Origin of the sequence: Duganella alba (assembly GCF_009674495.1) — a bacterium.
GTDB classification, from domain to species: Bacteria; Pseudomonadota; Gammaproteobacteria; order Burkholderiales; family Burkholderiaceae_D; genus Rugamonas; species Rugamonas alba.
The window spans coordinates 1-56,361 of sequence record NZ_WKJN01000034.1; the positions used below are offsets into that span (position 1 = coordinate 1).

General features: G+C 61.6%; 51 protein-coding genes, 1 tRNA gene and 2 pseudogenes (1 of these 54 only partly in view). 23 read left to right on the forward strand and 31 right to left on the reverse strand.

What is annotated here, in order from left to right; all coding sequences use genetic code 11:
• Positions 1 to 309: pseudogene (locus GJ695_RS29710) on the forward strand (hypothetical protein); the annotation flags it as partial.
• Between the two features lie 432 nt (positions 310 to 741).
• Entirely contained in the window at positions 742 to 1,863 is a 1,122-nt protein-coding gene (locus GJ695_RS24700; protein ID WP_154369520.1) for a branched-chain amino acid ABC transporter substrate-binding protein, read from the forward strand.
• Here the strand turns inward: GJ695_RS24700 and GJ695_RS24705 are convergent.
• The gene (locus GJ695_RS24705) at positions 1,826 to 2,398 is read right to left on the reverse strand and encodes a biliverdin-producing heme oxygenase (RefSeq protein ID WP_229260322.1); all 573 of its coding nucleotides are present in this window, start codon (positions 2,396 to 2,398) and stop codon (positions 1,826 to 1,828) included. The two genes, GJ695_RS24700 and GJ695_RS24705, sit on opposite strands and share 38 nt — an antisense overlap.
• Before the next feature lie 125 nt (positions 2,399 to 2,523).
• On the opposite strand from GJ695_RS24705, the gene GJ695_RS24710 reads away from it, so the two are divergent.
• Positions 2,524 to 4,137, forward strand: coding sequence for a response regulator (locus GJ695_RS24710; RefSeq protein WP_154369522.1), 1,614 nt, complete (start codon positions 2,524 to 2,526; stop codon positions 4,135 to 4,137).
• Here GJ695_RS24710 and GJ695_RS24715 read toward each other — a convergent pair.
• The 8 genes from GJ695_RS24715 to msrA form a co-directional block, all read right to left on the reverse strand.
• Positions 4,124 to 4,579 carry a response regulator gene (locus tag GJ695_RS24715; RefSeq protein WP_154369523.1) on the reverse strand — a complete coding sequence of 152 codons (456 nt, stop codon included), beginning with the start codon at positions 4,577 to 4,579 and terminating at the stop codon, positions 4,124 to 4,126. The two genes, GJ695_RS24710 and GJ695_RS24715, sit on opposite strands and share 14 nt — an antisense overlap.
• 8 nt (positions 4,580 to 4,587) lie before the next feature.
• Entirely contained in the window at positions 4,588 to 6,813 is a 2,226-nt protein-coding gene (locus GJ695_RS24720) for an ATP-binding protein (RefSeq protein ID WP_154369524.1), read from the reverse strand.
• A 71-nt stretch (positions 6,814 to 6,884) separates the two neighbouring features.
• Positions 6,885 to 7,370 (reverse strand): arsinothricin resistance N-acetyltransferase ArsN1 family B, encoded by a 486-nt coding sequence (locus GJ695_RS24725; protein ID WP_154369525.1) that lies wholly within the window; start codon positions 7,368 to 7,370, stop codon positions 6,885 to 6,887.
• Positions 7,370 to 8,071, reverse strand: a complete 702-nt coding sequence (locus tag GJ695_RS24730; protein ID WP_154369527.1) for a TetR/AcrR family transcriptional regulator — start codon at positions 8,069 to 8,071, stop codon at positions 7,370 to 7,372. The genes GJ695_RS24725 and GJ695_RS24730 overlap by 1 nt, the downstream gene beginning before the upstream one ends.
• 14 nt (positions 8,072 to 8,085) lie before the next feature.
• Positions 8,086 to 8,820, reverse strand: a complete 735-nt coding sequence (locus GJ695_RS24735) for a YoaK family protein (protein ID WP_154369529.1) — start codon at positions 8,818 to 8,820, stop codon at positions 8,086 to 8,088.
• 12 nt (positions 8,821 to 8,832) lie between these two features.
• Positions 8,833 to 9,777, reverse strand: a complete 945-nt coding sequence (locus GJ695_RS24740; RefSeq protein WP_154369597.1) for a cupin-like domain-containing protein — start codon at positions 9,775 to 9,777, stop codon at positions 8,833 to 8,835.
• A gap of 108 nt (positions 9,778 to 9,885) precedes the next feature.
• Entirely contained in the window at positions 9,886 to 10,284 is a 399-nt protein-coding gene (locus GJ695_RS24745; protein ID WP_154369531.1) for a DUF1842 domain-containing protein, read from the reverse strand.
• Between the two features lie 109 nt (positions 10,285 to 10,393).
• A complete protein-coding gene (gene msrA / locus GJ695_RS24750) occupies positions 10,394 to 10,900 on the reverse strand; it encodes a peptide-methionine (S)-S-oxide reductase MsrA (protein ID WP_154369533.1) in 507 nt (168 codons plus the stop codon).
• A 116-nt stretch (positions 10,901 to 11,016) separates the two neighbouring features.
• Between msrA and GJ695_RS24755 the strand changes: the two genes are divergently transcribed.
• A complete protein-coding gene (locus GJ695_RS24755; RefSeq protein WP_371866598.1) occupies positions 11,017 to 11,499 on the forward strand; it encodes a response regulator in 483 nt (160 codons plus the stop codon).
• 11 nt (positions 11,500 to 11,510) lie between these two features.
• On the opposite strand, the gene GJ695_RS24760 is transcribed toward GJ695_RS24755, so the two are convergent.
• Positions 11,511 to 12,161, reverse strand: a complete 651-nt coding sequence (locus tag GJ695_RS24760) for an energy transducer TonB (RefSeq protein WP_166455048.1) — start codon at positions 12,159 to 12,161, stop codon at positions 11,511 to 11,513.
• Positions 12,162 to 12,324: 163 nt separating this feature from the next.
• On the opposite strand from GJ695_RS24760, the gene GJ695_RS24765 reads away from it, so the two are divergent.
• Together GJ695_RS24765 and GJ695_RS24770 are read left to right on the forward strand one after the other, a co-directional pair.
• A complete protein-coding gene (locus tag GJ695_RS24765) occupies positions 12,325 to 13,167 on the forward strand; it encodes an alpha/beta fold hydrolase (RefSeq protein ID WP_154369537.1) in 843 nt (280 codons plus the stop codon).
• Between the two features lie 12 nt (positions 13,168 to 13,179).
• Positions 13,180 to 14,271 (forward strand): NADH:flavin oxidoreductase, encoded by a 1,092-nt coding sequence (locus tag GJ695_RS24770; protein ID WP_154369539.1) that lies wholly within the window; start codon positions 13,180 to 13,182, stop codon positions 14,269 to 14,271.
• On the opposite strand, the gene GJ695_RS24775 is transcribed toward GJ695_RS24770, so the two are convergent.
• From GJ695_RS24775 to GJ695_RS24785, 3 genes are all read right to left on the reverse strand, one after another.
• Complete coding sequence (locus GJ695_RS24775) at positions 14,268 to 15,242, reverse strand: quinone oxidoreductase family protein (protein ID WP_229260323.1); 975 nt, start codon at positions 15,240 to 15,242, stop codon at positions 14,268 to 14,270. The two genes, GJ695_RS24770 and GJ695_RS24775, sit on opposite strands and share 4 nt — an antisense overlap.
• 77 nt (positions 15,243 to 15,319) lie before the next feature.
• A complete protein-coding gene (locus tag GJ695_RS24780; protein ID WP_371866599.1) occupies positions 15,320 to 16,303 on the reverse strand; it encodes an alpha/beta fold hydrolase in 984 nt (327 codons plus the stop codon).
• A 110-nt stretch (positions 16,304 to 16,413) separates the two neighbouring features.
• Complete coding sequence (locus GJ695_RS24785; protein ID WP_154369541.1) at positions 16,414 to 17,658, reverse strand: aminotransferase class V-fold PLP-dependent enzyme; 1,245 nt, start codon at positions 17,656 to 17,658, stop codon at positions 16,414 to 16,416.
• A 114-nt stretch (positions 17,659 to 17,772) separates the two neighbouring features.
• On the opposite strand from GJ695_RS24785, the gene GJ695_RS24790 reads away from it, so the two are divergent.
• Positions 17,773 to 18,498, forward strand: a complete 726-nt coding sequence (locus GJ695_RS24790; RefSeq protein WP_166455049.1) for a substrate-binding periplasmic protein — start codon at positions 17,773 to 17,775, stop codon at positions 18,496 to 18,498.
• Here GJ695_RS24790 and GJ695_RS24795 read toward each other — a convergent pair.
• On the reverse strand, positions 18,486 to 19,373 hold the full coding sequence (locus GJ695_RS24795) for a LysR family transcriptional regulator (protein ID WP_154369545.1): 888 nt from the start codon (positions 19,371 to 19,373) through the stop codon (positions 18,486 to 18,488). The genes GJ695_RS24790 and GJ695_RS24795 overlap by 13 nt on opposite strands.
• 118 nt (positions 19,374 to 19,491) lie before the next feature.
• Between GJ695_RS24795 and GJ695_RS24800 the strand changes: the two genes are divergently transcribed.
• On the forward strand, positions 19,492 to 20,556 hold the full coding sequence (locus GJ695_RS24800) for an FUSC family protein (protein WP_154369547.1): 1,065 nt from the start codon (positions 19,492 to 19,494) through the stop codon (positions 20,554 to 20,556).
• Here GJ695_RS24800 and GJ695_RS24805 read toward each other — a convergent pair whose 3' ends face one another.
• From GJ695_RS24805 to GJ695_RS24815, 3 genes are all read right to left on the reverse strand, one after another.
• Positions 20,557 to 21,207, reverse strand: coding sequence for a hypothetical protein (locus tag GJ695_RS24805; RefSeq protein ID WP_154369549.1), 651 nt, complete (start codon positions 21,205 to 21,207; stop codon positions 20,557 to 20,559). It abuts the gene before it with no gap.
• The gene (locus GJ695_RS24810) at positions 21,207 to 21,407 is read right to left on the reverse strand and encodes a hypothetical protein (RefSeq protein WP_154369551.1); all 201 of its coding nucleotides are present in this window, start codon (positions 21,405 to 21,407) and stop codon (positions 21,207 to 21,209) included. The genes GJ695_RS24805 and GJ695_RS24810 overlap by 1 nt, the downstream gene beginning before the upstream one ends.
• Positions 21,408 to 21,505: 98 nt before the next feature.
• Complete coding sequence (locus tag GJ695_RS24815) at positions 21,506 to 22,390, reverse strand: AraC family transcriptional regulator (RefSeq protein WP_154369552.1); 885 nt, start codon at positions 22,388 to 22,390, stop codon at positions 21,506 to 21,508.
• A 137-nt stretch (positions 22,391 to 22,527) separates the two neighbouring features.
• Here GJ695_RS24815 and GJ695_RS24820 point away from each other — a divergent pair, with 137 nt between their 5' ends.
• Positions 22,528 to 23,259, forward strand: a complete 732-nt coding sequence (locus GJ695_RS24820) for an SDR family NAD(P)-dependent oxidoreductase (protein WP_154369554.1) — start codon at positions 22,528 to 22,530, stop codon at positions 23,257 to 23,259.
• 78 nt (positions 23,260 to 23,337) lie between these two features.
• On the opposite strand, the gene GJ695_RS24825 is transcribed toward GJ695_RS24820, so the two are convergent.
• Complete coding sequence (locus GJ695_RS24825; protein ID WP_154369556.1) at positions 23,338 to 24,102, reverse strand: glucose 1-dehydrogenase; 765 nt, start codon at positions 24,100 to 24,102, stop codon at positions 23,338 to 23,340.
• A 114-nt stretch (positions 24,103 to 24,216) separates the two neighbouring features.
• Here GJ695_RS24825 and GJ695_RS24830 point away from each other — a divergent pair, with 114 nt between their 5' ends.
• The 4 genes and pseudogenes from GJ695_RS24830 (at position 24,217) to GJ695_RS24845 (ending at position 26,906) form a co-directional block, all read left to right on the forward strand.
• Positions 24,217 to 25,119, forward strand: coding sequence for a LysR family transcriptional regulator (locus tag GJ695_RS24830; protein ID WP_154369557.1), 903 nt, complete (start codon positions 24,217 to 24,219; stop codon positions 25,117 to 25,119).
• An 85-nt stretch (positions 25,120 to 25,204) separates the two neighbouring features.
• The gene (locus GJ695_RS29865; RefSeq protein ID WP_229260324.1) at positions 25,205 to 25,822 is read left to right on the forward strand and encodes a PEP-CTERM sorting domain-containing protein; all 618 of its coding nucleotides are present in this window, start codon (positions 25,205 to 25,207) and stop codon (positions 25,820 to 25,822) included.
• A 448-nt stretch (positions 25,823 to 26,270) separates the two neighbouring features.
• Positions 26,271 to 26,634, forward strand: a pseudogene (locus GJ695_RS24840) (type II toxin-antitoxin system RelE/ParE family toxin).
• Positions 26,631 to 26,906: a helix-turn-helix domain-containing protein gene (locus GJ695_RS24845; protein ID WP_154369559.1), complete on the forward strand. Its 276-nt coding sequence runs from the start codon at positions 26,631 to 26,633 to the stop codon at positions 26,904 to 26,906. The pseudogene GJ695_RS24840 and the gene GJ695_RS24845 overlap by 4 nt, the downstream one beginning before the upstream one ends.
• Positions 26,907 to 27,260: 354 nt before the next feature.
• On the opposite strand, the gene GJ695_RS24850 is transcribed toward GJ695_RS24845, so the two are convergent.
• Positions 27,261 to 28,907 (reverse strand): hypothetical protein, encoded by a 1,647-nt coding sequence (locus GJ695_RS24850; RefSeq protein WP_154369561.1) that lies wholly within the window; start codon positions 28,905 to 28,907, stop codon positions 27,261 to 27,263.
• Between the two features lie 125 nt (positions 28,908 to 29,032).
• Here GJ695_RS24850 and GJ695_RS24855 point away from each other — a divergent pair, with 125 nt between their 5' ends.
• Positions 29,033 to 30,709 (forward strand): DUF6119 family protein, encoded by a 1,677-nt coding sequence (locus tag GJ695_RS24855; protein ID WP_154369563.1) that lies wholly within the window; start codon positions 29,033 to 29,035, stop codon positions 30,707 to 30,709.
• A gap of 152 nt (positions 30,710 to 30,861) precedes the next feature.
• On the opposite strand, the gene GJ695_RS24860 is transcribed toward GJ695_RS24855, so the two are convergent.
• Positions 30,862 to 32,172, reverse strand: a complete 1,311-nt coding sequence (locus tag GJ695_RS24860; protein ID WP_154369565.1) for a hypothetical protein — start codon at positions 32,170 to 32,172, stop codon at positions 30,862 to 30,864.
• A complete protein-coding gene (locus GJ695_RS24865) occupies positions 32,162 to 38,221 on the reverse strand; it encodes a hypothetical protein (RefSeq protein ID WP_154369566.1) in 6,060 nt (2,019 codons plus the stop codon). The genes GJ695_RS24860 and GJ695_RS24865 overlap by 11 nt, the downstream gene beginning before the upstream one ends.
• Positions 38,222 to 39,060: 839 nt before the next feature.
• Here GJ695_RS24865 and GJ695_RS24870 point away from each other — a divergent pair.
• On the forward strand, positions 39,061 to 39,327 hold the full coding sequence (locus tag GJ695_RS24870) for a helix-turn-helix transcriptional regulator (RefSeq protein ID WP_229260334.1): 267 nt from the start codon (positions 39,061 to 39,063) through the stop codon (positions 39,325 to 39,327).
• Here the strand turns inward: GJ695_RS24870 and GJ695_RS30530 are convergent.
• The 5 genes from GJ695_RS30530 to pepN all read right to left on the reverse strand — a co-directional run bounded on the left by GJ695_RS30530 (position 39,287) and on the right by pepN (position 44,558).
• Entirely contained in the window at positions 39,287 to 39,784 is a 498-nt protein-coding gene (locus tag GJ695_RS30530; RefSeq protein ID WP_308493368.1) for a tyrosine-type recombinase/integrase, read from the reverse strand. The two genes, GJ695_RS24870 and GJ695_RS30530, sit on opposite strands and share 41 nt — an antisense overlap.
• The gene (locus GJ695_RS24875) at positions 39,715 to 40,515 is read right to left on the reverse strand and encodes a tyrosine-type recombinase/integrase (protein WP_308493370.1); all 801 of its coding nucleotides are present in this window, start codon (positions 40,513 to 40,515) and stop codon (positions 39,715 to 39,717) included. Before GJ695_RS24875 ends, GJ695_RS30530 begins: the two co-directional genes overlap by 70 nt.
• A 193-nt stretch (positions 40,516 to 40,708) precedes the next feature.
• Positions 40,709 to 40,784: transfer RNA gene (locus GJ695_RS24880), tRNA-Thr, on the reverse strand.
• Between the two features lie 105 nt (positions 40,785 to 40,889).
• Positions 40,890 to 41,894 carry a class 1 fructose-bisphosphatase gene (locus GJ695_RS24885; protein ID WP_154369570.1) on the reverse strand — a complete coding sequence of 335 codons (1,005 nt, stop codon included), beginning with the start codon at positions 41,892 to 41,894 and terminating at the stop codon, positions 40,890 to 40,892.
• A gap of 21 nt (positions 41,895 to 41,915) precedes the next feature.
• On the reverse strand, positions 41,916 to 44,558 hold the full coding sequence (gene pepN / locus GJ695_RS24890) for an aminopeptidase N (RefSeq protein ID WP_154369572.1): 2,643 nt from the start codon (positions 44,556 to 44,558) through the stop codon (positions 41,916 to 41,918).
• A 197-nt stretch (positions 44,559 to 44,755) separates the two neighbouring features.
• Here pepN and GJ695_RS24895 point away from each other — a divergent pair, with 197 nt between their 5' ends.
• Entirely contained in the window at positions 44,756 to 45,430 is a 675-nt protein-coding gene (locus GJ695_RS24895) for a DUF4136 domain-containing protein (RefSeq protein ID WP_166455050.1), read from the forward strand.
• A gap of 10 nt (positions 45,431 to 45,440) precedes the next feature.
• Here GJ695_RS24895 and GJ695_RS24900 read toward each other — a convergent pair whose 3' ends face one another.
• The 5 genes from GJ695_RS24900 to GJ695_RS24920 form a co-directional block, all read right to left on the reverse strand.
• Complete coding sequence (locus GJ695_RS24900; protein WP_154369574.1) at positions 45,441 to 45,902, reverse strand: DUF6328 family protein; 462 nt, start codon at positions 45,900 to 45,902, stop codon at positions 45,441 to 45,443.
• Positions 45,899 to 46,873 (reverse strand): quinone oxidoreductase family protein, encoded by a 975-nt coding sequence (locus GJ695_RS24905; protein WP_154369576.1) that lies wholly within the window; start codon positions 46,871 to 46,873, stop codon positions 45,899 to 45,901. Before GJ695_RS24905 ends, GJ695_RS24900 begins: the two co-directional genes overlap by 4 nt.
• Before the next feature lie 3 nt (positions 46,874 to 46,876).
• A complete protein-coding gene (locus GJ695_RS24910) occupies positions 46,877 to 47,266 on the reverse strand; it encodes a methylglyoxal synthase (protein WP_154360788.1) in 390 nt (129 codons plus the stop codon).
• A 21-nt stretch (positions 47,267 to 47,287) separates the two neighbouring features.
• A complete protein-coding gene (locus GJ695_RS24915; RefSeq protein WP_154360787.1) occupies positions 47,288 to 48,193 on the reverse strand; it encodes a DMT family transporter in 906 nt (301 codons plus the stop codon).
• Between the two features lie 154 nt (positions 48,194 to 48,347).
• Positions 48,348 to 50,861 (reverse strand): alkaline phosphatase D family protein, encoded by a 2,514-nt coding sequence (locus GJ695_RS24920; protein ID WP_154369578.1) that lies wholly within the window; start codon positions 50,859 to 50,861, stop codon positions 48,348 to 48,350.
• Positions 50,862 to 51,063: 202 nt separating this feature from the next.
• Between GJ695_RS24920 and GJ695_RS24925 the strand changes: the two genes are divergently transcribed.
• The 7 genes in view from GJ695_RS24925 to GJ695_RS24955 are tightly spaced (at most 17 nt apart) and all read left to right on the forward strand, a layout consistent with a single transcriptional unit that may run on beyond the window.
• Positions 51,064 to 51,789 carry a YebC/PmpR family DNA-binding transcriptional regulator gene (locus GJ695_RS24925; protein WP_154369580.1) on the forward strand — a complete coding sequence of 242 codons (726 nt, stop codon included), beginning with the start codon at positions 51,064 to 51,066 and terminating at the stop codon, positions 51,787 to 51,789.
• Positions 51,790 to 51,806: 17 nt separating this feature from the next.
• On the forward strand, positions 51,807 to 53,075 hold the full coding sequence (gene purD, locus GJ695_RS24930; protein ID WP_154369582.1) for a phosphoribosylamine--glycine ligase: 1,269 nt from the start codon (positions 51,807 to 51,809) through the stop codon (positions 53,073 to 53,075).
• Position 53,076: 1 nt separating this feature from the next.
• Positions 53,077 to 54,003, forward strand: coding sequence for an oxygen-dependent coproporphyrinogen oxidase (gene hemF / locus GJ695_RS24935; RefSeq protein WP_154369584.1), 927 nt, complete (start codon positions 53,077 to 53,079; stop codon positions 54,001 to 54,003).
• Between the two features lie 2 nt (positions 54,004 to 54,005).
• Positions 54,006 to 54,665, forward strand: a complete 660-nt coding sequence (locus tag GJ695_RS24940) for a nicotinate-nucleotide adenylyltransferase (RefSeq protein WP_229260335.1) — start codon at positions 54,006 to 54,008, stop codon at positions 54,663 to 54,665.
• Positions 54,665 to 55,345 (forward strand): ribosome silencing factor, encoded by a 681-nt coding sequence (gene rsfS / locus GJ695_RS24945; RefSeq protein WP_154369588.1) that lies wholly within the window; start codon positions 54,665 to 54,667, stop codon positions 55,343 to 55,345. The genes GJ695_RS24940 and rsfS overlap by 1 nt, the downstream gene beginning before the upstream one ends.
• A 6-nt stretch (positions 55,346 to 55,351) precedes the next feature.
• Positions 55,352 to 55,822, forward strand: a complete 471-nt coding sequence (rlmH, locus tag GJ695_RS24950) for a 23S rRNA (pseudouridine(1915)-N(3))-methyltransferase RlmH (protein WP_072789839.1) — start codon at positions 55,352 to 55,354, stop codon at positions 55,820 to 55,822.
• A gap of 10 nt (positions 55,823 to 55,832) precedes the next feature.
• Positions 55,833 to 56,361, forward strand: the 5' portion of a protein-coding gene (locus GJ695_RS24955; protein WP_154369590.1) for a Maf family protein. The gene runs 92 nt beyond the window's last position; only the first 529 of its 621 coding nucleotides appear in the window; it begins with the start codon at positions 55,833 to 55,835; its stop codon lies beyond the right edge, outside the window.

Consider the following 56,361-nt stretch of genomic DNA (forward strand, 5'->3'; position numbering starts at 1 on the left):
GCCAACGCCGCTGCCGCCAGCGCCGCGCAACAGGCAGCCGCAGCCTCCACCGCCGCACAGCAAGCCGCGGCGGCACAGGCGGCGGCCGAGCAGACCAACGCCGTCCAGGTTGCAGCCGCCCAGAACGCCGTCAACACGCCGGCCGACCTGCGCTCGAATCCGGCCCTGGCCGCCGCCATCGCCGCCTACAACGTCAACGACATTGCCGGCACCACCGCCAATGCCGCCCGCGCCGCCACCGCCGCCATCCCGCGCGTGGGCGCGGTCAACGCCACCACCGCCACCCGCGCGATCGGCAACGCGCCATAACCTGGCCCCGACCGCGCACCGCAGCCACGCGCTGCGGTGCGCGCCATCCGGCACTCGGCACTCGGCACTCGGCACGGAGCACGGGGCATGCGGCACGCGGCGGCGCGCGGCGGTGCGCCGCTGGCTACCGTGGCGCCACTTTGCCTGCGGCGTCTTGCCCGCAGCGCTGCCACGGTTCCGGCTGCACCTGCGCCGTCTCTCCTGTCACACTCGCACCTGCGGCGGCCACGCATTGCGGCGGCCGGCACAGGCACAGGCACTGGCTGCTGGCTGCTCGCTGCCCGCCGCACGCCGCGCCGGGCCGGCTCGCAGCCGCATTCGACGCCCCGGCCAAATTTAATTTTGAACGCCCGCCGTTTACAGCCCCAACTCGCACGATAATATTCTCCGTTTTTGGCGATAATCATCGCAACACACCCATCAGGAGATCGCATGAAATTGAAGCACACCGCCGCCGCCCTGGCGCTGCTGACCGCCTTTGGCGTCCACGCCCAGGACACCGTCGTCAAAATCGGCCATAGCGGCCCGCTGTCCGGCTCGCAGGCCTTTTCCGGCAAGGACAACGAAAACGGCGCCCGCCTGGCGGTGGAAGAGCTCAACGCCAAACCGATCACCGTCGCCGGCAAGAAGCTGAAATTCGAACTGCTGTCCGAAGACGACCAGGGCGATCCGAAAGCCGGCATGGCCGCCGCCCAGAAACTGATCGACGCCGGCGTCCACTACATCGTCGGCCCGTACAACTCCGGCGTCGCCATTCCCGCCTCGCGCGCCTACAACGACGCCGGCGCGCTGATCGCCACCGTCGCCACCAATCCCAAGCTGACGCAGCAGGGCTACAAAGGCCTGTACCGCGTCAACGCCAGCGACACCCAACTGGGTTCGAAAATGGCGCTGTACGCCGCCAATGAAATGAAACTGAAAACCGTCGCCGTGATCGACGACCGGACCGCCTTCGGCCAGGGCGTGGCGGAAGAATTCAAGAAGCAGGCCAAGGCCGCCGGCATGACCGTGGCCGGCCACGAATTCACCAACGACAAGGCGTTCGACTTCACCGCCATCCTGACCAAGCTGAAAACCAAGAACGTGCAGGCGATCTTCTTCGGTGGCTACGCACCGCAGGCGGCGCCGATGGCGCGCCAGATGAAACAGCTGGGCATCAACGCCAGGCTGCTGGGCGGCGACACCATCTGCACCGCCGAAATGGGCAAGCTGGGCGGCGACGCCGTCGGCGACAACGTGCTGTGCTCGCAAGGCGGCGCGATCCTCGACAAGGCCTCGGCCGGTCCGGCCTTCAAGGCCAAGTTCAAGGCCCGCTTCAAGCAGGACGCCGACGTCTACGCCGCCGCCTACTACGACGCCGTCATGATGTACGCGCAGGCCATGCAAAAGGCCAACACCATCGAGGTGCCGAAAGTGCAGGCCGTGATCAGCGCCGGCGCCTACCAGGGCGTGGCTGGCAGCTACGCCTTCGACGCCAAGGGCGACATGAAGCAGTCGCCGGTCACCATCTTCACCTTCAAGGGTGGCCAGCCGGTTCCGCTGACGAGCTATTAAGCAGCGTAATCAGACTGTCGAAGGCTTGCCGGGCGCCCTGGCAAGCCTGTTCGATCTGCGCCGGCGTCACCACCGCGCCGCGCAGGGCAGCGAGGAACTGCTGCCAGCGCGGACCGGGCGATCCTTCCCCGCGCAAATATGCCAGGGGGTGCGGCGCCAGCCGCTCCGCCAGCCGCTTGTACAGCACCGCGCCACCCAGCTGCGATCCCTCGATGACATACGCCACGCCCCAGCGCCAGGCGGCGTCCTGCTGCGCCGTCCATGCCTCGGGCGCCAGCACAGGCGCGGCCGGCAAGCCGGCCAACGCCGGATGCGCCAGGTCGCTGCGGATCAAGGCCAGATAGTCGCGCGGCGGCAAGGCCTGCTGCGGACCAGCGCCCTGCGCCGACTGAATCGGCGCCAGCCACGCTTCCAGCAATTGCAGGTGATCGCGATAGGCGCGCAGATCCGGCGCGGCGGCGGCCAGCGGTGTGCGCGTGTCCAGTTCCGCGTGGCGTTCTGCGGTGGCGCTCCGCAAGGCGGTCAAAACATCCAAAACATTCCCCTGACTCAATACCGAATAACGATTTTACACAAACCCGACATGCGCACGGTACGCTGCAAGACATTCAATCCCACCATGGTCAGGTAAAATTTACCCAACTTTAATTGCCTCGTCCCATGAACCATAACCAATCGCAAAACTGCTCCGTGCTGCTGATCGACGACGAAGCGATGGCCGAAGACCTGATCGGCTACCACATGTCGCACCAGGCCGGCATTAGCCTGCGCTATGACAACCGCGCGGAACTGGCGGTGCAGCTATGCCGGGAAACCGAAGCCACCGTGGTGCTGGTCGACCTGCGCATGCCGGGTGCGGACGGCTTCGACGTGATCCGCATGCTGCGCGCCACGCCGGACACCGAACAGGTGCCGATCATCCTGCTATCGTCCGAGGACGGCGCCGACATCAAGGCGCGCGCCTTTTCAATGGGCGCCAACGACTACCTGGTCAAGTGGCCGGAGGCGCGCGAGCTGGAAGCACGCATCCGCTATCACAGCGCGGCCTACCAGGCGCGCCTGGAACGTGACGCCGCCTTCCTCGAACTGCGCCAGCGCGAGGAGGAACTGCGCGCCAGCCAGGCCGCCCTGCACCAGTCGCAGAAGATGGAAGCGATCGGCCAGCTGACCGGCGGCGTGGCCCACGATTTCAACAACGTCCTGCAAATCATCGGCGGCAACCTGCAACTGGTGAAGATGATCGGCGGCGTCAATCCGCAAGGACTGGCACGCATCGACAACGCCTTGAATGGCGTGGAGCGCGGCGCGCGGCTCGCGGCCCACCTGCTGGCCTTCGCGCGCCGCCAGCCGCTGCAGAACGCCGTGGTGGCGCTGGCGCCGCTGCTGGCCAATATGGACGACATGCTGCGCCGCCTGCTCGGCCCGCGCGCGCTGGTGGTCACCGACATCGCGCCGCAACTGTGGAACACCGAGGTCGATGTCGGCCAGCTGAATAACGTGATGCTCAACCTGGCCATCAACGCCCGCGACGCCATGCACGGCGAAGGTACGCTGACCATCCGCGCGCGCAACGAGCCGGCCGGCTCGCCGCTGCCGGACAACCATGGCGACAGCGCCTGCGACTACGTGCTGATCGAAATCGCCGACACCGGCGCCGGCATGCCGCAGGAAGTGCTGCAACGCGCCTTCGAACCGTTCTTCACCACCAAGCCGACCGGCCAGGGCACGGGCCTGGGCCTGAGCATGGCCTACGGCTTCGTCAAGCAGTCCGGCGGCGAGATCGTGCTGCAAAGCACGGAAGGCGAAGGCACCAGTGTGCTGATCTACCTGCCGCGCAGCCTGGCCGCCGCCTCGGCGGACGCGCCGGCGCAGTTGCAACCGCTCAGCGGCGGCATCGAAACCATTTTGGTGGTGGAAGACGAGGAAGACGTGCGCACCTCCACCGTCGACCTGCTGGCGGCGCTGGGCTACGCAGTATTAAGCAGCGAGGACGCCGAACAGGCGGCGCGCCTGATCGAGGAAGGTGCCCGCATCGACCTGCTGTTCACCGACGTGATCATGCCGGGCCGCGTCAGCAGCATGGAGTTGAGCGAACTGGTACGACGCAAGCTGCCGCAGGCGCAGATCCTGTTCACGTCAGGCTATGCGGAAGGGGTGCTGTCGCACGACGGCAAGCTGCCGGCCGGCGTGCACCTGCTGCACAAGCCCTACACGGCGGAGACGCTGAGCGCGCGCATTCGCCACCTGCTGCGGCGCGGCGTTACTGCGGTTTGATGTAGCGGTGCGAACCTGGCGGCGGCTCGTTGAGCACTGCCCAGAAGATGCCCAGGTCGGCGATGGCGCGCACGAATTCGCCGAAGTCGACCGGCTTGACCACGTAGGCATTGACGCCCAGTTCATAACTGCGGATCAGATCCTGCTCTTCGCGCGAGGACGTCAGCATCACCACCGGCATGCTTTTCAGCGTGCCCGAACCGCGGATTTCCGCCAGCACTTCCAGGCCGTCGACCTTCGGCAGTTTCAAGTCCAGCAGCACCACGGCGGGATTGCCCTGCTCGCGCGCCGCGAATGCGCCGCGCGCATGCAGGTAGTCCAGCGCTTCGGCGCCGTCGCGCACCACGATCACTTCGTTGGCCAGCTGGCTGCGCTCGAGCGCGATCAGGGTCAGTTCCAGGTCGTTGGGATTGTCTTCCACCAGCAGGATGGGCTTTAACATAAGTCTTCTCAATCAGTCTCAGGATCAGGTATGGCAAACGAAAATGTCGCGCCCTCCCCTGGCACGGATTCGGCCCAGACACGGCCGCCATGGCGCTCGATGATACGGCGCACATTGGCCAGGCCGATGCCGGTGCCCTGGAAATCTTCCATGCGGTGCAGGCGCTGGAATACGCCGAACAATTTGTGCGCGTACTCCATATTGAAGCCGACGCCATTGTCGGCCACATGAAACACGGTCTCGCCAGGCAGCTTTTCGGCGCTGATACGAATCACCGCCGGCTCGCTGTTGGCGGTGAATTTGACCGCGTTCGACAGCAGATTATACAAGGCCAGTTGCAAAAACGCGGGATCGGCGATGACCTGTGGCAGCGGCGCCACCTGCCAGTCGATGTGGTGCGCGCCCTGCTCCGGCGCCAGCTTCTCGATGCAGCCGCGCACCATCTCGTCCATGCGCACCCGCACCGGCCGCAGCGCGGCGCGGCCCATCTGCGAAAAGCTCAACAGGTCGTCCACCAGCTTGCCGGCCAGGCGCGCCGCGTCCTTGATGTTGGCCAGGAAGCGCAGGCGCCGTTCCGGATTGTCGTTGCCGGCGGTTTCCATCAGCAGGTCGGAAAAGCCGACGATATGGCGCAGCGGCGCGCGCAGGTCGTGCGACACCGAATACGAGAACGCCTCCAGCTCCTTGTTGGCGCGGCCCAGCTCCTCGGCCAGGTCGGCCATCTGCTCGGCGCGTTCCAGCGCGATGCCCAGCAGCGCGGTGCGGAATTCCAGCGTCAGTTCGATTTCGCCGTCGCGCCACGGCGCGCTGCGGCCGTGCACCGTCTCGCGCCACGCGGCAAAGCTGGTGCGCGGCGACAGCTGGCCGTTGGTGGACTGCTTGCCGTCCGGGCGTCCGGCCCAGTCGATCTGCACCACGTGCTCGGGCCGGAACCACAGCAAATAATGCTGGTGGATGCGCGAGATCTGCATCGCCAGCAGGCCGCTGGCGCAGTCGGTGTAGTCCTCGGCCGGCGCGTGCTGCGCCGACAGGTGGGCGCTGTGGAACACCTCCTCATGCACGCCGGCGCCCAGCCAGTTGGCCAGCGCGCGGATCTGCTCATCGGACGGCGTGTCGCCGAAAGAAATCAGGCGATCGTCGATGACGATGGCGACGCCGCCGGCGCGGGCGAAGTGCAGCAGCTCCGGCAGCACGCTGCGCAGGTTTTCAATGAAGTCCGCGCCCTGCGTCAGGCCGCCGAGGATGCGCACCATCGAACGCCGCACCTCCAGCCGGAATTGCAGTTCGTCGGCGTCGCTGCGGTTCTTGATGTGCAGCGCCAGGATCTGTCCCACCTGTTCGCACACGGTGCGCTGGTGGAAGCTGAGGCGGCGCGCCTCGGCGTGGTGGCAGGAGATCAGGCCCCACAACTTGCCGCGCACCACCAGCGATACCGACATCGACGCCATGGTGCCCATGTTGCGCATGTATTGCAGGTGCACCGGCGAGACGCTGCGCAGCGCCGCGAACGACAGGTCGTTGGCCTGGCCGCTGCGCGGATTTTGCGGCGGCACCAGTCTGGCCGGCGTGTAGTTGGCGTCCTGGATGATGCGCACGCGGTTGGCCACATACAGCTCGCGCGCCTGGCGCGGAATGTCGCTGGCCGGGAAGCGCTGGCCCAGGTAGCTGTCGTAGCCGTCGGCCAGGCATTCGGCCAGCACGTTGCCGTGGCCTTCGTCGTCGAAGGAGTACACCAGCACCCGGCCGAAGCCGGTCAGCGCGCGGATCTCGGCGGCGGCCAGCTTGCTCAGTTCTTCGATCGAATCGGCGTCGCTGATCTTGTTGAGGAATTCGCCCAGCAGGGGATACAGCTGCTGCACGTCGGCGCCATGGCTGCTGCTGGCCGGCTCGAATTCCAGGATGTGCAGGCCGTCCCACGCATGTCCCAGCACATCGAACGGCGCGCCGCCCTGGCTGATGGTGGACAGATAGGCCGGACGTTCGCGCAACCGACCGGCTTCCAGCTGCGGCGCCAGCATCTCGGCGGCGCCCTCGCCGATCACGTCGGCCAGCGAACGGCCGGTGGCCAGCCTCGGCTCCATGCCGGTGAACTGCGCCAGGTTGTCGCTGACCTGCACCACCTTCAGCTGGTCGTCCAGCGCCAGCAAGAAGCCGTGCGGCTGCACCGCGCCCGGCGTGCGGATCGGTTCACGATCGCAGCTGGCGATATCGATGTCGGTGCTGTCCTGGGGCATGGCGTGGGCGGAAAAGTCCTAAGTTATCTGGCCTGCATGATATCAAGTTCCACCGGTGGACGCCGCACAAATCAGGACAGCGGCAACTCCCAGTAGCCGACATCGATCCAGCGATCGAACTTGCGCCCGACTTCCTTGAAATGGGCGACTTTGACGAAGCCCAGGCTTTCGTGCAGCGCCACGCTGGCCGGATTGGGCTGGGCGATGCCGCCGATGGCCATGTGGATCTCGCGCCGGCGCAGTTCCGCCAGCAGTTCGCGGTACAAGGCGCTGCCGATGCCCTGGCCGCCCTGCCCCTGCTCGACGTAGACGCTGGTCTCGGCCGAGAAGCGGTAGGCGCTGCGCACGCGCCATTTGGTGGCGTAGGCGTAGCCGTTGATGCGGCCATGCTGTTCGTGCACCAGCCATGGCAGCGTGGTGGTGACGTCGCGGATGCGCTGCGCCATCTCGTCCGCCGTCACCGCGCGCTCTTCGAAGCTGATGGTGGTGGTGGCGATGTAATGGTTGTAGATGGCGGCGATGGCGCTGGCGTCATCCGGCGTGGCGGCGCGTATCATCAGTTGTCCTGCGCCGTCTTCAGCGTGGCGAACACCGGCGAGGACACCGGCCCGAGGTCCGGCAGCGGCATGGTGGCGATGGCCCTGGCCTCGTGGTCCGGCAGGCCGACGCCGTGCAGGATGACGGCCAGCATGGCCTCGACGTGATGCAGGCCGCCGCCGTCGCCCTGGGCCAGCATGGTCTCGATGCCGTAGAACACCGAGCCGAGTATCATGTCGCGCACCACCGCCGCGCTGCCGGCGCGCAGGCGGCCGCTCTCCAGGCCCAGTTCCAGGTCGCGCAGCAGGTAGCGGTCCATGCGGCGGCCGCGCACCGCGTGCGCCGGGCCGATACGCGTGAGGAAGGCGCCCCACACCGGATAGCGCAGCGCGAAATGCACGTACAGCCGCGTGCCGACGCAGAAGCGCGCGGCCGGATCGTCGTAGCGCAGCACCTGCGGATCGATCATGCCCAGCACCTCTTCGTTCAGCTCTTCGGTCACCGCCGCCAGCAGCTCGTGGGCGGTCTTGAAGTAGTTGTAGAAGGTGCCGCGCGCAACACCGGCGGCGGCGATAAAGTCGTCCACCACCGGCGCGTCCGGGCCGAGGCGCGCGAACACCTCGATGGCGCTGCGGATCAGCAGCGCCCTAGTGCGTTCGCGCCGCTCGATGCCGACGCGCTTCTGGTGGGTCTTTTCGGGAGTAACGGCGATTTCATTCATGCGGCAAGTATAAATCACCGCCAGCGGTCCCGTATATCATCCAGCAGCGGCACGATGGCCAGCAACAGCAGCGCCAAGGCCAGCGGCACGGTGGTGATGAAGCCGAGGTACTTGAAGCCGAAGGCGCCGGTCACGCCGCCGGCCAGGAACATCGCCAGCAGCGAGCCGAGCAGCGCCAGCCGCTGGTGGTCGGCCGTCACGCGGCCGGCGGCGGCGTCGCGGTTCCAGTAAAACAGCTTGCCCAGTTCGATGCCGATATCGGTCACCAGCCCGGTCACGTGGGTGGTGCGGATTTCCGCGCGCGAGGCCTTGGTAACGATGGCGTTCTGCAGTCCCATCACAAAACACAGCAGCGCCACGGTGGCGGCGATGTGGCCATGCGCGGCCAGCCGCGCGCCCAGCAGGCCGAAAGCCAGCAGCAGCGCCGCCTCCAGCAGCAGCGGCAGCGCATAACGGCTGTGCGACGAACGACGCCGGCCCCAGTTGATCAGGATCGCCGAGGTGGCGGCGCCGAGGAAGAAGGCCGACAGCGACGCCAGTCCCGCCAGCAGCAGCGCCGTGTCGCCCAGCGCCAGGTTGTCGGCCAGCGACGACACCACGCCCGACATGTGCGAGGTGTACTCCCCCACCGCGAAGAAACCGCCGGCGTTGACCGCGCCGGCCACGAAGGCCAGCGAGCGGCCGAGGCGGCGGTTGCTGATGTCGGTGCGCTGCGGACTGGCGTAGGTGCGCAGGTAGTGCATGGGCATTGACGGACCTCCTCAGAAATCCTGGTTGGCGGGATAGTGGCTGTAGAAGTCGTTATCCCACTTGAAGTGGGTGGTCGACACCGTGATGGTGACGTCCAGCGCCTCGACGAAATGCCACCAGCCGACCGGCAGGAACAGGATCTCGCCCGGCTCCAGCACGCAGTCGATCACCGGCACGCCATCCATCAGCGGGAAGCGCTGCAGGTCGATGTGGCGGCCGTCGACCGGCGAGAAGCAGTGCCGCTGGTTGTACATTTTCGGCGTGTCGCACGGCGCCACCATGCGCACGCGCTTGCGGCCGGCCACCTGGATCATGAAGTTGTTGGTCAGGTCGTGGTGGAACGGCGTCACCGTGCCGGCCGGGCCAAACCAGAAAAAGCCGCTGCTGCCGGCTTGCAGATACGCGTCCAGCGGCGGCAGGTCGCGCATCAGCTCCCGCAGGGCGGCGCGATTGTGGCCGTCGTTATTGGCGGTCATGTAGAAATCGTTGGTGACGCCGGCGTCGCGCACCAGCGCCACGTACTCGCCGAACGGCATGCGGCGCTTGTGCGACTGGCTGTTCATCTCGTAGTCCGGGTCGGCGTTGCGGCCGAACTGCACCTCCACCTCGCGCCCGCCCAGCTGCGCGGTCAGGTAGTCGAAGCTCCACCTGGCGCGCGCCGGGCTGTCGTCCAGCATGCCGGTGATGATCACCGGCTGGTTGCGGCGGTAGTATTCATGCAGGAAGTCGTCGCCCGCCAGGCGTTCGCGGCGCGGCACCTCGGCCGGAGCCAGCTGGTTCAACCGCGACTGGATGCCCAGCACCCAGTCGCGCTTGGCCAGCCGGTTGTGCAGGCGCGCGACGCCGCGCAGATAGGGACTGCGCAGCGCCGCCGCCACCTCCGCCTGCGCCGCCTGCTCGGCGATGCCGGACTGGACCATGATGCCGGCCAGCTGCGCCGGCTGGCCGCCGAGCATCAGGTTCTCGGCGATCCAGCCGCGCCACGAATCATTGACTTCTGTCTGCGACACCGCATCCCACCTGTAGCTTGATGATCAAGCCACCAGTGTACAAGAACAACCAGGTCAGTACGTGGTTTCAGGCAACACCGCACGCGCCACCCCATCGCGGACGTCGATCAGGCGCGGGAAAAGCTTACCAAAAGTCATCTTGTAGCAGGCCTGGCCATCCTTCCAGGCGGTCGGCAGGACCAGCAGCATCTGGAACGCGGTCGGCTCTTCGTCCAGGACAGCGAAGATCGACGGCGTGCCGGCCAGCACGATGGCTTCCAGCGGTTCGCCCGTATCGATTTCGAGATGGTGGCCGCGCACCGAGATTTCGTGGATCTCGCCAAGCACGGTCTGCAAAATGGCGGTGCCGACCACGCTGGCGTTTTCGCGGTTGACCACCAGGTTCAGGCGCAGGGAGGGACGGCCGGTGGCGGCACTGTGGACTTCATAAACGGCGGCGAATAATTGACTCATGGCAATCCTAAAGTGAAGACGTGGAACACGGTCTGCACTCTAGGCCTGCCGCGGCAAATTTACCTTCCGAATACCTTCAGGTTCGTAAGCCGCTGTTTTTCAACAACTTTTATCGCTTGGGCAAGACCCAGTCCGGACGGATGTAATGGCAGGTATAGCCGTTCGGCAAGCGCTCCAGATAGTCCTGGTGCTCCGGTTCCGCCTCCCAGAACGGGCCTTCCGGCGCCAGTTCGGTGGCCACTTTGCCCGGCCACAGGCCCGACGCGTTGACGTCGGCGATGGTGTCTTCGGCCGTTGCCTTTTGTTTATCATCCGCATAAAAAATAGCGGAACGATAACTCGTGCCGATGTCGTTGCCCTGGCGGTTGCGGGTGGTCGGATCATGAATCTGGAAGAAGAATTCCAGGATCTTGCGGTAGCTCAACACCGACGGATCGAAGGTGATTTCGATCGCCTCGGCGTGGCTGCCATGGTTGCGGTAGGTGGCGTTCGGCACGTCGCCGCCGCTGTAGCCAACGCGCGTGCTGGTGACGCCCGGTAACTTGCGGATCAGGTCTTGCATGCCCCAGAAGCATCCTCCGGCCAGGATGGCCTTTTCCGTGCTGGTCGTCGTCATAATCAATTCCTTTAGGTTAATGTTCTACCTCAATTTGGAGACAGCCCCACATTTCTTCAAGCAAGAAACCAAATTCCAACTATAATTGACAGAAGGAAAGCCAGAATCTGCGCTGCGTGACCTCTCCCTGTCGCGCCTTCCCCTCCCCCGGCCTGGACCCAGCCGAACGCAACGTTTCCTTTTCGTTCACTATTATGGACCAGACCACATCCCAACGTATTTTAGTCGTCGACGACAACAGCGAAGCGGCCGATATCTCGGCTGAACTATTGGAGCTGCACGGCTACCGTACCGCCGTCGCCTACAGCGGCATGACCGGCCTTGAGGCGGTACGCTCGTTCCAGCCGCACGCCATCCTGCTCGACCTCGGCATGCCCGGCATGGACGGCTACCAGGTGGCGGCCGCGCTGCGCGCCGTCCCGGATTTCGACCACGTCGCGCTGATCGCGTTCACCGCCTGGGGCGACGTGGTCACCCGCCAGCGGGTGATCGCCACCGGTTTTGACGAGCACGTCATCAAGCCGGCCAACCTCGACCGCATCCTGGCCGCCCTGCGCAACGCCCTGACCAAGCGCGAACGGCTGACCAGCGCCGCCTGACCGGTTGCTGATTATTTGAGCAGCACGCGGCCGAACGCGGTATCGGTGCGTTCGCCCGGGTGCTTGCCGTCATAGGCGAAGCGGCAGCTTTGCAGATACGCCACCGCCTCGTCGGCCAGCGCCTGCGGCAGTCCATTCGGCTCGGCCACGATGCGCACCGGCGCGCCCTCGGCGTTCACCAGGAAGCGCAGCAGGACGCCGTCCGCCCCGCTCGGGTGCGGATCGGCTTCGCGGAAGGCGCCAAAGCGCGCCGACGGCTGGCAGCTGCCCGCCACCAGCAGCGGCCGCTCGGCCGGCGCGCCGCTTAACTTCCACACATACTGCAACGGAAACACCTGGCCATCGCGCGCCGCGTCCAGGTTGGGCTTGAACACGCACTGGGCGATGCCGGCCAGTGCCGCCTGGTCCAGAATCCGCCAGCCGCTGCCCTTGGTGATGGCGGGACGCAGCACCTTGCCGTCCTGGCCGATTTCAAACTGCAGCGTGGTCTTGCCTTCGATTTCATAGCGGCGCGCCTCGGCCGGCCATTGCGGCTGCGCGCAACTGGCGGCGCTGACCAGATCCTTGAAGGGGGCGCCGCGCGGCGCGGATTGCCCGGAGCGGCCGACAAAATTAATCGCCGCTAACACCGCGACGACAGCGGCAATGCCAGAAATTTTCATGTTCATGCCGCGATGATAGCGTGCTTATCCGCCAACAGCACAGTTCGACCCACTTGCGGGGAGCACAGACGATGGGTTGCGCAACCAGCCTTGACGCACCGGCCAGGCCTTCCTAGACTAGGTTAAATTACGATCGTAATTAATAACCAAAAAGGTGAAACTCATGCACTACACACACAACTCCGCCCCCACCCAATTCATCGACGCCGACGGTGTCCGCTACGCGTATCGCCGCTTCGGCACCGCCAGCGGCACGCCGGTGCTGTTCCTGGCGCACTTCCGCGCCGGCCTGGACAACTGGGACCCGGCCGTGGTCGACGGCATTGCGCAGCACCACCCGGTCATCCTGTTCAACAACGCCGGGGTGGCCAGCTCGGGCGGCAAACCGGCCGACACCGTCGCCGGCATGGCCCAGCACGTCATCACCTTCCTGCTGGCGCTGGGGCTGGACAAGGTCGACATCCTCGGCTTCTCGCTGGGCGGCTTCGTGGCGCAGCAGGTGGCCACCGACCGTCCCGGCATGGTGCGCCGCCTGATCCTGGCCGGCACCGGTCCGCAGGGCGGCGAAGGCATGGCGGAATACATTCCGGAGGTGACGCGCCACGCGATCCAGGAAGTGCCGACCGAAGACAATTTCCTGTACCTGTTCTTCGAGCCGACCGCCAGCAGCCAGGCCGCCGGCCGCGCGTTCTGGGAACGCCGCCATCAGCGCCAGGACACCGACACGCCATCGTCGATGGCAGCGATGGCCGCGCAGGCCGCCGCCATCGGCGCCTGGGGCGCGGTGCCGGCGGCCAACCGCTACGCGCAGCTGAAGGCGATCACCCAGCCGGTGCTGATCGCCAACGGCCACAACGACGTGATGGTGCCAAGCATCAACTCCTTCATCATGCAGCAGACCATTCCCAACGCCACCCTGATCCTGTATCCGGACTCGGGCCACGGCGCCATCTTCCAGCACCACGCGGAATTCGTCGCCCACGCCAACCTGTTCCTCGCCAAATAAGCGGCCGCCATCATGTCCTCCATCTTGTTCGAAGAGTTCCGCACGCCCAAGCTGACGCTGGCCAACCGCATCGTCATGGCGCCGATGACGCGCCGCGCCAGCCCCGGCGGCGTTCCCGACGCCAATGTGGCGCGCTACTACCAGCGCCGCGCCGAAGGCGGCGTCGGCCTGATCGTCACGGAAGGCACGACCATCAACCGCCCGGCGGCGTCGGACAACACGTCGATTCCGAATTTCCACACGCCAGCCAGCCTGGCCGGCTGGAGGCAGGTGGTCGACGCGGTGCACGCCGCCGGCGGCAAGATCGCGCCGCAGCTGTGGCACCACGGCCTGGCGCGCCGCGCCGGCAGCGGCCCGCATCCCGACGCGCCGTCGGAAGGGCCGTCGGCCAGCGACGCCGACCAGCACGCCATGAACGACGCGGATATCGCCTTCACCGTGGCCGCCTTCGCCATGGCGGCGGCCAACGCCAAACAGCTCGGCTTTGACGCGGTGGAGCTGCACGGCGCCCACGGCTACCTGATCGACCAGTTCCTGTGGGAGCGCACCAATCGCCGCAGCGACGCCTACGGCGGCGACCTGGCCGCGCGCACCCGCTTTGCAACGGAAGTCGTGCGCGCCGTGCGCAAGGCGGTGGGGCCGGAGTTCCCGGTGATCTTCCGCTTTTCGCAATGGAAGTCGCAGGATTACGAAGCGCGCCTGGCCAACACGCCGGACGAGCTGGAACAGCTGCTGACGCCATTGGCCGACGCCGGCGTGGATATCTTCCATGCCTCGACGCGGCGCTACTGGGAGCCGGAGTTTGCCGGTTCGGCGCTGAATCTCGCCGGCTGGGCGCGCAAGCTGACCGGCCTGCCGGCGATCTCGGTGGGCTCGGTCGGCCTGAGCGGCGCGGACTTCATGGCGCAGCTGCGCGGCGACTCGCAAGGCGCCGGCACCGACAGCCTGGACAAGCTGCTGCAGCGCATGGAGGAAGGCGAGTTCGACCTGATCGCCATCGGCCGCGCGCTGCTGTCCGATCCGCAATGGGCGGCCAAGGTGCGCGACGGCCGCCTGCAGGAACTGCATCCCTTCGACCGCGCGGCCATGCAAACCCTGGTTTAAGCGGGAATCAGCAGCAGCTTGCCGATGCTGGCGCGGCCCGCGATCGCGATGTGCGCCTGCGCCGCATCGGCCAGCGGATACTCCGCGCCGATGCGCACTTTCAGCACGCCGTCCCTCACCCAGTCGAACAACTGCGCCGCGCGTTGGCGCAGCAGCGCCGGCGTGGCGATGTGGTCGCGGTAGACGCCGTAGCCGAGCTTGATGCTCTTCGGCAGGCTCATGATGTTCAGATGCTCCGGCCCGCCCAGCACCGGGCCGTACCAGCAGAAGGTGCCGCAGCGGCGCAGGGAGTCGAGCGATCCCTGGAAGGTCGCCGGGCCGGAACCGTCGTACACCACGTGCACGCCTTCGCCGCCGGTGAGGCGCAGCACTTCCTGCGCGAAGTCGCCGTCGGCGTCGACAATCACCTCGTCGGCGCCGGCTTCCCTGGCCGCCGCCACCTTGCCGGCCGACGACACGCGCCCGATCACACGGCCGCCGCGATGCTTGATGATCTGGGTCAGCAACAGCCCCACGCCGCCGGCCGCCGCGTGCACCAGCGCGACCTCGCCCGGCTGCACCGGATAGAAATCGGTGGCGAAGTGGCTGGCGGTCAGGCCCTGCATCATGATCGCGGCGGCGGTGCGGTCGTCGGTGCTGTCCGGAAGATGGACCAGCGCGTCGGCCGGAATCGCCGCCATCCCGGCGTAGCTGCCCGGCGCATACACCCAGGCCACGCGGTCGCCCGGCGCGAAGCCGCCGACGCCCTCGCCCACCTCGACCACGCGGCCGGCGCCCTCCACGCCGATGCCGCGCGGGAAAGGCATCTCGTTCCATGCCATGCCCTGGCGCACGCCGACGTCCATGAAGTTCACCCCGGCCACGCTCACCCGCACCAGCACCTGGCCGGGCGCCACGACCGGCGCCGGACGTTCGATATATTCCAGCACCTCCGGACCGCCCAGGCGGTTATACACAACTGCTTTCATCATTCACCTTTCAAATTATGGACTGATCAGTCCAGAAAAGTGAAAGTGTAGCACGACAAAATTGTCGTGCTACTTTTTGCTTAGGACTTGAAGAAGGCCAGCAGGTCGGCGTTGATCACGTCGGCGTGCGTGGTTGGCATGCCGTGTGGGAAGCCTGGGTAGGAAATCAGCTTGCCTTGTTTCAACAGCTTGACCGATTTCGCACCGCTGTTGCCGAATGGAACGATCTGGTCGTCTTCACCGTGCAGCACCAGCACTGGAATGTCCAGCGCGCGCAGGTCGTCGCTGAAGTCCACTTGGGCGAACTGGAAGATGCAATCGTAAGCAGCTTTGACGCCGCCCATCATGCCCTGGCGCCACCAGTTCTGGCGTACCGCTTCCGACACTTTCGCGCCTGGACGGTTGAAGCCGTAGAACGGCACGGTCAGGTCCATGTAGAACTGCGAGCGGTTGAAGGCGGTGCCCTGGCGGATGTCGTCGAATACTTTCAGCGGCACGCCGTCCGGATTGGTGGCCGATTGCACCATGATCGGTGGCACGGCGCTGACCAGAACCGCCTTGGTCACGATGCCTTTGCCGTGCTGGCGCACGTAGCGGGCCACTTCGCCGCCGCCGGTCGAGTGACCGACGTGGATGGCTTTCTTGACTTTCAGCGCGGCGACCACGGCGGCCACGTCGGCGCTGTAGGTGTCCATATCGTTGCCGGTGTCGGTCTGGGTCGAACGGCCGTGACCGCGACGGTCATGGGCGATGACGCGGTAGCCGTGCTGCAGGAAGAACATCATCTGCGCGTCCCAGTCGTCGGAAGTCAGCGGCCAACCGTGGTGGAACCATACGACCGGACCGTCTTTCGGACCCCAGTCCTTGTAGAAAATCTGCGTACCGTCTTTTACTGTAACGAAACCGCTGTCCATTTTGAAAGCTCCTTGGTGTTGTGAGGTGGAAGATGCGCCAGCTGCCAGCGCAGGCATGCCGGCGGCGGCGGCGGCAACCGCGCCCAGGCCGCCGACGATGGCCGAACGGCGGGAAGCGCTGACGTCGGATGTGGTCTTGTCGGAATTCACTTGATACTCCCTGTTGGTTTGTGATCGATGATGGCTCGCCCAACCCACATTGAAACTCAAATCAGCGCCCTTGGTAACCCGCCTAAAGGTAGGTAATCTTGTACCTCTTGCTACACCAGCGCGCGGATGGCGGCCACCAGCTTGTCCAGGTCGGCGGTGCGGGTGAACAGGCCGGGCGTGACGCGGATGCAGGCGCCGCCCACCGGCCCCTTGCGCGCCACGGTGAAGATCCGGTATTGCTCCACCAGCCGGTTCACCAGCGCCGTATTCTGCTCGAAGGTGGTGTGGCCGCGCAGGCGGAACGAGGTGACCGCGCCGTAGCTGCCGGCGTCGTCCGGCGTCAGGATCTGCACGCCATCGTGGCCGCGCACCTGGCGCACCCAGTAGTCGCGCAGTTCGCGCAGCCGGCGGCCGCGATTGGCCACGCCGATCTCGTCGTGCAACTTGAGGGCGGCCGGTATCGTCATCAGGGCGGCGGCGTTGAAGGTGCCCGAGTGCACACGCGAGCGGGTGTCGGTGACGGCGTAATCCTCGTCGCCGCGTTCGACGCCGATGTCCGCCAGCCGCTCCTTGCGGATGTACAGGAAGCCCGTACCTAAAGGCGCGCCGACCCACTTGTGCAGGTTGGCGCCGATGAAGTCCGCGCCCAGGTCCGGCAGCTTGTAGTCCAGTTGTCCCCACGACTGCGCCACGTCCAGGATCACGTCGACGCCGCGCGATCTGGCGAGCTGGATGATCTCCTTCACCGGCAGCACAAAGCCGGTGCGGTGGTTGATGTGGGTGAGCAGCAGCAGCCGGGTGCGCGGATTCTGACGCAGCGCCTTGTCGTACACGTCGATGGCGGCCTGGCGGTTGACCGGCTCCGGTATCCGCACCAGCGCCACCCTGGCGCCGCTGCGCTGGGCCAGGTCGTTCATGGCGTACTGCATGGCGTCGTAATCGAGGTTGGCGTACATGATGGTGTCGCCGCGCCTGACCAGGCGGTAGTTGCAGATCAGGTTTTGCAACGACTCGGTGGCGCCGCGCGTGATGGCCAGTTCCGCCGCCGTCACGCCGGTGTGCGCCGCCAGCAGCGCGCGCAGCTGCTCCATGCCGGCGCGGTCGAACTCGCGGCGCAGGTGAAAGGAGTTGTAGCGGTTCAGGTAATCGATATTGCGCTTGAAGTCTTCCAGCACCGGCCGCGCCATGATGCCGTAGTAGGCGTTCTCCAGATTGGTGATGTCACTGGCGATATCGTAGCTTGCGGCAATGGCGTCCCAGTCCTCCGGCGACGACGGCGCCGCGACAGCCAGGCCCGACGCGGCCAGCGCCGTGGCCCCCAACAACCTGCGCCGGCTCGCTTGAAATCGATTCATCCCCGCACCTCCAGAAGTTGATATTGCAGTCCAGTATAAATTGAAGCGGCCGCCAAACCGCATTTGCGTGATCGGTGCATAATGCGTGAAGGAAACTCATTCAAGGAGTATTGCATGACGGTAGTCACACGCCGGCGGGCGCTGGCGGCGCTGGGCGCCCTGCCCTTGCTTTCCGTGGCCGCCGCGCCGCGCCAGCCATTGCGCCTGACCATGGTGAACCTGATGCCGTGGGCCGGCCTCGATGCGCAAGGCCAGCCCTTCGGCGCACTGATCGACCTGAGCGCCCAGATGGCGCAATTGAGCGGCTTGCCGATCATCCCGATTCCCGTGCCGTATGGCCGCGCGCCCTACATGCTGCGCAGTGGCGGCTCGGAACTGATGCTGGCGATCGACATCAGCCCCAAGGGCGGGACGGCGATCGAGCACGTGGGCACGGTCGACATCGTCGTCCTGGGACGCGACAACTTCCGCTTCGAACGCCTGAGCGACCTGCATGGCAAAACCGTCGGCCACCTGCGCCACGCCGCCTACAGCCCCGAGCTGGAAGCCGACCAGGCCATCCGCAAGCATGCCTTCGACAGCTACGAGCAAGGCGTGCGCATGCTGCTGGCCGGGCGCTTTGACGCCATGATGGGCGTGGGCGACAGCATCGAATACGCGCTGACCAAATCCGGCGGCGGCGTCAGCCAGCGCTACGTGCTCGCGCGCGGCAAGGTCGCGCTGTATGCCGATGCCTCGGTCGGCGCCGGCGCGGCGGCGGCGCTGCAAGACGCCTGCAAGCAACTGCGCCAGAAGCACGTGATGGAGACGCTGCTGAAGCGGCCGCCTCAACGCCGGTAGAACTGCCGGACCAACTCGGTGAAATGCTTCACCGTGACCGACTTGTCGCGCGGCCGCGTAATCAGCGCGATCGCCGTGCCCAGATCCTTGTTGCCGAGGTTCTGATAGGTGACGCCCTCCGAGCGGAACTGCCCGAGCGATTCCGGAATGATGGCCACGCCGAAGCCCGCCGCCACCATGTTCACGCCGGACGAGATCTGCGGCGACTCCATTTCGATCTTCGGCGAAAAGCCGGCCGCGCGGCAGGCGCTGATGATGGCGTCGTACAGCTCGGGATTGATGGCGCGCGGATAGAGGATGAAGGGATCGCCGGCCAGCTGCCTGAGGTCGATGCTGCGGCGCCGTCCCATCGCATGGCCGTTGGGCAGCACCGCGATCATCTTCTCCTGCACCAGCGGCGTGACGGTCAGGTCGCCGCAATCGAGCGGCAGGCGGATCATGGCGCAATCGACCTGGGCGTCGGCCATCTTGCCCAGCAGCGCGGCGCTGTTGCTCTCCTCGGTGCGGATCTTCACGCCGGGATAGCTCTCGCGGAAGCTGCGCAGCAGGCGCGCCACGGTCGGATGGAACACGGTGGAACCGGCAAAGCCGATGGTCAGCTGGCCGCTCTCGCCGCGCGCCGCCATCTTCACGTGTTCCAGCGCGTCGTTGGCGTCTTCCAGCACGCGCTGCGCGCGATCCTTGAAGATGGTGCCGGCCTCGGTCAGCTCCACCCGGCGCGGATGGCGGATGAACAGCTTGGTGCCGATTTCCCGTTCCAGCTTGATGATCTGCTGGCTCAACGGCGGCTGCGCAATGCCCAGCCGCTCCGCCGCCACGGTGAAGTGCAAGTGCTCGGCCACCGCCAGGAAATAGCGTAGCTGGCGAAATTCCATGCGGGTCCTTTCATTTCGAAATACGCGATGGAAACGCGTATCGATATCTTTTTCGTCTTGAAGAGACTACCACGAAATATTGGATTTGCGTGCCGTACGCCCTTAAGCTGCAAGCATCATGTTCAAATCCCTCCTCGCCCACGCCACCGACAAGGCCAACCTGCTGGAAGGGATGCGCGCGGCCTCGGCCTCCGCCATCATGCTGCTGGTGGGCTGCGCGCTGCACGCGCCGGATTTCGCCTGGGCCGCGATCGGCGCCTTCTGGTCCTCGCTGGCCACCGCCTCGGACACCGCGCGCAACCGGCTGGCGTCGATGCTGTCGTTCGCCGCGCTGTCGACGCTGGCCGGCGGTTTGACGACGTATGCGGCCAGCTTCGGCATCGCCTGCGGCGCACTGGCGATTCTGGTGGCCGTGACGGCGGCGGGATTCACGCGCATCTGGGGCGCCAAGGCCTACCAGGTGGCGATCCTGGCCGCCACCGCCTGCGTGGTGATGGTGGACCGGCCATGGCACGGCGGCGCCGGCGGCATGGCTTATCTGGGCGTGTACCTGTTCGGCTGCCTGTTCGCCACCGCGCTGAGCATGCTGATCTGGCAACTCCGCCCGTTCGAACGTGAATATCACAGCACCACATGGCAGCAGGCGCTGGCGCGGACCTTGCGCGATGCCGTGCTGACGCTGCGCGCCCACGCCTCGCTGTCGAGCGACGGCGCGCACTTCGCGCTGCGCCTCGGCATCGCCACCACGGTGGCCTACCTGACCGTGCATCTGCTGCACCTGCCCTACGGCTACTGGGCCACCATGGCGGTGCTGCTGGTGTTGCAGCCTTCGGCCGCCGGCACCTGGCCGCGCAGCGTGGAGCGCGCGCTGGGCACCGTGGTGGGCACCGTGATCGCCGTCGCCATCAGCGGCCTGGCGCAGTCGCCGCTGGCGATTGCCGTCGCGGTGTTCCCGCTGATCGGTTTGACGATGGCCTTGCGGCCGGTGGGCTACGGCGTCTTCGTCGCCTTCCTGACGCCATCCTTCGTGCTGGTGGCCGACTACGCGATGCCGGTCCTCGATGAATACAACTACGTGCTGGCGCGGCTGGAAAACAATCTGCTCGGCAGCGCCATCGCCGTGGCGGCAACGCTGATCCTGTGGCCGTTGACGGAACGCCTGCGCAGAAAGCCAATCAACTGATTACGCCGCCTTGGGCTCGGCCTTGTCCGCCCCCGGAACATTCAACTGATGCGTTGCTGCCCAGGCCGAAGCCAGGTTGCTGTAATCGATAAACGTCAGCTCGTGCGGCTGACACCGCACCTGCAAACACAAAGCCGGCAGCTCCGTCTTGAACTGCTCATACCTGTCCGCGATGTAGGCGCCGCCCGGCAACGGCGAGGCGCCCTTCGATTCGCTATGCAGCCAGTCGCGCACGCACTTGATCACCATCCGCTCGGAATTGTTGTGCGATCGGATGTCCTGACCGGCAATGTCCGATATATATTTTTGATACCGATACTGTTCCTTGTCCAGGATCAGCAGGCTCTTGTCCTTCACGCGCCGTGGCCCATACGACATCGCCCCGATGAACAAACCGAGTTCAAGCGGCATGTTAAAGCGCGGCAGGTTGTTCACCATGTCCAGCTCGGTGCGCGAGATGTCGTGTATGCCAAACCTGGCTTCCTCGATCAATTTCTTGATCTTCTCAAACCGGTAGTCATGGCCGTTGGCGGACTCCAGCGCGCAGCGTGGCCGAAAGCCGCAATCGTAGATCGCAAAGACGATGGCGTTGCGCAGGCTGCTAAATTCGGCATCGAACGGGCAATTGATGAAGACGTCGTTGTGTGCCATCAAGGTCTCTTGTTGTCGTTTTTGTTCATGACGGACATCACCGCCAGACGTGCCTCCGCGCGGCTGAAGGAACCGGTGGCGGGCGCAGGCTTTACTACCCGTGTGGCGGTTGATGCCGATTGCGTCTTTGCTTGTTGGCCGGTTGAAAATTGACCGATGCGGGCCGATCGTCCCGCGCCTTTTTCATTTACCTTGGTCATGTCGCACCTCCAATCCTTTGCAAGTGTTCTATCCTGCACCGGCAGCAAAGCGGGAGGCTTGAGGCAGATCAATCGGATAAGCCGCCGTTTGCGACCGCTCACCGCATGGCATTGACGATGCGCGTGGCGTCGCGTGCCGGCGACTGGCCGAATTCGCGCGCGTATTCGCGGCTGAACTGGGTGGGGCTTTGATAGCCGACCTCGTGCGCGGCGGCGGTGACGCTGTAGCCGGCCGCCACCAGCAGGGTGCGGGCGTTGAGCAGGCGGATCTGCTTCTGGTATTGCAGCGGACTGAGCGCCGTCACGGACTTGAAGTGGCGGTGGAAGGCCGATACGCTCATCGCCGCGCTGTCGGCCAGATCGTCCACGCGCAGCGGCAGCGCATAGTCGCGCCGGATCTGCTGGATGGCCTGGTTGACGCGCGCCAGGGCCGAATCCGGCACGGCGATGTCGCGCAGCATCCATCCCATCGGCCCCTGCAGCACGCGGTAGAGAATTTCGCGCTCGTAGACCGGCGCCAGCGCGGGGATGTCGGCCGGCTGCCGCATCAGGCGCAGCATGCGCAACCACGCATCCAGCAACTCCGGCGTCACCGCCGCGACTGAAAACGCCGATGCTTCCTGGCCGAGCCGGCTGGCAGTATCGGGCAGGTCGCCAAGCAGGTTCGCAATCCGGCCGGGCTCCAGCGTCAGGCTGACGGCGAGATAGGGTTCGCCGCTGGCCGCAGCGTGGACCGCGCCCGCGGCCGGCAATCCCACCGACATGACGAAGTACGTCGCAGGATCATAATGCAACGTCCTGCCGCCAACCGTCATTGACTTTCCGCCTTGTAGAATCAAGTTAATCATCGGATCGTAGACGGCGGCCAGCTGATGTTCGGGAATGGCGCCCCGCACCATCGCGACACGCGGTATGCCGGTCTCGGTGCGCCGGTTCTCGGCATGCGCCGCCAGCGCGCGCAGCTCTTTTAACTGTTTCTCCATGCGAGCATTAAACCCCAGTTCAAAGTCGGGCCGCAAGACAAAAGCAGAAATAGGCAGGATTGCGCCATAAACCGATGCGCCCGCGTCGGCGTCAATCACTACCATGGAGACTCTTTCAACGCACCTTGGAGTCACACATGAACATGGTCATCATCACCGGCGGCAGCCGCGGCATCGGCGCCAGCACCGCACTGGAATGCGCGCGGCGCGGACTGGGCGTCATCCTCACCTATAACAGCCAGGCGGCCAAGGCGGACCAAGTGGTCAGCCAGATCACCGCCTCCGGCGGCAAGGCTGCTGCACTGCAGCTCGACGTTGGCGATACGCGCAGCTTCGCCAGCTTCCGCAAGGAAGTCGAACGCGTCCTGGGCAGCGATCAACTCGCCGGCCTGGTGAACAACGCCGGCTACGGTCTCTACAACCCGATCGCAACCGTCACCGAAACCGAGTTCGACGGCCTGATGAACGTGCACCTGAAAGGCCCGTTTTTCCTCACCCAAGCGCTGCTGCCGCTGATGAAGCCAGGCGCCAGCATCGTCAACCTGACCAGCGCCACAACGCGCGTGGCGACAGCCGGCGTGGCGCCCTACGCCGCCTTCAAGGGCGGACTGGAAGTGCTGACGCGCTACATGGCCAAGGAGTTTGGCGAACAACGCATCCGCGTCAACGCCGTCTCGCCCGGCGCGATCCGCACCGAACTCGGCGGCGGACTGAACGATGCATTCGAAACCCTGCTGGCCAGCCAGACCGCGCTTGGCCGCGTCGGCGAACCGGAAGAAGTCGCACGCGTGATCGCCACGCTGCTGACCGAGGACGGCGGCTGGATCAACGCCCAGACCATCGAAGTAGCCGGCGGCTACAACATCTGACCATGGCCACCGACGCGATGGAAATCACCACCTTCTACCTGGTCGGTGCACGCGGCGCCAATCGGCGCCGCCTCCCGCTCAACGCATGATGAAGCCGCCGTCGACGGAAATCGACTGCCCGGTGACAAAGCTGGCGGCATCGCTGCACAGGAACAGCACCACGCTGGCGATTTCCTCGGCGCGGCCGTAGCGGCCCATCGGCACGCTTTTCAGCAGGCCTTCCAGCGCCTCGCCCTGGCCGGCGGCGATCATCTGGTCGGACATCGCCGTCCAGATCAGGCCGGGGCAGACGGCGTTGATGCGGACGCCTCGCGCCGCATATTCCAGCGCCGCGCTTTTGGTCAGGCCGAGCACGCCATGCTTGGCCGCGTGATAGGTGCCGCGCTCGGCGCCGCCCACCAGTCCACCCAGCGACGAGCAGTTGACGATGGCGCCGCTGCCCTGCTTGCGCATCTGCTGCAATTCGAACTTCATGCTGCTCCATACGCCGCGCAGATTGATCGACATCACGCGGTCGTAATCGTCGCGCGGCGCGTCGGCGGTGTCGGCCAGCACGTTCTGCACGCCGGCGTTGTTGTAGGCGAAGTCCAGCTTGCCGAAGGTGGCCACGGTCTGCGCGACCATGACTTCCACTTGCGCATCGTCCGCGACGTCGCAGCGGATGGCCAGCGTCTTGCCGCCCAGCGCGGCCACTTCCGCATGGGCTGCGGCCAGCGTGTCTTCGTGCCAGTCGGCCAGCACGACCGATGCACCGGCTTGCGCAAACGCCTTCGCCGCGGCCAAACCGAGGCCGGACGCAGCACCCGTAACAAGCGCAACCTGGTTTTCAAAAGAGAATTTCATGAGAGACTTCCTTCAGCAGAATTGAGTGAGAACAGCACAGGAAGCAATGTACCGAAGTGGCATTCATGCGAATAGATGGTAATCTTCGCAAACTGATATGCACCGGATTCATATATGGCCCGTATAGACCTCAACAATCTGTCCGCCTTCCTCGCCGTTGCGCGCGAACGCAGCTTCACGCGCGCGGCGGCGCAGCTCGGCGTGTCGCAATCGGCGTTGAGCCACACGATACGTGGCCTGGAGGAAAAACTCGGCATACGCCTGCTGACGCGCACCACGCGCGGCGTGTCGCCCACCGAGGCCGGCGAGCGGCTGCTGGCCAACATCGGCCCGTACTACGAGGGCATCCACGCGGAACTGGATGCGCTGACGGCGCTGCGCGACAAGCCATCGGGCACTGTGCGCATCAGCGCGCACGACCACGCGGCCAGCACCATCCTGTGGCCGAAGCTGGCTAAGCTGCTGCCGGAGTATCCGGAACTGAAGGTGGAAATCTCGATCAGCTACGGCATGATCGACATCGTCGCCGAGCGCTGCGACGCCGGCGTGCGCCTGGGCGACCGCGTGGCCAAGGACATGATCGCCGTGCGCATCGCACCGGACATGCGCATGATCGTGGTCGGCGCCCCCGCCTACTTTGCCGCCAAAGGCAAACCGCTGGTCCCGCAAGACCTCACCAGCCACAACTGCGCCAATCTGCGCCTGCCGACTTACGGCGGCCTGTATGCCTGGGAGTTCGAGAAGGACGGGCAGCCAATGCAGGTGCAGGTCACGGGTCAGATGATTTTCAACACCACGCCGCAGATGCTGACCGCGGCGCTGGACGGCAGCGGCCTCGCCTACGTGCCGGAAGACATGGTGCAACAGCACCTGGCGGATGGCGCGCTGGAGCAGGTGCTGGACGACTGGTGCCAGCCCTTCCCCGGCTATCACCTCTACTATCCGAGCCGCCGGCAAGCCTCACCGGCGTTCTCATTGGTGGTGGATGCGCTGCGCTACCAGCCGCCGATTCGTTAAAATTTTTGAACCATTTCGAAGTTATCAGGAATACACGGCTTGCGTGCCCAGGCCCGCTTCCCACAACCACATCCGGATAACTGACATGAAAAAATTGCTCCTGAAAGCGCTTACCGTCGCCGGCCTCGCCGCCGCCGCCAATGCCCACGCCGTCACCGACGTCACCGGCGACTTCCTCTCGGTCTACACCGGCAGCCAGAACGCCGCGTTCGACGTGCTGTCGGCCGATGTCGCCTACAACCCCGGCACCAACGCGTTCACCTTCCGCACCACCACCGCCGGCCCGATCGCCGGCGTCGCCGGCGCAGCGTATGTGTTCGGGCTGGATGTGGGCGGATCCAACAACGCACCCTTCGCCTCGGTCGGCCTGCCGGGCGTGACCTTCAATTCCACCGTCATCCTGCGTTCGGATGGCACCGGCGTCGCTGGCGCCAACGCCGTCACCACGCACATCGTCGGCAACGAAATCTTCTCCACCGTATCGGCCTCGCTGTTGCCGTCCAAGGGCCTGGCGTTCAAGGACTACACCTGGACCGTGTGGTCGATCGACAGCAACGTGTCCGGCCTCGGCCGCCTGGCCGACTTTGCGCCGAACGCCAACATCACCGTCAGCGCCGTGCCCGAAGCCGATACCTACGCCATGCTGGCCGCCGGCCTGGGCATGCTGGGCATGGTCGCCCGTCGTCGCACACGCAAGCAGTGAGCCTGTAGGTCTTAAGCCAATTCCACAACGAATTGCTGAACCAGATCTCGATCCCTCTCTGCCCTGATGTGTTTCTTCAAAACGGCAGTGAACTGATAGGTAGCAAGCTGCCGGTCATCGTGCCTGCCCGGCAGCGCTTCCGCGACAACTGCAATCAACGTCCGCAAGGACATGAACGAAGCAAACGCCTCGTAAGGCTTCGCGCTGGCGAGGCCTCTTCCTCAGATAGAAGCGCGCCGACCGCATTTGATCATCCCGCTTCCAGGAGCGGTGGGCCATCACATCAATCTCGCACATGACTATTGTGCCATCGACACGACGCTGACGCTGGACGATCCATAACTGAAAGCCGAAATCATGTTCGACATCAAAGCCCATCCTTCGCGGACCGATATCTTTGCCCAACAGCCGCACGCGGCGTTGAGGCAGCTCTCTACATCGAGATACGATGATGTCTGCGATCAGGCCATTACATTGGATCGGTTCATCCAAGAAGGACATGGCGGCGATGCCCGATGCTGTACAAGACTTCTTCAGCTATGCGCTGCAGTTGGCACAAATGGGAAGCAAGCACAAGAAAGCGAAACCGCTATCAGGTTTCGGCGGCGCGGGCGTGCTTGAAATAGTAGAGATCCATCAAGGCAATGCCTACCGCGCCGTGTACACCGTGCGCCATGCCAGCGCCGTTTATGTACTACACTGCTTCCAGAAGAAATCCACTCATGGCATCGCAACACCCCAAGCGGCAGATAGATCTCATCAAAGCGCGCCTGACGATCGCAGCAGCGCTAGAACGGAGTAATTGGTCATGAACACCATCATCAACGGCGTCCCCATTGAAGAAGGTAGTGGAAATGTGTATGCCGACTTAGGCTACCCGGATGCAGAAGAAATGCTCACCAAGGCCGAGCTGGTACACCAGCTTCAACAACGCATCGATACCCTAGAAATAACGCCTCAGCAGGCCGCCGAACTCGTTGGGATGCCGGAATCCTGGCTGTCAGATCTACTCAATGGAAGATTTCGAAATATCAGCCAAACCACAATTATCGGATGCCTAGAGCGCATCGTAACCGCAAGCTAGAAATAGCATAGATGCGGAAGCGGATAACAAGAAAAACGCCCAAATCGGGCTTTCCGATTATTCTGGTGGCTTGCCGGAATCGAATGCCCTGTGAAGAAAACCCGAAAAATCAAAGGTCCCTCCCAGGTCCCTTACTTTTAGACGCGGTTCGCCCGTTCGATTCCGCTCTTCCGATCAACCATCCATTAAAGCACAAAATGCCTTTCAACGGCGCACGACACAGGGGGCCACGCACAGAGTTGATTCGATACACCATCTGTCGCAGCTAGTTGCCACCCCATCGCGGCCGGTTACGATTGCAATAGTCGATATATGGTCGTGAGGAAAGGTCACTTAACGTGCGCGAAGCTATACTCAATCACACCGTCGGATCAGGAGCTTTCGATATCTTCGATCTTTGTCCACATGTGAGACCAACTGGCGTATCCCCATATTTTTTGTGGTATCGCCCATTGCAGCATCAAGCAAGCGACGCAGGTGCTCGGAACTCTGAGTATTTTCCGCAAGCAGTTCCACCCCATCCATGTGGCGTAACTCACCAGCCAGCGTAGCGTGAAGCTCGATCAAAACTGACTCATGCCTGAGTATGCCTAAAGGCGTGGAAATGTCTACGGAGAACAATTCTAGGCCGCCCTTGACTGAATCGCCATGCAAACGATAGCGGAAAAAGTCGGGATCGAAGTACACCATTCTAGGGTTAATAGACAGGCGTGCGTATCGCCCACCTTCAATCTCTACCAGTTGTAAGCCGCTGGCGTCGAGCTTGTCCCTAAGGCTCAATATTGCGGAAATGTCTTCACATCGGATCCATCCGAGCGGAAGTAAACCGATATCATCGACGCCGGCGAGTGGTAATGACTTCGCGTGCCAAGCGAGAGCCCATAACCATTGAAGCTCGACTTCAGTCAAACATACCGTATGTTCCTTCAGCGACTTTCCGGTACGGCCGATTGTGATTGGCTGATCCGCCATTAGTGGGATATCGACACCAACATGCGCAGTATTCTGCAGATAGGTCTCTACTATTGACTGCGGCAACGCCACCAGTTCTTTGAGGTCAGCGCCAAAATGCTCCACCAGTGCAGTGACAAAAGCTCGCTGGCCCCGAGCATTACGTTCCGTGCCTAATTCTGACGCGGTGAACCTAGCAAACAATTCCGGGTGGTTATCCAAGCGCTCGAAAAGTTTTACTACACCGCGAGTATTTAACTGGAGCGGAAACAAGCGCATACGATATTCAGTATAAGAGTAGTGATTCCTTGCGCCCTCTATCCTACTGTAAGGGGTGATATCGATGGCAGTCCCCAAACTGTAATGATCCTTTTCCGATAACTCCAACTCCTCCCGAAGTTCGCGGTAAAGCGAACGCTGGAGGTACGCCATCGGCCAATGCCCGATTCCGTAAGCGAAGTCATATTCAGCTGTTTCCGGTCGCTCAGCAATCGGCACATCACTTAATTTAAAGCGCCCTCCCGGTAATACGAAGTTCCCACGTGCGTCAGGGCGGACCTTGTCCTCTCTGGCATACAAGAGGAAGTGATCGCCTAAGCGTATTACTGCCCATGCGACATACACAAATCGGATTGGACGGGCGGCGTTAGCTGGGTGGAATGTAATCCTGCCATTTTCCAGCCGACTAAGCAGTAAACGTTGCTCCTCTATCTCAGTATCAGTTGGCAACTGATTCCAATAACCAGGATCAAAGACGGGGTGATGATCGGTAGCCAACGTTTCAAGGAGTGAACGCGCCATCAGCCAAGCTGAGTAAGAATTAAACCGCCATTGCCCCTTATCTGCATTTCCTTGATGCATCAAAGCCAGCGCGCAAAATAGCCGTTCAACCACCGCCAGTACAACCTCAGCTTGCGCAGACGGGGCCACATCCTTTAATCCAGTAACTAAGGCGCTACGGGAAACATTCTCTGTCAACTCATCCTCAGCCAGCATCGGAGGCAACAGAGTGGCCAAGCGGCCAAATATAAGGCCCAGCGAACTAGTCATGCGCTTACTAAATTAAAAAGAGGAAATCCGATAGTACTCCTATAACAAAAATTGAGGAAGAGATAGAGTTACTCAACACCAAGCTTTTGGCTTCATTCAGCTAAATAACCATATAAGGGAGCACCATGACTACGATAGCTATCCCCGCAATCCCTGCTGCGCTCGCTGCTAGCGCACTGTTTCCCGCAACTACTGATCTGTCAGTGCGACTGTTTCATCCCGGGGTGCTGCCTGCGGATGCACTGAAAGCAGGCCATGGCCTGCTTATTCACCCGTGCCCAATCGGCAAACTCTACTACCACGCCACGAAACAGGATGCGCCTGATTGGTCTGAATTCCTCGAACGCGGCGCACCTGGCATCAAGCCACTGCTTCATAGCCAGCACTCGTCTGCAGTTCTACTGCTGGAAGCCGGCCCCGCGAGCGAGCGCCGCTTGTTTGCTTTTTGCTTCGGCCAAGGGCACCATGCCATCGAGCAAGACTTCATCGAACGCCAGTTTGGCATGCGCGTTGTGCTGAACAGCGTTTCACGCAAAGACTTGCGCGTGTTGGATACCGCAAGCCTGGACTCTACTGTAATGCAACGTCGCACGCAGGCTAGCCGCGATAGCGATCTCAATGACTTTGGATTGGACACCAACAAAGAATTGCTGCGTTTAGCATCCGGTACGCCTAATGACCGAAACATCGCAAAAGCAATTTCCGGCAAAGATGCCTTGCAGATTCGCAAAAAGCTGGCATTCGCAGATCTGCCGACGTTGTGCAATCAGTTGCTCGACTTGTATAACGCGACTGACTATAAAACTGATTTCGGTTTTATCGATCAGATCAAGCCTCTCCATAAAGGCGCGCTGACTGATACTCTGGATGCTGTGCTGATGGCCGAATTGACTAACATGGCGACAGGTGCACCTTCCGAACTGCACCTAGCGGTCCCCGATATTCTGCCCACCGGCCCAGGTTCGCAATTGTCCTACCGAGGAGCACGTATGCCTCGTAGCAAACGGAAATTTGATACGCTAGCAATCGATGACTATCTCGCTGAACTGAATGAGGGCGGCTTTGCTACTAGCTGTGATATCAACGACATCCGAACTCACTTGGTCTGCACCCACAACAACGACCCAACCGCACCATCGGGCCAAATGAAAGTCTACGATTGCATAGTCTTTGAGACCCAGCATAACAACAATCAGTACGTGTTGTTTGACGGCCAGTGGTACGAGGTCAGCCGCGCCTACTACCAAGATATCCAACAATATTATCTGGATCTGAAAAAGACGCCGTTTTTGTCGGCATCAACTGCGGCAAATGAACAGGAGCTGATCGCAGAACTGTGCACCACGACTTACCCGCATCTGCTGTGCATCGACAAAACAAAGATCAATCCAGCCGGCGTCAGCTACGCCAACCTGGAAGTCTGCGACTTCGTCTCGCATAGCAAACAGCTGATCCACCTTAAGGATTCTGCTTCCTCGGCGCCGCTTAGCCATCTCTTCAACCAAGGCTTAGTTTCGGCTGAAGCGCTTCGACGCGATAGCACAGTTCGAACTAAGTTCCGGAAAGTGGCAGGTCAGCGCGAAGTCGAGTACGGCCGCAATGGTTTCGTTCCCATTCTGCCAACGGCAGCCCGCATCGTGCCATCGGAATGGACGGTGGTGTTTGGCGTATTGAAGAAAACGGGCGCGCGCTCTGGCACTCTTGACCTGCCTTTTTTCAGTAAGGTAGCACTGCGCGCCGCTGCTGATCGCATCAGTTTGATGGGCTATCAAGTTGAACTGCACCTCATCGAAAAGCGATAGCTCCTCTAATATTGCTACTGCACCGTATCAGCACGGCAATCGCATTGGGGTTCAGACAATTACCAAAGAAATTGGCGCAAGTAAGGTGGCGCCATTCGAGACTTCGTCGGGTACACTTGTCCTTGCTGTCCTTAAACCGGGCCCAACAAGGCTTAGTAAAGGGCCGCCGACCTTCTGATTTGCTTCAACGCCATTTTTACTTGGTGCCATCCGACGTAGTGCCCGTGTGCGATACCGTTACGAAGGTAAAGCACCTCGCGGTCAAGATCGGAAACGGCAACTGATGGGCAACAACCAAATAGTTCCCCTAGCGAGGCAAATACCCATATATCCTCGGCTCTGCTAGGCGGAGACGGATGAGCGTTAGGGTAGACGATTGCAGTCTCTGCCCCTGAACTAAATCTGGTATGGGCAGCGCTAGCTTTTGAATCTGCAGATAGTCTTTCCAGGTTTCCCCTATTGTGCAATCGACTTCGCACGAACTGTTCCGTTTGCAAGCACAGCGCCAAAATCTCGGCTGCCAAGGGCGAGCATACCAAGCTGTGACGCAAATTTCCAACTTCCCTCCCTTTGAGGCTAGCAGTCTTCAATAGTGCCCGCGCTGCCCACGGCACCACGCGTGGGCTATGAGTTCCGGCGGGCCTCCACATTAGCCCCTTTTCGACTAACTCATGAATGACATTTGCTGGGATATTTCCGCCGGCATCCACCTCTAGGATAATTCTACTTAGCATAGGAAATGACGGATGCTTAGACATCAAAAGTGCAAATTCTTGCAATAATTCTTCAAGTCTTTCATCATCTCCGGCAGACAGGCCAGCTATGAATTCTCCGATCGCTATTGCTCGCCCCATGCTACCTGCACTCTCCCAGTAAACGCGCAGATGCACATACGCTGACCAAACTAAATCTACTGGCGATGTGGTCGCGTTGGTGAGAACGTGATGAAGACAGCGCCCAATAGTGAAGTCGCATGTCGGTTCGACATGCACACTCGCTGACTTGTCGAAAATCAATGCACAAATCGGTACAGTCTGTTTTCGATAGTGTTCGATTAAAGCGACAAATTCCTCCCATGCGGAAGGAGGCACCAAATCAGACTCCTTCAATATAAATACTGTTGGACGATCAAGAAGGCGCTCGCGAATATAGCTGCGTGCATCAAAGACGCTTAAAGTGGGAGCCAACTCAAGTGCGCAAAGAAGTGCTTGAAACGGAGTGCCGTTTATTCCGCCACATTCTATGAGCCTTATTGCAACGGGTCGATCAGTACCATTCATCCCACGAATGTTCTTACTGACGCTGTGCACCAACTCATCAATTGGGCCTACTTCACCAGTGCGTATTACGCAAATGCCTCCATCACCCTGCCACGGTCTGCTTTTCGTCCAGGACTGAAACTTTTCGCTTCCTGCAAACTCCCAGCCAGATGTGTATCCGCCTAGAGTAACTTCAACGAACATTGTCGGCCTCAAGAATACTAACAATCTTCACAGTTACGCTGTCTGCAGGCAGACGAATCCGCCCCATAGACGAAACCGCTGCACCTGGCGCCGAGCCGACCCTATGTAAGAATCCAGCGTCAATTAAAACGTCCATTGCGAGACGGTCGTCGTCTCCAAGTAAAGGTGGAATAACCCCTTCAATCTCCCCAAAAATCGCGTTCCAATCCGCAGCAAATTCTCGCTCAATATCAAACTCCTCAGCGACCTCCGACGCAAATCGGACGGCCATCTTCAACAGTTCTAGCTCTCGATTTGCTAGCCCATATTCGAGATTGCCATCCGCAACAGTTCGCGCCAAATCCGGAAGCGCTTGTTCAAACTGGAGCATGACGGTATTCATCTCATCCAAAGTTACGTCATCGCCGTCGCTCTTATTCAGAAGCCGATCTATCGCCGCTACCAAAAACGGGATGCCATCGGTCCCTTTTATAATCGATGCGATTGCGTCGGTTGATTCGAACTGAAGAGCACGTGCTCGCTCAAACCACCACATTAGAGTCACCTCAGGCAGTCGCCCCAGAGTCGCAACTTCGACTGGCAAATCGGAGCTGGAGAGTAGTTGGCGCCGCGTTTCTCTGAGCAAATCAAGTCCGCCCAACAGCACAATCGGACGCGGATTCGCAACATGCAAGTATTGCTGCCAAGACTGCCCGGACACACGAGTAAAGACTCTAACGCCGTTCGTAATCGACCGTTTTAGCGAGGCTTCATCAGGTGAGCTAATTGTTGCCCGCCTATCGCAACCTAACCTATCGGGTATGCCTCGCTTCTCATCAATAAGAGCAGCTGGCCAAGTACCTGCTACCACTACAATCTTGCAGATGTCCACGGACTCTTGCGAGAACCAATATCGGACTGTGTCGAGCGCACTTTCTGCAATGACGCTTACAGAAAGCCTTCGATGCAGACTACCAGCTCGAATTATCTGAATTTGTTGACGAACCTCCAATGCAACTTCTGACTGCTGCGTCAGAACTGGCAAGAAGTGTGGAAATCTCAATCGATATTCTCGTACTCCAAAGCGAGCCGCGTCGGATACCCTCAGCAATCCCCTGTCAATAAAGTCCTGCAAATTCCGCTCGATCTCAGCCACTGGCGATGGATCGATTTTTTCCAGCCAATCGATTTCTGGGTCAATCTCTCGCAGTTTTTCCAATACTTGTGCTGGTCCAGATCGTAAGGCAAGACCTGGCTCAAGATCTTTAAGTGCTAACAATGTTGCACCGAATACGACTGCGCCAACACGATTGCCTTGGAAGTTGTTATTAACAACTGTTCGTATTTCGTCCAATACTGCCTGATCATGCAGGGTTGCACGAACTTCATCCTCCGTAACTCTAAGTGATTCGCGAGTCGCCGAGAATGAATTACGGCTCAAACGTTTTAGCAGACTGTCGCCAAAACGAATCAACACGGCAGGCTGGAAACCACAACGCCTTGCTATCGACGGACCGTGAATACCGAGGTCAACTCCAGCCTTTGCCAACATCCCGCGAAGGAAGTGAACTGCCTCCATCTCAGTCAATGGGCGCAAAATCAAAACGTCGCCTGCGTTTGCCCACACAGCGTCTCTCGTGTTAGTTACGCGATAACCAGAGAAAACGATGCGAATTCGATGCAAGTCTTGAGAATCGACTTTTGCCGGTAACCCCTTCATCATGCGAAAACTAAGCGACGATTCGCGATCTTGATCGTAGCGCGCAAGTTGCCCCTCAATGAAGGCGTCCGCTTCATCCAAGATAATCAAAATACTGACCCGCGGGCACTCTTGCATTAGGCGCTGCATATAGTTCGAGAAGCGCTCCGGCGGAGATTCGCTAGTTGAACTTGCCGACTCATGTACGTCGAATCGCGAAGTCATTTCATCGATGATCCACTGCACCAACCATGACTCAGATTCACCGCCAGCAATCGTAATGAAGAACACGTGAAGAGTATTGCCTGAAGGGAGGCGTTCTTGATCGTAGGTCGCTGCGATATATTTCAGAAGTGCACTCTTCCCGAGCTTTCTACCGGAGAAGACTCTAGTGTAGTTGCCGGTGAGCGCCACTTGTCGAGCTTCCTGGGCTCTTCCCACGTAGGTTTCAATCCGGACGTGTTGACCATCCTGAACGGAAAATGGTGAAATACTTTCCAAGCTCAATTGCTCAAGCGCAATCTCTAAGAGCGGAATAAAATCCTGTCCCTCAGCGTGTTTCCCGCATTCCAAAAGTCGACAGAGATCAATGTCATCAATCAACGCGGCAGCAAGTCCTCGCTTACGAAATCCCGAACAAATCTCATCACGACGAGAACCGGAGATTCCGGGCTCAAGGAAGACAACCAGCGCACGTGGATGTTCAGCATTCACCACCCGTGCCCAATCGTCCAACATGCCTCCGCTTTTAGTCGGACTAACTGGCGACGCTGAAAGCACGATCTGGCTAAATTCCGCGAGCTGTGGCAAGAAGCTCGGGTTGAGTTTGGCACGGCGAAAATAATCTCGAATTGCCGAGCAATGAATTATCGTTTTGCGAACTTTGCTGTGGTCGCGAAGTTCGCTCAGGCTTTTGAAACGATGCTGATTCTCGGCCACGGAGCGTCCGGCTTCGCCGCTAATTACCGAGTAGAAAAGCCTCTCCAATGTCTCTCTTGGTGAAGGCTCGTTACGGGGGCCAAGCCACATTTCGACCAGCCGCTCCTGCTCATCGGTCTTACCTTTGAATTCTCTTTCAAGCGCCTGTCGGGCAGAGGAATAACGAATGATCGCATCTTGACGCCATTCAGTCCTTCGAACGCTCGAAACTGTTGCAACCTCCTCTAGTCTACCTCCGTTTAGTAGAACGGTTACGCCACGGTAGTTTTCCGCGTCGAAGCATGACGCAACTTCCGCAGCAAAGTCTAGCGAGCGCTCTTTCGCGATCGCTATCCTCGCCGCTTTGGCTGAGTCGCACTCCTTCTGAGCCAGAGGAATGAGCTTCGACAGCCATTCTTGCGCCAACATGCTATTGGTGATGGAATTAGTTTGGCCCGTTTCGCTACTGTCGGGACGTGCGAGATTCCTAGCCTCATCAACGCATTCTTTCAGAACGCCGGAGGAAGAAACTAGCAATTCCTCCTGAATTCCCCAAAGACGCTCCAGTTCACGAGCTTTTTCGAATACGACATCTCCCACCTGCAACGCATAGTTATAAATGAGAGTTCGCTCGTGAGACTGAAGTAACGCTACCGGCGAAAGCGCAGCAAGAATATCCATTCGACTTAAACTAACTGCTTGATCATGGAGAGCGCGAAGTACGTCGTTCTTGTCAACCGCAGGCAAGTACCTCTGAACATCGATCTGATTCGTAAGAACGCACGCCATGAGGTAGTCTGTGATGCAGCTAGGATCGATCTGCCCGTCTAAAATCCCCTTGTCAAAGAAATCTTCAGGATTAGTGCAGCGTACTAGGTTAGGCTGCTCAAGCAGCGCGTTGACTCCCATGCGCAGCGGAGATGCGATGCGATCGTTCGTAAGAACGGCGCGAAACATACGAACGCAAAGGTCATCGCTCCCCTTGTGTGTTTGATCGCCAACCAACCTGGTCGCCTGCTCGTAGGGGCAACCGTCGAATGCCATTCGATTCTGCTGCTGCACGGACTTTAAACGCTGTACTGCATCCTGCAGCTGGATGGCAGCACTAGCAATTTGTTCTGCAGCGTGATCCGCCGCTGCCCGGTCATCGTATTTGACTTCGCCACCATCCATTATTCGCCGATAACCTTTAACCAATTTATCGACACGCTGTTGTATGACAGATGGGCTGAGTCGTTTTATGTTCTCCGTCGATGCGGGTGGCGCTAGTTCTTCACGTAAAGGAACAATTTCAGTTTGTACAAATTCTGACCACGCGCGTTGGCAGTGCCTTCTCAAAATTTTCCCGCCGGCTGCTTGCCAGTACGAGTTGATCTTACGCCGAAGATTATCCTGAGCACTTCTAACTAATTTCTCAAGGGTTGAAGAATCTGCTGTTTCACTGTTGTTAACCCTCGAGCGAAGGACATCTATAGGGTTAATGTTTGAGGCCCAACCATTGAGCAAGAATGTGACCACATCACTAATTGCGACATCCTTGTATTTCGCAAGAGATACTATTTGATTTATTTCATTGCGATCAAGCGTGCTAGGCAATGTTGGTCTTAGGGCTTCCAACATCACGCTGACCGCGAAATCGGGCTTAGCCTTTCCATCAGACACGCGATCGCGCAAATATGCTACGCGATTTCGATCTATACCTATGGCGACATTGGAGGGATTGGTCAGTAAGCGATCGGCATGTTCAAGCTCGGAAAGATGCAGCGATGGATTTTTCGCACCTTGATTTTGAGCGAGCGAGCCAATGTACGCGCGCGCGAGAAAACCATCTGCCCATGCCTTAGGGATGGCCTCTGCCAAAGTAATAAAGAAGCTTTCCTGTGCCCATGGAGCCGAGCCTACATGGCCATTCTCGTCAACCCAATGCGTCTGCTGAAACAATCGAAAGGTTACAAATTCGTCTTCAGCGCCCAACGCTGTCGAAGTCACCTCACTCCTCGAATCAGCGTCCGTTTCGGAGGCGAGGAGCGTGTGCGACTCAGTACACTCCGTTGCCTCATTTTTAAGCGGCACACAAGTAGCTAACTCATTACTCAGAATAGGACGGACATTGTCGTCGAACCGCATCGGCGACGACGACTCTTCTGGGTTCCCTTCTTGTACCTCAGGTGCCTCTTGGATCGCCAGGGGTTCGAACGAAGTCAGCGCGCTCTTCGATTGAGGCTCGATGTTATTCTGTTCTATCGATTGGACGGAAATCTCGAGATTTCCGCGGAGAGCAGCCATCGCAATCTTGCTTCCAAACTCCGACTTGACGACTTCATAAAGTGCCTCAGCGACGTCTTCAGTCAACTCGGGGTTTTGTTCGATTAACTGGACTAGATTCCTAATGCCGTGCAATGCTTGCAAATTGGGGGCTACAGCCTCAAATCCAGCATCTATTAAGACCAGTCTTTCCCGAACTGCCGAAAGATCGAACGCGACGTCCTGAGAGTGCCGTATTCTTCGGCACTTCTCACGCAAGCCTTCTGCCTCACCAGTTGCGAGATGCTTCTCCAACGCGGCCTCAATTTCGATCAGTTCTTCTGTTTCTATGCCAAGTTGTTTGGACAAAGCACTCCATGTGCGATCCAAACTCTCCAAAGAAAGTATGATGCTTTGAATCTTGGGAATACGTCGAGACTCAATTGCGCTCAGCGCATCTCTAAGATGATCCTGCAATTGCTGACTAGCCAGCTTGATTTCGGTCAACATCGCTCGATCGATCGGACGTTCTAACTCAACCGCATTTATAGGCGTAGCCCTCGCCGTTGTCGGTTTGTCAGATTCTCGCTGATCAGCATTTAGTGGCTCTTCGATTAGCGCATTGGCGCGTTCTTGAAGCAAATCTTGCAGTTGGTCGTATGCCTCGCCGAGATTCGCCCAACGCTCATCATTTGCCAAGAGACCGGCGCAGACAATTATTAGCGACTCTGGACTAAAACGGTCAAGGAGACTCCTAAGTGCTGCTGATGCCGACGACGCTGAGAATACAGGAATTCCATTAGTTTGCATCCCGTTTTCGTCATGCGCGCAGCCCATTGCATCTAAGACAGCGAGAAGTGCCGCCAATTCAGTCTCACCAACCCATCGACAAAATGCCCACTTTAAATTGTCTTTTGTAAACTTGTTACCACATAACCGTCGCCGGAGTTTAAGCACAGAGCGACTTAATTCAGCATCTGAAATCATTCGGACCGCAATTGGAAGTCCACTAATGCTCGTTTTTGAGCCGTTACGCTCGAGACTATGGATAGCCTCGCTAAGGCTTTTTCTCTTCTGCCCACGAATGAATTGAAAGTCCTTCGCAGCGAATTTCCAAAACGAATTGCTAGCCTCTACTGGAATGCTCTCCAATAACTGCTCTAGATTTCGTCCAGGATCGGGTTTCACCGTCAATTCAGAAACGCTCATCAAATTCTCCGCCATGAAATCAAACGTTGCAAACATGCAATGATTGAGTATGTATTACCAAGTGTTTGTAGTCAACGACCAACGACCACAAAACGGCGAAAAAATTAGATTTTCACAAATTTTTTATGTTGAGACAGATTTTGATTGAATAAATTCGGCACTCGGTATTGATGAATCTACGCCAGTCCTATAACACTCCTGAACCAAACATCGAATTTAGTTAGGCAATAGCAACAGGGCGGCAGCGGGCCTATATGCCCGAACAGGTCTAACGTCACGTATAAAATCAAGTCTTCTCTAGTGCAGAGCAGCGACTTGCGTCGCGTGGTCAAGGTCATGTGCGGGCGGGTGGGGAGCGACGCCTATATCGCATGTGTTTCAAAAGGGTTGCCCCCGGGCGGACAACATGACGGCAAGACTCGGATAGAGTTTTGTATTCATATTCATTGTGTCCTCGGAGGCCTATGCAAACTTGGGTTGAGTTGCTTCGCATATTCCCATCACCACGCTCTTAGAGCGGTTGCAGCAACTTGTCGGCCAAAGAAGGTGGAGCACTTTTACCGGCGAAAGCCTATCCTGCAATCGCCACTTCGCTATGCTTTTCTTGATAATATCAAGCGCTGAGAGTTCAAATACGGCGCCCGATCAAAAATGAGATAAACGATATATCTCATTTCCTTACCAATACATACCCTCCATTTCTTTCCGAAACCGTATGAGACATTTATAGCGATACCTCAAAGGCCATAGACAGCAAACGCTTTACCCTATCGAAAAGAGTTGTCGATAAAGGGGTGCATATGGAGACCAACAAAACCATCCTTGGTACATGCCGCCTGATGCGCTTACGTGAAGTCCTACAGCTATGTGGCTTTTCGCGTGCGACGCTGTACCGCGAAATCAAGCTACACACATTTCCCGCGCCAGTGAAGTTGCCAGCGCGTTCGGTAGGTTGGCTACAGGATGATGTGACACAGTGGCTAAACGCACGCGTTGCGCAACGCGGCCCGGCTTATCAGGCACACGCTCAGATCGAGCATCAAGATACCAAGCGCGAAGCGGCGCTCAGGCCTGGCCGTCGCCGGGCAAGGGACGAAGTGGAATGACGTCTGCGCCGGCACGCAGCTTATCGAGATAGTCGGCCCAGCGCTGCATCATCAGCCGGCGCGCTGGCAGGTGCGCGGTACGATTATAGGCACGCCCATTTGGATCGATAACTCGGTGCGCGAGTTGGTGCTCGATCAAATCCACACGTTCGTTCAGCACTTCATCCAGGATCGTGCGTGCCGTCGCGCGGAAGCCGTGCGCCGTCATCACGTCTTTCGAGAAACCCATAGCGCGCAAGGCGGCGTTGATAGTGTTCTCGCTCATGCAGGCCTGTTCGGTGCGCAGGCTGGGGAACACGAACTTGCCATGGCCGGTCACGCGATAGAGCTCGCGCAGGATTGCCACCGCCTGCGTGGCCAGCGGCACCATGTGCTCCGTCTTCATCTTCATCTTGGCGGCTGGGATCCGCCATTCGGCGGCGTCCAGATCGAATTCTGACCACTCAGCGGCGCGCAATTCGCCAGGACGTAAAACAGCATGGACGTGAGCTTCAACGCCGATACAGCGACGATATGGCCCTCGTAGGCATCGATAGAGCGCAGGAGTAGCGCCAGTTGTTTAGGTTCTATGATGGCGGCGAAGTTGGTGCGCGGGATCGCGATCAACGCGCCGCGCAGGTCTGGAGTCACATCGCGCTCGGCCCAACCGATCGCCACACCATAGCGCAGAATCTGGCCGCACATCTGCCTCATGCGGTGCGCCGAATCGATGGCACCGCGTGCTTCTACGCGCTGGATCACGGCCAGGACGTCGCGCGGCTTGATGGAGGCCACCGGCATCGTGCCAATCACGGGCAGGATATCGTGCTGCAGCCAACCCAGCGCCTTCTGCTGCGTGACCTCGCTGCGTGTGATCGCCATCTTGGACAGCCACTCCAGCGCCAGCGCTTCAAAGGTGTTCTGCTCGGACTCCGATACGCTGGGCGCAGTCTTCTTTGGATTGGGATCGGTGCCAGTCCTCAGCAGCTTGCGAGCATCGGCGCACAGTTCACGCGCCTCTGCCAGTGAGACTTCGGGGTAGGTGCCGAAAGCCAGCGTCCGGTGCTTGCCTTCGTAGCGGTAGTTCATCCGCCAATATTTGTTGGACTCCCTGACCAGCAGGTACAACGTGCAGCCGTCGCTGTATTTGTCACCGCTGGGTTTGCCGGAATGCTTGAGTTTCCGAATGAAAAGATCGGTTAGTGGCATGGCTGCCTCCCGAAAGGGATCTGGCGCCGATTGAGGGACCAAACTTCCGAGTGAGGGACCTGACGCCATTTTGTCCCTCATGGACTGTAGATTTTATGATACGCCCTCGAATTTGAGCGGACAACAAAAAACCCGCTTCTCCTATGAGGAGAGCGGGTTTTTAGACTTCTTGGTATTTCTTACTGCTGAGTTCTGGTGCCGCTTGCCGGAATCGAACTGGCGACCTTTTCATTACGAATGAACTGCTCTACCAACTGAGCTAAAGCGGCGACGACCCGCATTCTAACAAAGAACCTTCAGGACAACCAGCCCCAAAATGAGAAATTTTGGCCTGGTTGCAAATATTTCATTGCCTTATGCGGGTTTCAGGCTTTTCAGCCTTCCGTATGGTAGCCGGTGACCACCGCCACTTCGTCGCGCGAGCCGAGGAACACCGGCACGCGCTGGTGCAGCTTGTGCGGCTGGATGTCCATGATGCGCTGTTTGCCGTCGGTGGCCGCGCCGCCCGCCTGCTCGACGATGAAGGCCATCGGATTCGCTTCGTACATCAGGCGCAGCTTGCCTGGCATCGAGGTGTCGCGGGTATCGGCCGGGTACATGAAGATGCCGCCGCGGTTCAGGATGCGGTGCACGTCCGCCACCATCGAGGCGATCCAGCGCATGTTGAAGTTGGTGCCGCGCGGGCCGGTGTCGCCGGCCAGCAGTTCGCTGATGTAGCGCTGCACCGGCGCGTGCCAGTGGCGCTGGTTCGACATGTTGATGGCGAATTCCTTGGTCGTGGCCGGGATCTGGATGTCGCGCTGGGTCAGCACCCACGAGCCCATCTCACGGTCCAGCGTGAAGCAGTTGACGCCGTTGCCGGTGGTGAGCACCAGCATGGTCTGCGGGCCGTACACGGCGTAGCCGGCGGCGACCTGCCTGGTGCCAGCCTGCATGAAGTCGGCTTCGGTCGGCTGGGCCATGCCTTCCGGCGCTTTCAGCACGGAGAAGATGGTGCCGATCGAGACGTTGACATCGATGTTCGAGGAGCCGTCCAACGGGTCGAACAGCAGCATGTATTCGCCCTTCGGATAGCGGTTTGGAATCGGGTGGATGGATTCCATTTCTTCCGACGCCATCGCCGCCAGGTGGCCGCCCCATTCGTTCGCTTCGAGCAGGATTTCGTTGGAGATGATGTCCAGTTTCTTCTGCACTTCGCCCTGGATGTTTTCGGTCTCGGCGGTGCCCAGCACTTCGCCCAGCGCGCCCTTGCCGACCGAGTGGCTGATGGTTTTGCAGGCGCGCGCGACGACTTCGATCAGCAGGCGCAGTTCGGCCGGGATCGTGTTGTGCTGGCGTTGTTCTTCCACCAGATATTGTGTGAGGCTGACTCGTTTCATGGATTCCCTTGAGGTGGTAAATTAATTGGCTAACGCTTTGCTCACGACTTCCGCGACGTCGTTGGACAGCTTGCGGGCGGCGACTTTTTCCAGCGCTTTTTTCATCTTGGCCTGCAGCGCCGGCGCGTAACGGCGCCAGCGGTCCATGGCGCGCGCCAGGCGCGCCGCCACTTGCGGGTTGATGGCGTCAAGCTTGATCACGTATTCGGCCCAGAACTCGTAGGCGCTGCCGTCGGCGGCGTGGAATTGCGACGGGTTGGCGCTGGTGAAGTTGAAGATCAGGCTGCGCGCGCGGTTCGGCGTTTTCAGCGTGAAGGCCGGATGCTGCATCAGCTTGCGCACGGCGGCCACGTTGGTGGTCGGCGCGGCCGCCTGCATGGCGAACCATTTGTCGATGACCAGCGCTTCGCTTTCGAAGTCCTGGTAGAAGGCCTTCAGGTACGGGCCGGTTTCGGCGCCGCTGTGGATCATCGATACCAGCGCGGCCGAGCGGTCGGTCATGTTGGTGGCGGCTTCAAACTGCTGCTGCGCGAGTTTCAGTTCGGCCCAGTCCGGCGCCACCGTCAGATAGGACAGGCACAGATTTTTCAGCGCGCGCTTGCCGGCCGACAGCGCGTCCGGGCTGTACTCGCCCGGCGTCTGGTTGGCGTGGTATTGCGCCAGCAGTTCGCTCTTCAGCGCGGCGCCGATGGTGCGGCGCATGAACTGGCGCGCGGTGTGGATGGCTTGCGGATCGACCACGTCCATCTGCTCGGCGATGATGGTTTCCGACGGCAGGATCAGCGCCAGTTCGCGGTAGGCCGCGTCCAGCGTGTCGTCGGTCAGCACCGCGCGCATGGCGTTGATGAAGGTGTTGTCCAGCTTGAGGTTGGCTTCGCCGTGGGCCGCCACTTGCGCGGTCAGCTTCAGCAGGCGTTCCATCGCCAGGCGCTGGCCTGCTTCCCAGCGGTTGACCGGGTCGCTGTCGTGGCTGAACAGGTGCAGCAGTTCGTCGTCGGTGTAGTCGTATTCCAGGATCACCGGCGCCGAGAAGTCGCGCAGGATCGATGGCGTCGGCCGTTCGTCCACCTGACGGAAGCGGAAGATCTGTTCCTGCTCGGTCAGTTCCAGCACCACGGTGGTGGCGCCTTTTTCGTGCTTGCCGTGTTCCAGGTGCAGCGGCAGATCCTTGCCGTTGGCGTCCAGCAGGCCGACCGCCACCGGAATGTGGAACGGCAGCTGGTCGGCCTGGCCGCGCTGGCTCAGGATGATGTCGAAGTTGCGCTTGACGGCGTCGTAGCGGGTGCGCGCGGTGACCACCGGCGTGCCGGCTTGCGAGTACCAGCGTTCGAACTGCTTGAGGTCGCGGCCGTTGGCGTCGGCCATGGCGGCGCGGAAGTCGTCGCAGGTCACGGCCTGGCCGTCGTGACGCTCGAAGTACAGGTCCATGCCTTTGCGGAAGCCGTCGCGGCCCAGCAGGGTCTGGTACATGCGAACTACTTCGGCGCCTTTTTCGTAGACGGTGACGGTGTAGAAATTGTTGATCTCGACAAACGAGTCGGGACGCACCGGGTGCGACATCGGGCCAGCGTCTTCCGGGAACTGCGCCTGGCGCAGCGTGCGCACCTGGTCGATGCGGGTGACGGCGCGGCCGGAATCGGTGCCGATCATGTCGGCGCTGAACTCCTGGTCGCGGAACACGGTCAGGCCTTCCTTCAGCGACAGCTGGAACCAGTCGCGGCAGGTGACGCGGTTGCCGGTCCAGTTATGGAAGTATTCGTGGCCGACCACGGCCTCAATGCCGGCGTAGTCGATGTCGGTGGCGGTGCGCGGGTTGGCCAGCACGAACTTGGTGTTGAAGATGTTCAGGCCCTTGTTTTCCATCGCGCCCATGTTGAAGTCGCCCACGGCGACGATCATGAAGCGGTCCAGGTCCAGTTCCAGGTTGAAGCGTTCCTCGTCCCAGCGGATCGAGTTCTTCAACGACTGCATGGCGTAGTCGGTCTTGTCGAGGTTACCCTCTTCCACCCACACTTGCAGCAGCACTTCGCGGCCGTCGGCCAGCTTGAATTTTTCTTCCTGGCAGACCAGTTTGGCCGCGACCAGCGCGAACAGGTAGGACGGCTTCTTGAACGGGTCTTCCCACTTGGCGTAATGGCGGCCGTCGCCGAGGTCGCCCTCCTCGACCAGGTTGCCGTTGGACAGCAGCACCGGATAGGCGGCCTTGTCGGCGCGCAGCATCACGGTGTACTTGGCCATCACGTCCGGGCGGTCCGGGAAGAAGGTGATGCGGCGGAAGCCTTCGGCCTCGCACTGGGTGAAGAAGTTGCCGTTCGAAACGTACAGGCCGGACAGCGTGGTGTTTTCCACCGGGGCGCACAAGGTTTCGATTTCCAGCACCACGTCGTCCGGCGCGTTGCGGATGGTCAGCATGGCGGCGCTCAGTTCGTAGTCGCCGGCGGCCAGCAGGCTGCCGTTCAGGCGCAGCTGCACCAGTTCGATTTCCTCGCCATGCAGCACGATGTCGCGGCTTTTGGACGCCGGGTTGTGGCGCAGCGTGATGCGGTTGGCCACCACGGTGCGCGCCGGCGCCAGGTCGAACCCGAGTTCTACGGTGTCAACCAGGAAGGCGGGAGGGGTGTAATCTTTGCGGTATATCGTCGTTGGGCTGCTGTCTGTGCGCATTGGAGGCTCTGGGGGGACGGAGGCAAAAGCTTATTTTACCAATACCGAGGCCGCCCCATGCGCGGAATTGCCCTCGGGACGTGCTAAAGTTGCTGGTTTCCACGATGCCGTAACATTCTGTAATAATCATGCAAGGTCCAGGAGAGCGTCATAAACTTAGCACTGGAAAATACCGTCTTACCTGAGAGGGCATCATCATGAAGAACTATCTCGCCATTGCGGCGACAGCTGCCGTCATGCTGTTGAGCGGCTGCGCCACCACCTTACACAGCGATGTGACCGCCTTCAACGACTGGCCGGCCGACATCCAGGACAAATCCTTTGCCTTCGAAGCCCCGCAGGGCGCCGACGATACGCTGGAATACCGCAACTACCAGCTGCTGGTGGCCGGCGAGCTGGGCAAGATGGGCTTCCACCAGGTCGCCGAGGGCCAGCAGCCGAAGTTGCTGGTTGGCATGAAATACTTCACCATCGATCATCCGGTGCGCGTGTTGCAGGAAGATCCGTTCATGGGCCCGTACTGGGGTCCGGGCTACGGCCGTTATGCGTGGGGCTATTCGCGCTGGGGCTATCGTCCGTTCTTCTATGATCCCTACCGTTTCGGCCCGAGCTATGTGGAAGAGCGCATCAAGCACCTGTATCAGCGGCAACTGCGCGTGACCATCAACAATGTCTCCGGCCGCAAGCTGTATGACGTGACGGTGCAGAACACCAGCGGCGTGCAAGCCACCCCGCACGTGATGCCGGCCCTGGTGCAGAGCGCCTTCACCGGCTTCCCAGGCCAGAACGGCGTGCCGCGCACCATCGATATCACCATCGAGCCGAAGACGGAGACGGTGCAAGCTGCGGCCGCCGCACCGAAAGCCAATTAAGCCTTCGTCATCAAACTCTGCGCTTGAGGTACATCGGCAGCAGCCACCAGGCGCAGAGTATCAGCAGGGCCATCACGGCTGACATGATCAGCCCGACGCTGGCGCCAAACACTTCCGAAATCACCAGATTGGTGCCCAGCACCAGGGCGATCGCCAGCGCAAACGCGCCGGCGACGATCTGGCGCGTCGCCACGCGCTTGAAGCGGACGCGGTCTTTCAGCGGCCGCATCAGGCGGTGCTGGATCGCCGGCGCACTCAGCAGCACCAGGCTGGTCAACGACAGGAAGAAGGTCGCCAGGAACAGCAGCTTTTCCATGTGGACGATCTGCGCGAAGCCGGCATTGAAGGGCAGGATGATCAAAAACGCCGACAGCATCTGCGCACCCGGCAGCAGGATGCGCATTTCGCTCAACATGTCGGAAAAGTCGCCGTCGTCGCGTTCCTCGGCGTCGTAATCCCGCTCCTCGCTCATGGAATCAGGATGGTCGAGCCGGTGGTTTTGCGCGCTTCCAGGTCGCGGTGCGCCTGCTGCACGTCGGCCAGGGCGTAGCGCTGGCGGATGTCGATCTTCACTTCACCACTGCTGACCACGCCGAACAGCGACTTGGCCATCGCTTCCAGATCCTCGCGCCTGGCGGTGTAGGTCATCAGCGTCGGCCGCGTGACGAACAGCGAGCCGCGGCTGGCCAGCTCGCTCAGGCCGAACGGCGTGACCGGGCCGGAGGCGTTGCCGAAGCTGACCATGGTGCCCAGCGGCTGCAAACAGTCCAGCGAGCCGATGAAGGTGTCCTTGCCGATCGAGTCGTAGACGGCGGACACGCCCTTGCCATCGGTCAGTTCCTTGACGCGCTCGGTGAAGTTTTCCTTGTTGTAGTTGATGACGTGGGTGGCGCCGTTTTCGATCGCCAGCGCCGCCTTCTCTTCCGAGCCGACCGTGCCGATCAGGTTCACGCCCATCACGCGCGCCCACTGGCAGGCGATCAGGCCGACGCCGCCGGCTGCCGCGTGGAACAGGATGGTGTCGCCGGCCTTCAGCGGCACGGTGCGGTGGAACAGGTATTGCACCGTCAGGCCTTGCAGCATCATGGCGGCGGCGGTGTCGAATTCGATCTGGTTCGGCAGCACCAGCAGCTGCGAGGCCGGGATGTTGCGCGCCTCGGAATACGATCCCAGCGGGCGGCCGCCGTAGGCCACGCGGTCGCCGACTTTCAGGTCGGTGACGCCCTCGCCCAGTTCCTCGACCACGCCCGCGCCCTCGACGCCCAGCGCGCCCGGCATCGGCTGCGGATACAGGCCGGTGCGGTGGTAGACGTCGATGTAGTTCAGGCCGATGGCTTCATGGCGCAACCGCACTTCGCCCGGACCGGGCGGCGGCAGGTCGACCTCCACCAGTTCCATCACTTCGGGACCGCCGACGCGGTTCATGCGGATTGCCTTGACCATGGTTTACTCCTTGTTGGCTGCGCGTTGCTGAAGCAGAGACAGTACCAGATGTGCCGACGCCAGGTTGGTCGCGCACGGCGTATTGTGCACGTCGCAGGCGCGCACCAGGGCGTTGATGTCCGGCTCGTGCGGCTGCGGCGTCATCGGGTCGCGCAGGAAGATCACGCAGTCGATCATGCCCTCGACCAGCAGCGAGCCGATCTGCAAGTCGCCGCCGAACGGGCCGGAGTGCTTGCGGTCGACTTCCAGGCCCACTTCGGCGATCAGGCGGCCGCCGGTGGTGCCGGTGGCGGTCAGCGCGCAGGTCGCGAGGAAGGCCTTGTATTCGGTGGCCAAGGCGATCATGTCGTCTTTTTTCTTGTCGTGCGCAATCAGGGCAATGCGGAATTTCATCAAGTCTCCCATACTTCGATCCTATTTTTTGGACAGCAGATAAATCCCGGCCAGCACGAGGGCGGTGCCGCCCAGCTGCCAGGAGGTCACGGGCTCGCCCAGCAGCAGCGCGCCCAGAAACAGCGTTGAAACCGGTCCGATCATACCAGCCTGCGAGGCGACGCCGGCGCCGATGCGTTCGACCGCCACCATCGTCATCAGCACCGGCGCCACCGTGCACAGCAGGCCGTTGACCAGCGACAGGCCGTACACCGGTAGCGGCTGCACTAGCATGGATACCGGCCGCAGCAGGAAGAACTGGCCGATGCAGGCGGCGCTGGAGACGCACATGGCATACGACACCAGCCGCAGCGTGCCGAGCCGCTTGACCATTTCGCCGGACAGCAGCAGGTAGATCGCGTAGGCGGCGGCCGAGCCGGTCACCAGCGTGGCGCCGAGGGCGACGTTGCCGCCGCCTTGCAGGTCGTGCAGGAAGACAAAGACGATGCCGCAGTAGGAGGTCAGCAGCGCCAGCCACTGCTTGCGGCTGATGTGCTGCTTGAGCACGGTGGAGCTGATCAGCAGCACGAAGGTGGGCGTGAGGAACAGGATTAGGCGTTCGAGGCCGACGGTGATGTATTGCAGGCCGAGGAAGTCGAGGAAACTGGACAGGTAGTAGCCGACCAGGCCCATGCCGATCAGGCGCAGGCGGTCGGCGTTGGAGAGTGGTGGCTGGGTGCGCATCTTCCACAGGGCGATGGCGGCGAACACCGGCAGCGAGAACAGCATGCGGAAAGCGATCAGGGTGACCGCGTCGATGTGATAGCGGTATAGCAGCTTGGCGACGATGGCCTTGGTGGAAAACAGGACCGCGCCGCCTACGGCGATCCCCAACCCGCCCAGGTAGGCGGCGCGCGCCGGAGCGCTGTGTGTGATGCTTTTGTCCATACTTGGGATTGTACGGGCAAATGGGGATGGCCGCTGACCTCCCCGCGCGCTCTTCCCCCGCTTACCCCTTCCCCCGCTGGGGGGGTCTGACCCCTGCGGGGTCAGACCCCATGGATGCGCCGCTGGCAGGCCGGCAGCGCGTGCGGGGTAAAAGTCAGCTGATGGCCACGGAAGGCGAACCCGCTGTCACCGTCGCGGTCGTCGTCCGCGCAACAAGGGTTGCGGGGGCAACAACGCCAACCAGCTTGTTCACCTGCTTGAACTGCGCCGTCATCTTGCCAGGGGCGAGGGTCACCAGCGTATAACCCTGCGCATCCGTATTCAAATGCTTGAGCCACGGATTATTCCCCAACGCCGACAACTGCTGCGCCAACGTCAGCAGACTGGTATTGAAGTCGGCATTGGCCTGCAAGCCCGCCAGCACCGCAGCAGTCGTCGCCTCCAGCTGCGCCTCGGGTACACCCTTCGCCGCCAGCGCCCCACGCAACTGCACGCGCGTCTGCTCGGCCAGCGACGCCACCGTCGGCGCAGCCTTGCCCATCGTGTAATCCAGCAGGTTAAAGCTCAGATTCACCGTCCCCAGCCCCGCCACCGGAATCGCCAGCGGATACGACACCAGCGTGCCGATATCGCCCAGCGTCGCCGCCGCATCGCGCAAATAGCTGAAGAACGAATCCGAACTGACACCCGCCGACACCAGATCCACCATCACCGGCGTGCCGCCACCCGTCGCGTCGAAATCGTCATTGACCGTGCCGGCAAAGAAAGCGTGAATATCGCCAGTAATCGCCACCACGTTGCCGATATTATTGGTCTTCAGGTGCGCCATCAACGCCTTGCGCTCGCTGTTATAGCCATCCCACTGATCGCAGTTGAGCAGGAAGCGCGTGAAGAACGACGCCAGCGCATCCTTCTTGCCAGACGCCGTCACAAACACCGAATCCGCCTTCCTGGCCTGCACATCCGGCTTGATGTAGCCAAACGCGATGGTCTGCCCGGCCACCGCCGCCAAGGCCGCGCCAGTCGCGCCGGCGCTGGCGGCCGCGTTCACCTTGGCCAGCGTCGCCACGGCAATCGCCGCCTGCGCCGCCGTCAAGCCGGCCGACACGCCTGCCGCAGCCTGCGCATCAGCGCTGCCGCCACCCGCCGCCGATGCCGCAATCGCGCCCGCACCCGCCTGCGCCACCGCCGACGACGCACCCGCCGTCACCGCCGCCACAATCACGCCGGCCACGGCAAAGTTGCCGCCCACCGCCGCAGCCGTCGTGCCGACCGACGTCGTCACGGTGGACACCGCGCTCAAGGCCAGCAGCGTCGCGATCGCGTCCACGCCATTCATGCCCATGCGCAGCAGCGACACTTCATTGCCCCACAATTTCCAGGTCGAGGTGGCGGCTTTCATCTTGTCCATCCACCACTGGCGCTGGGTGTTGCCCAGGATCGTGGCGGTGCTCAATGGATCGAGGCCGATGGTGGCGGCGCCGGCCATCTTCTGCGCTTCCACGCTGTTGAACAGATCCTGCGGCACCAGGTAGCGCGAGCCGATGCGGCCCAGCGGCTTGCCGGTGGCCGGATTGATCGACGATTCCGGAATCACGTGGTCCGAGCGGTACAGGCGCTCGTCGGTCATCACCAGCTGCATCAGTTTGCCGAACTGGAAGTCGCGGTAGATCTTGATGTTCTGGAAGGTGGTGTTGGCGGCGTCCAGCGTCACGTCGGCCGGCATGTATTCGAACCAGGCCTGGTTGGCGTTGCGGCGGCGCGAGGTCTGGTGCAGGTCCGAGCCGTCGGCGTTGAACGAGCCGTCGTAGGTCTGCGCGTCCTGCCACGCATCGTCGGTGAATTCGTGGTCGTCCCAGATGGCGATGAAGGCGAAGCGCTCGTGCAGCGCCTGCAGGCGCGTATCGGTGCGGTACTTCTTGTACAGGTAGCGGTAGTCGGCCAGCGAGTTGGCGTACTTGGCGCCCGAGCTGCCGTTTTTATAGACGCCGTCCGGCAGCGTCAGCGCATCGTGGCGGCTTTCGACGGCGCCGAGCTGGAAGTCCTCGCCCACGGTTTCGTAGATGTAGTCGCCCAGGTGGACGATGAAGTCCAGGCTCTCGCCGGCGATCGCCGTCATCGCGCCCCAGTGGTTGACGCTCCAGTCCTGGCAGGTCATGTAGGCGAACTGCAGCTGCGCCACGTCGGCGTCGGCGGCCGGCGCCGTCTTGAAGCGGCCGACGTTGGAGCGGTTGTCGCCGGCGACGAACTGGTAGTAGTACACGGTGCCGGCCGACAGCCCGGTCAGCTTGTGGCGCACGGTGTTGTCGTATTGCGCCTGCAGCGGCAGGCGCACGTCGGCCACGGTGGCGCCGTTGAGCGCGCTGCTGCCGCCCAGTGCGCCGCTGTTGTCGGCCGCCGTGACGATCAGGCGGATGGCGCTGTCGGCGCCGGCCGGTGCGGCGGCCACCGCGTCGGCCGATGCCGGCACGGCGCGGGTCCACAGCAGGATGCTGTCGGCGCGCGGGTCGCCGGAGGCCACGCTCTGCGGGAATTTCCAGGCGCCGCTGGCCAGCGCCAGGTCGCTGCCCGGCGCCGCGTCGCTGCCGCCGCAGGCGCTCAGGCCCGCGCCGGACGCCACCGAAACCGTGATAAAGCTGCCGAATTTAATAAACTGCCGTCTGTCCATGTCGTCTCCCTGCCTGCAATAGTGTCGAAATGGTCAACACTAGCAGCGGCATGTGACAGCTTCCCTACAAAAAGTGGAGGACGGCCTCTAGCCACGGCCCGGGGCGGCGCCGGCGGTTTCTGGCGGGCCGCTTATGCTAGAATACCGCCCTCACCGCACACCAATGACTACCTAACGAATTAGCGCCGAAGGAAGATCGAACATGGCTGGACACAGCAAATGGGCCAATATCAAGCACAAAAAGGCAGCAACTGACGCGAAACGCGGCAAGATCTGGACTCGCCTGATCAAGGAAATCACCGTTGCTGCACGCATGGGCGGCGGCGACATCACGTCGAACCCGCGCCTGCGCCTGGCCATCGACAAGGCGGCCGACGCCAATATGCCGAAGGATAACGTGCAGCGCGCCATCACGCGCGGCACCGGCGGCGAAGACGGCGCGGCCTACGAAGAGGTCCGCTACGAAGGCTACGGCGTCGGCGGCGCGGCCATCATCGTCGACTGCATGACCGACAATCGCGTGCGCACCGTGGCTGAAGTCCGCAACGCCTTCAACAAGAACGGCGGTAACATGGGCAACGAAGGCTCGGTGGCCTTCATGTTCAAGCACTGCGGCCAGTTCCTGTTCGCGCCGGGCACCAATGAAGACGCGCTGATGGAAGCGGCGCTGGAAGCCGGCGCCGAAGACGTGGTCACCGACGAAGAAGGCGGCATCGAAGTGCTGTGCGGACCGCACGACTTCGCCGCCGTCAAGGATGCGCTGGAAGCCAAGGGCTTCAAGGCCGAAGTGGCCGAGATCATCATGAAGCCGGACGTCGAAATCGCCGTCACCGGCGACAACGCGATCAAGATGCAGAAACTGCTGGACGCGCTGGAAGCGCTGGACGATGTGCAGGAAGTGTATTCCAACACGCTAATCGAAGACTGAGCGAAGACTGAGGAATTATGAAAATATTGGTAGTCGGCTCCGGCGGCCGTGAACATGCGCTGGCCTGGAAACTGGCGCAGTCCGAGCGCATCCAGATGGTGTATGTGGCCCCAGGCAACGGCGGCACGGCGCGCGACACGCGCCTGGTCAACGTCAACATCACCGACCTGCACGAACTGGCGAACTTCGTTGAAAGCGAAGGCATCAGCCTGACCGTGGTGGGTCCGGAGACTCCGCTGGCCGGCGGCATCGTCAACCTGTTCCGCGCGCGCGGCCTGAAGGTATTCGGCCCGACCAAGGAAGCGGCGCAGCTGGAGTCGTCGAAAGACTTCGCCAAGGCGTTCATGCAGCGTCACGGCATCCCGACCGCCAAGTATCAGACTTTCTCGGACGTGGCGCAAGCGCACGCCTACATCGACGCCAACGGCGCGCCGATCGTCATCAAGGCCGACGGCCTGGCCGCCGGCAAGGGCGTGGTGGTGGCCCTGTCGCTGGACGAAGCGCACCGCGCGGTGGACGACATGCTGGCCGATAACCGCTTCGGCGACGCCGGCGCCCGCATCGTCATCGAGGAATTCCTGGCCGGCGAAGAAGCCAGCTTCATCGTCATGTGCGACGGCAAGAACATCCTGCCGCTGGCCACCAGCCAGGACCACAAGCGCCTGAAGGACAACGACGAAGGCCCGAACACCGGCGGCATGGGCGCCTACTCGCCAGCCCCGATCGTGACGCCGGCCATGCACGCCCGCGTGATGCGCGAGATCATCAACCCGACCATCGCAGGCATGGCGAAGGACGGCATCGTCTTCACCGGCTTCCTGTACGCCGGCCTGATGATCGACGCCGCCGGCAATCCGCGCACGCTGGAATTCAACTGCCGCATGGGCGATCCGGAAACGCAACCGATCATGTCGCGCCTGAAGACCGACCTGGTGGCGGTGATGGAACACGCCGTCAACGGCACGCTGGACCAGATCGAACTGGAATGGGACCGCCGCACCGCCGTCGGCGTGGTGCTGGCCGCCGCCGGCTATCCGGACGCGCCGCTGAAAGGCGCCGTGATCGAAGGCATCCCGGCCGAAACGCCGGAAACCGTGACCTTCCACGCCGGCACCGCCGAAGTGGACGGCCAGTTGCAGGTGACCGGCGGCCGTGTGCTGTGCGTGGTCGGCCTGGGCGACAGCGTCAAGCTGGCGCAGAAAACGGCTTACGAAGTGGTCGACCAGATCAGCTTTGAAGGCATGCAGTGCCGCCGCGACATCGGCTGGCGTGGGCTGAAGCACTAAGATGCCGTCCCTGCCGTCTTCTCCTCCGCAGCCCGCAGCAGTCAAGGCCTGGCTGCTCGACCTGCAAAGCCGCATCGTGCAGGCGCTGGAAGCCGTCGACGGCAAGGACTTCCTGCGCGACGAGTGGCAGCGCGCGGAAGGCGGCGGCGGCATTTCGCGCCTGGTGGAAGAAGGCAATGTGATCGAACGCGGCGGTGTGAACTTCTCGCACGTGCTGGGCGCGAAGCTGCCGCCATCGGCGTCGGCGCACCGTCCTGACATCGGCGGCAATCCGTGGGAAGCCATGGGCGTGTCGCTGGTGATCCATCCGCGTAATCCGTATGCGCCGACGGTGCACATGAACGTGCGCTTTTTCAGCACCACCAATGCGGCGGGCGAACCGGTATGGTGGTTCGGCGGCGGCATGGACCTGACGCCGTATTACGGTTTCAAGGAAGACGTCAGACACTTCCACCAGACCTGCCATGACGCCCTCGCCCCGTTCGGCGACGACCTGCACGGCAAGTTTAAAAAATGGTGCGACGAGTATTTCTACCTGAAGCACCGCCAGGAGGCGCGCGGCGTCGGCGGCATCTTCTTCGATGACCACAACGCCGATGGTTTCGCGCAAAGCTTCGCCATGACGCAAAGCGTCGGCGACGCTTTCATCAAGGCTTACCTGCCGATCCTGGCACAGCGCAAGGACACGCCGTACGGCGAGCGCGAACGCGACTTCCAGGCCTACCGGCGCGGCCGCTATGTCGAATTCAATCTGGTGTTCGACCGCGGCACGCTGTTCGGCCTGCAATCCGGCGGCCGCACCGAGGCGATCCTGATGTCGATGCCGCCGATCGTCAAATGGCGCTATCGCTGGGAGCCGGAGGACGGCACGCCGGAAGCGGCGCTGTACACCGACTTCCTGCCGCATCGCGACTGGCTCGCCGCGTGACGATGGCCTACCGCGTCGCACTGCTGGGAGGCAGCTACGATCCGGTGCATCTAGGTCACGTCGCGTTGGGCGAATACTTCGCCAACCTGCTGCAAGTCGACCAGTTGCGCGTGATCCCCACCGGCCTGCCGTGGCAGAAAACCTCGCTGAAGGCGTCGGCGCAACAGCGCGCCGACATGGTGGCGCTGGCGTTTGCCGGCCGGCCGTTCAGCGTGGCGGTGGACATGCAGGAAATCGCGCGCGGCGCCCAGGGGCTGCCGACGTATTCCATCGACACCTTGCGCCAGGTGCGCGCCGAACTGGGGCCGCAGGCTTCCATCAGTTTCCTGATGGGCGCCGACCAGTTGCAGCGGCTCGACACCTGGCACGAATGGCAGGCGCTGTTCGACTACGCGCATTTTTGCGTAGCGGCCCGCCCGGGCTATGACATTGCCACCGCCGGCCTGCCGCCGGCAGTGGCGCAGGCGTTCTCCAGCCGACTGGGAACGCCGGAACAAATCCGTAACACGCCGCATGGTCTGACTTATCTGGCACAAGACTTCGCGGTGGATATCTCTGCTACCCAGATACGTGCGGCATTACAACGGGGGGAACCGGCAAACTCGCTTATCCCGCCGCTAGTGCTAGACTATATTGAACAACATCATCTATACAAAAGCTAATGGACATCAAAAAACTGCAAACCCTGGTCGTTGACGCCCTTGAAGACGTCAAGGCCCAAGACATCGTCCTGTTCGACACGACCCACCTGACCAGCCTGTTCGACCGCATCGCCATCGCGTCCGGTACCTCGAACCGCCAGACCAAGGCGCTGGCCGCCTCGGTGCGCGACAAGGTGAAAGCCGCCGGCGGCGACGTCTACGGCATGGAAGGCGAGGACACCGGTGAATGGGTGCTGGTCGACCTGGGCGACATCATCGTCCACATCATGCAGGCGCCGATCCGCGCTTACTACCGCCTGGAAGAAATCTGGGGCGACAAGCCGGTGAAACTGGGCGCCGCCAAGCGCAAGAACACCGTTGAAGGCGAAGCCGCCGCCGAGCCGAAGAAAGTCAGCAGCCACCTGGCCGCCGGCAAAAAAGCCGTCGACGCCTCGCCGGTGGTCGAGAAAAAGACCCCGGCCCGCAAGCCTGCCGCCGCCAAGGCCACCGCTGTCAAGAAGACCGCCGCCAAGCCGGCCGCCGTCCCGGCCGGCAAGAAGATCAAGGTTGGCGCACCCAAAGCCAGCGTTGCCGCCGTCAAGGCACTGAAAGCGACGCCGAAGCCACGCGCCACCAAGCCGAAGGCCGAAGAAGCGCCAGCCAAGACCGTCATCAAGCGTATCAAAAAAGCTGCCGAGTAATCCGCCATGCAGCTGATCATCGCTGCGGTCGGCCACAAGATGCCGGCCTGGATCGAAACCGGCTACGCCGAGTATGTGAAGCGCATGCCGCCGGAACTGAAGATCGTGCTGAAGGAAATCAAGCCGGTCGAACGTTCCGGCAGCAAGACCGCCGCCACCGCGATGGCGCTGGAACGCGAGCGCATCGAGGCGGCGCTGCCGAAATCGGTGCGCATCATCGCCCTCGATGAACGCGGCAAGGACCTGACTTCGGTCGGCCTGTCGCAGCAGCTGGAAGCCTGGCAGCAGGACGGCCGCGACACCGCCTTTCTGATCGGCGGCGCCGACGGCCTCGATCCGGCACTGAAGGCGCGCGCCGAAGGGCTGATCCGCATCTCCAGCATGACGCTGCCACATGGTATGGTGCGGGTCATGCTGGCCGAGCAGCTGTACCGCGCCTGGACCATTACGCAGAACCACCCTTATCACCGCGTCTAACAACAACCATATGAAACCGGTCGACAAGAAGATCTACCTTGCCTCCAAAAGCCCGCGCCGGCGCGAACTGCTGCGCCAGGTGGGCATCGACTTCGAACTTCTGCTGCTGCGCAACGACGGCCCGCGCGGCGCCGACGTGACGGAGGAAGTGCTGCCCGGCGAGGCGCCGCTCGACTACGTGGCGCGCGTGGCCAAGGAAAAAGCCGTGTTCGCGGCGGATCTCGTGGTGCGCCGCCGCATGGCGCCGCGCCCGGTGCTGTCGGCCGACACCACCGTCACCATCGACGGCGCCATCCTCGGCAAGCCGGCCACGCCGGCCGAAGCGATCGCCATGCTGCAGCAGCTGTCGGGCCGCACGCACCAGGTGCTGACCGCCATCGCGGTGGAAGCGGCCGGCTTCTCGGCGCAGATCACCCAGGTGTCGGAGGTGCGCTTCGGCGTGCTGTCGCCGGCCGCCATCGCCGCCTACTGCGCCACCGCCGAGCCCTACGACAAGGCCGGCGCCTACGGCATCCAGGGCCCCGCCGCCGCCTTCATCG

What these genes read in the sequence shown, in the direction of transcription:
- GJ695_RS24815 (WP_154369552.1), bottom strand. Translation starts at nt 22,390, where the DNA reads ATGGAGAAACAGTTAAAAGAGCTGCGCGCGCTGGCGGCGCATGCCGAG.
- GJ695_RS24895 (WP_166455050.1), top strand. Translation starts at nt 44,756, where the DNA reads ATGAAGAACTATCTCGCCATTGCGGCGACAGCTGCCGTCATGCTGTTG.
- GJ695_RS24850 (WP_154369561.1), bottom strand. Translation starts at nt 28,907, where the DNA reads ATGACTAGTTCGCTGGGCCTTATATTTGGCCGCTTGGCCACTCTGTTG.
- GJ695_RS24940 (WP_229260335.1), top strand. Translation starts at nt 54,006, where the DNA reads ATGGCCTACCGCGTCGCACTGCTGGGAGGCAGCTACGATCCGGTGCAT.
- GJ695_RS24785 (WP_154369541.1), bottom strand. Translation starts at nt 17,658, where the DNA reads ATGAATCGATTTCAAGCGAGCCGGCGCAGGTTGTTGGGGGCCACGGCG.
- GJ695_RS24845 (WP_154369559.1), top strand. Translation starts at nt 26,631, where the DNA reads ATGAACACCATCATCAACGGCGTCCCCATTGAAGAAGGTAGTGGAAAT.
- GJ695_RS24805 (WP_154369549.1), bottom strand. Translation starts at nt 21,207, where the DNA reads ATGGCACACAACGACGTCTTCATCAATTGCCCGTTCGATGCCGAATTT.
- GJ695_RS24735 (WP_154369529.1), bottom strand. Translation starts at nt 8,820, where the DNA reads ATGCCCATGCACTACCTGCGCACCTACGCCAGTCCGCAGCGCACCGAC.
- GJ695_RS24795 (WP_154369545.1), bottom strand. Translation starts at nt 19,373, where the DNA reads ATGGAATTTCGCCAGCTACGCTATTTCCTGGCGGTGGCCGAGCACTTG.
- GJ695_RS24730 (WP_154369527.1), bottom strand. Translation starts at nt 8,071, where the DNA reads ATGAATGAAATCGCCGTTACTCCCGAAAAGACCCACCAGAAGCGCGTC.
- GJ695_RS24860 (WP_154369565.1), bottom strand. Translation starts at nt 32,172, where the DNA reads ATGTTCGTTGAAGTTACTCTAGGCGGATACACATCTGGCTGGGAGTTT.
- GJ695_RS24825 (WP_154369556.1), bottom strand. Translation starts at nt 24,102, where the DNA reads ATGAAATTCTCTTTTGAAAACCAGGTTGCGCTTGTTACGGGTGCTGCG.
- GJ695_RS24745 (WP_154369531.1), bottom strand. Translation starts at nt 10,284, where the DNA reads ATGAGTCAATTATTCGCCGCCGTTTATGAAGTCCACAGTGCCGCCACC.
- GJ695_RS24790 (WP_166455049.1), top strand. Translation starts at nt 17,773, where the DNA reads ATGACGGTAGTCACACGCCGGCGGGCGCTGGCGGCGCTGGGCGCCCTG.
- GJ695_RS24725 (WP_154369525.1), bottom strand. Translation starts at nt 7,370, where the DNA reads ATGATACGCGCCGCCACGCCGGATGACGCCAGCGCCATCGCCGCCATC.
- GJ695_RS24870 (WP_229260334.1), top strand. Translation starts at nt 39,061, where the DNA reads ATGCGCTTACGTGAAGTCCTACAGCTATGTGGCTTTTCGCGTGCGACG.
- msrA (WP_154369533.1), bottom strand. Translation starts at nt 10,900, where the DNA reads ATGACGACGACCAGCACGGAAAAGGCCATCCTGGCCGGAGGATGCTTC.
- GJ695_RS24855 (WP_154369563.1), top strand. Translation starts at nt 29,033, where the DNA reads ATGACTACGATAGCTATCCCCGCAATCCCTGCTGCGCTCGCTGCTAGC.
- GJ695_RS24765 (WP_154369537.1), top strand. Translation starts at nt 12,325, where the DNA reads ATGCACTACACACACAACTCCGCCCCCACCCAATTCATCGACGCCGAC.
- GJ695_RS24865 (WP_154369566.1), bottom strand. Translation starts at nt 38,221, where the DNA reads ATGAGCGTTTCTGAATTGACGGTGAAACCCGATCCTGGACGAAATCTA.
- GJ695_RS24910 (WP_154360788.1), bottom strand. Translation starts at nt 47,266, where the DNA reads ATGAAATTCCGCATTGCCCTGATTGCGCACGACAAGAAAAAAGACGAC.
- hemF (WP_154369584.1), top strand. Translation starts at nt 53,077, where the DNA reads ATGCCGTCCCTGCCGTCTTCTCCTCCGCAGCCCGCAGCAGTCAAGGCC.
- rsfS (WP_154369588.1), top strand. Translation starts at nt 54,665, where the DNA reads ATGGACATCAAAAAACTGCAAACCCTGGTCGTTGACGCCCTTGAAGAC.
- GJ695_RS24925 (WP_154369580.1), top strand. Translation starts at nt 51,064, where the DNA reads ATGGCTGGACACAGCAAATGGGCCAATATCAAGCACAAAAAGGCAGCA.
- pepN (WP_154369572.1), bottom strand. Translation starts at nt 44,558, where the DNA reads ATGCGCACAGACAGCAGCCCAACGACGATATACCGCAAAGATTACACC.
- GJ695_RS24770 (WP_154369539.1), top strand. Translation starts at nt 13,180, where the DNA reads ATGTCCTCCATCTTGTTCGAAGAGTTCCGCACGCCCAAGCTGACGCTG.
- GJ695_RS24800 (WP_154369547.1), top strand. Translation starts at nt 19,492, where the DNA reads ATGTTCAAATCCCTCCTCGCCCACGCCACCGACAAGGCCAACCTGCTG.
- purD (WP_154369582.1), top strand. Translation starts at nt 51,807, where the DNA reads ATGAAAATATTGGTAGTCGGCTCCGGCGGCCGTGAACATGCGCTGGCC.
- GJ695_RS24810 (WP_154369551.1), bottom strand. Translation starts at nt 21,407, where the DNA reads ATGACCAAGGTAAATGAAAAAGGCGCGGGACGATCGGCCCGCATCGGT.
- GJ695_RS24875 (WP_308493370.1), bottom strand. Translation starts at nt 40,515, where the DNA reads ATGCCACTAACCGATCTTTTCATTCGGAAACTCAAGCATTCCGGCAAA.
- GJ695_RS24775 (WP_229260323.1), bottom strand. Translation starts at nt 15,242, where the DNA reads ATGATGAAAGCAGTTGTGTATAACCGCCTGGGCGGTCCGGAGGTGCTG.
- GJ695_RS24720 (WP_154369524.1), bottom strand. Translation starts at nt 6,813, where the DNA reads ATGCCCCAGGACAGCACCGACATCGATATCGCCAGCTGCGATCGTGAA.
- GJ695_RS24915 (WP_154360787.1), bottom strand. Translation starts at nt 48,193, where the DNA reads ATGGACAAAAGCATCACACACAGCGCTCCGGCGCGCGCCGCCTACCTG.
- GJ695_RS24760 (WP_166455048.1), bottom strand. Translation starts at nt 12,161, where the DNA reads ATGAAAATTTCTGGCATTGCCGCTGTCGTCGCGGTGTTAGCGGCGATT.
- GJ695_RS24715 (WP_154369523.1), bottom strand. Translation starts at nt 4,579, where the DNA reads ATGTTAAAGCCCATCCTGCTGGTGGAAGACAATCCCAACGACCTGGAA.
- rlmH (WP_072789839.1), top strand. Translation starts at nt 55,352, where the DNA reads ATGCAGCTGATCATCGCTGCGGTCGGCCACAAGATGCCGGCCTGGATC.
- GJ695_RS24740 (WP_154369597.1), bottom strand. Translation starts at nt 9,777, where the DNA reads ATGCTCGGCGGCCAGCCGGCGCAGCTGGCCGGCATCATGGTCCAGTCC.
- GJ695_RS29865 (WP_229260324.1), top strand. Translation starts at nt 25,205, where the DNA reads ATGAAAAAATTGCTCCTGAAAGCGCTTACCGTCGCCGGCCTCGCCGCC.
- GJ695_RS24920 (WP_154369578.1), bottom strand. Translation starts at nt 50,861, where the DNA reads ATGGACAGACGGCAGTTTATTAAATTCGGCAGCTTTATCACGGTTTCG.
- GJ695_RS24830 (WP_154369557.1), top strand. Translation starts at nt 24,217, where the DNA reads ATGGCCCGTATAGACCTCAACAATCTGTCCGCCTTCCTCGCCGTTGCG.
- GJ695_RS24885 (WP_154369570.1), bottom strand. Translation starts at nt 41,894, where the DNA reads ATGAAACGAGTCAGCCTCACACAATATCTGGTGGAAGAACAACGCCAG.
- GJ695_RS24710 (WP_154369522.1), top strand. Translation starts at nt 2,524, where the DNA reads ATGAACCATAACCAATCGCAAAACTGCTCCGTGCTGCTGATCGACGAC.
- GJ695_RS24900 (WP_154369574.1), bottom strand. Translation starts at nt 45,902, where the DNA reads ATGAGCGAGGAGCGGGATTACGACGCCGAGGAACGCGACGACGGCGAC.
- GJ695_RS24700 (WP_154369520.1), top strand. Translation starts at nt 742, where the DNA reads ATGAAATTGAAGCACACCGCCGCCGCCCTGGCGCTGCTGACCGCCTTT.
- GJ695_RS24905 (WP_154369576.1), bottom strand. Translation starts at nt 46,873, where the DNA reads ATGGTCAAGGCAATCCGCATGAACCGCGTCGGCGGTCCCGAAGTGATG.
- GJ695_RS24820 (WP_154369554.1), top strand. Translation starts at nt 22,528, where the DNA reads ATGAACATGGTCATCATCACCGGCGGCAGCCGCGGCATCGGCGCCAGC.